A 57,671-nucleotide genomic window follows, 5' to 3' on the forward strand; every position below is an offset into this window, starting at 1 on the left:
GCCCGAGCCGCTGCCGCCGTGACCGCCGTTGCCAGCACCACCGTTGCCCGAACCACCACCGCCATTGCCGCCGCCTCCGGGACCGCCGTTGCCCGAGCCGCTGCCGCCGTGACCGCCGTTGCCAGCACCACCGTTGCCCGAACCACCACCGCCATTGCCGCCGCCTCCGGGACCGCCGTTGCCCGAGCCGCTGCCGCCGTGGCCGCCATTGCCGGAGCCACCGTTGCCCGAACCACCACCGCCGTTGCCGCCGCCTCCGGGACCGCCGTTGCCCGAGCCGCTACCACCGTGGCCGCCGTTGCCGGAGCCACCGTTGCCCGAACCACCACCGCCGTTGCCACCGCTTCCGGGACCACCGTTGCCCGGGCCGCCGCCGCCGTGGCTGCCTTCGCCATGACCGCTTTGACCGTGGCCACCAGCACCCTGGCCGCCATCGCCATGGCTGCCGCCACTCTGGCCACCATCTCCGTGACCGCCGTCGCCTTGGCCACCGTTTCCATGACCGCCGTCGCCGTGGCCGCTTTGACCGTGGCCGCCTTCGCCGTGCCCGCCATCACCTTGGCCGCCGTCTCCATGACCACCGTCGCCGTGGCCGCTTTGACCATGACCACCGTCACCATGACCACCATCGCCGTGGCCGCCATCTCCATGACCACCATCACCTTGGCCACCGTCCCCATGGCCGCCATCGCCATGACCACCATCACCGTGGCCACCATCTCCATGACCGCCATCGCCGTGGCCGCTTTGACCGTGACTGCCATCGCCGTGACCGCCATCACCTTGGCCACCGTCTCCATGCCCGCCGTCCCCATGGCCGTGGCCGCCATCGCCATGATGACCACCATCTCCATGGCCGCCGTCACCATCACCACCGTCCCCATGGCCGTGGCCGCCGTCGCCATGATGACCGCCATCTCCATGGCCGCCGTCACCATCACCACCGTCCCCGTGACCGTGGCCGCCGTCGCCATGATGACCACCATCTCCATGGCCGCCGTCGCCATCACCACCGTCCCCATGACCGTGGCCGCCGTCGCCATGATGACCACCATCTCCATGGCCACCGTCACCATCACCACCGTCCCCATGACCATGGCCGCCATCGCCGTGATGACCACCATCTCCATGGCCGCCGTCACCATCACCGTCCCCATGGCCGTGGCCACCATCGCCATGATGACCACCATCACCATCCCCACCCTCGCCATGACCATGACCATGACCATGGCCGTGCCCATGGCCATGGCCACCACCATCACCGCCATCACCGCCATCACCGCCATCACCACCGCTACCGCCGTCGCCTCCCGTCCCCGACCCGCCATCGCCCGACCCACCGCCCTTCCCGCCTCCATCGCTGCCCGTGCTACCCGTGCTACCTGTGCTACCCGATCCAGGCCCACCACCGCCGCCGGAGTTGGTCACACCGCCACTGATCCCCGACCCCGCCGACGAGGTGCCATTGCCGCCTTGCGACCCCGCACTCGACGTCGTTCCCACACTTGCCGCGGCGAGTCCACCGCGGCCAATAAACACGCCATCGTTTTGCGGCCGGCAACCAGGAGCGCCGGACTCCGCGCAGCCACCCGACGATGCCTGTGCAAGCACGAGCGTGGAACTCGCCAACGGCGCGTCGGCCGGCGCCGGATTCGTTTGAGCGCCCGCCATCGCCGCATACAGACTCACCGCAACGGCCAATACCGCCTTGCGCGTCCCCAGTACCCGCGCATCCCCGCCTTGCTTTTTCATTTCATTCTCCTAACTATTCATCTAGAGTGACCGGCCCGAATAACGAGCGAATCTCTGCTCACCGTTAAAAAGCGAAAATTCAAAGCCCAGTCGGCGCTCCCTCACACGATGCAAAAACGTATCGCATATGGCTTCTCTCTCGCGCGGAAAATCCCGGTCCGATTTGGCGTGATCCGAGAGAAACAACTGGCTGCGCGCGAACCTCATCGTTAGAACGGCACAGCAAGGCCTGATGGACGTTGAAGTTATGCGCAGCGCCATGCGGCGACCGTGCGTTAGCCAACGCAATGCGATATCGCGAATCATTCCCCCCGCACACATCGCCGAATTGAAAAGGATCGACGAGCGCATCAAACACCGTAAACTCCTGCATTTATCTACGCAGTCCGAACTATTATTTATTCCGATTTGCCGGCCACTTCATCGGATAAATCAAATAACCGTCAATACATCCCAACGCGGTTTTTTTCAAACACCCAAGGTAATGACGTACCCGGCAGCGCTTTTTAAGTGCTACGCCGCACACAAACGCGCAACTGCCGAAGCCGAGTGAGCGCAATCAAACAGACAGGTTCAGCAGGACACGCTTTTCCACACCACCCGGCATCGATTCGACGACACGTTAACCAGTCGCCGCTCGACACCCACAAGAGCCTCACTCGAAGTCATCATCACTCCGACACGCGATCACCCAGGTGCAATTTCAAACTTCGTGCGTTGTCCCACACAGCACGCAAAACGCGAATCAGCGAACTTCATCGACAACAGAAACACAGATGCTTCTTTCCGAACAATGGGTGCTGGTGACCGGCGGCGCCCGCGGACTCGGCGCGGCGATCACGCGCGCATTGGTGCGCGAAGGCGCGAGCGTGGTCGTGAACTACCACAAGAGCGAATCCCTGGCGCTCGCGCTGAAAGAAGAACTCGGCGAGCGTGTACTGCCGCTCCAGGCAGACGTTACCAACCGCGTTGCCGTCGCGCGTCTGTTCGAAGCAGCGCGGGCGCAAACTGGCCAGCCCATCGCATCGGTCGTGAACAACGCGCTGGCCGACTTCCAGTTCGACGGCGACACGCGCCCGCCGATCGACTCAATCGACTGGGCGCGTTTCCAGCAGCAGCTCGACGGCTCGCTCAAGGGCGCACTCGATACGCTGCAAGCAGCCGCGCCCGGCATGCGCGCGCGAGGGTCAGCCGCATCGTCGACGTGAGCACCAATCTGTTTCAGAATCCCGTGGTCCCCTATCACGACTACACGGCGGCCAAGGCGGCGCTGTTGTCACTGACAGGTACCGCCGCGCACGATCTCGGCCCTGACGGCATCACGGTCAACATGGTGTCGGCCGGACTGCTGCGCACCACCGACGCGAGCGCGGCGACGCCGGAATTCGTGTTCGACCTGATCGCCAGTTCCACGCCAGTGCGCCGCGTCACAACACCCGAGGAATTCGCCGACGCCGTGTTGTTCTTTCTGTCGCCATGGGGGCGCGCGGTCACGGGCCAGAACCTGATCGTCGACGGTGGTCTCGTGAAGGGCTGAACACCTGTGCATTGGCTTGCACATTGATCTGTACATTGTCCCGTGCAGGGTCCCGCGTTGGGCGGCACCAACACACGGGCGCCGCGCAAAGTGTCGCCGCGCAACCATCAGCGCGGCGCAACCCAACACTTCGCCGCGCGAATTTTTCCCGAAGTATTCCCACCATCCGCGGCCCTCGCACGCGTCATAGCAGCCGCGGCTGCCCGCTGACGCTTGTCGCGCGAGCGCTTGCGCGAAAGCAGCGGCGAGCGCGGGTAAACCTTTGTTTGACATGACGGGGCAGGCCCGTTTACTGGACGCACATCAACCTCTCAATACGCTTTCATGCGCTTTTGCCTAGGTGAATAGTGTTCTGAGAACGCCCTCCACTCTCCGACGAGGTAAGCCATGGTCAATGTTTCCAGCAGCGCAATCGACGACTTGAAATCCACGATCCGGGGCCAGCTGCTGCACCCCGGCGACGCGAGCTTCGATCAGGCGCGCAGCATCTGGAACGCGATGATCGATCGGCACCCGGCGATGATCCTGCGTTGCGCGGGCGCCGCCGACGTGCGCCGCGGCGTTGCGTTCGCGCGCGACAACGGCCTGCCTCTGGCGATTCGCGGCGGCGGTCACAACATCGGCGGCAGCGCGCTGTGCGATGACGGTCTCGTACTCGATCTGTCGTCGATGAGATCCGTGCGTATCGACCCGGCGGCGAAGCGCGCATACGTCGAGCCGGGCGCGACGCTCCACGATTTCGATCACGAAGCGCAGGCCTTCGGGCTCGCCACGCCGCTCGGCATCAACTCGACCACTGGGGTCGCGGGCCTGACGCTCGGCGGCGGCTTCGGCTGGCTCAGCCGCAAGTACGGCATGACGATCGACAATCTGCTCTCAGCGGACATCGTCACCGCCGACGGCGAGTTGCTGCACGTCAGCGCCGATGCCCACGAAGATCTGTTCTGGGCGATTCGCGGCGGCGGCGGTAATTTCGGCGTCGTCACGCAATTCGAGTTCCAGTTGCATCCGGTCGGTCCGCTCGTCTACGGCGGCCTCGTCGTGCTGCCGATCGAACAGGCGAAGGACGCGCTGATCAAATACCGCGCCGACGAACGCCCTGACGAACTCGCCGTCTGGGCGGTTGCGCGGCTCGCGCCGCCGCTGCCGTTCCTGCCGCCCGAAGTGCACGGCAAGCCGGTGATCGTCTTCGCGATGTGCTATTGCGGCCCGCTTGAAAACGGGCCATCCGTGGTGGAACCGGTGCGCGGCTATGGGACGCCGCTCGGCGAACATCTCGGCCCGATGCCTTACGTGGCATGGCAACAGGCGTTCGATCCGCTGCTCACGCCAGGCGCGCGCAATTACTGGAAGTCGCACAATCTCGCCGGCATCGACGACGGCATGATCGACGCGCTGCTCCAGGCGATCGCCAATCTGCCGTCGCCTCAATGCGAGATTTTCTTCGGACAGATCGGCGCGCAAACGCAACGCGTGCCGGTCGCGGCCACCGCTTATTCGAGCCGCGATACGCAGTACGCGATGAACGTGCATGGCCGCTGGGACGATGCCGGCGACGACGAGCGCTGCATCGCGTGGTCGCGCGCGTTCTTCGATGCGGCCGCGCCGTTCGCGCTCGGCAGTGTGTACGTGAACTTCATGACGCAGGAAGAAGGCGGCCGCGTCGCCGATGCATACGGGCCGAACTACGAACGGCTCGTCGCGGTAAAAGGCCGCTACGATCCGCACAATCTTTTCCGTTGCAACCAGAACATTCGTCCAGCTGCTTAATCTGACTGAGGTCAGTTCAACGGGGAATCACACAGCCTTGCCGCGCGATTCCCCGCTAATATCGCGCAAAGCCCGCCGCCGCTGCGCAGGCCGCGGGCTCGGGCACGCTATCTGCTAACTTGTCATTGCCGTACGGGCCTGCCGACATCCCGGCATGACGACCCGCGTGTGAACGGGAGCGGATAGAAGGACTCGAACTCATGCACATCCCGCCCACTTCTATAACTTAAAAGGAAAAGCCATCATGCGCAGACGACAGTTCATCCTCACCGGCAGCGCTGCTTTGGCCGCTGCAGGCCTCGGCCTCGCCGGTTGCACGACGACTTCACCGTCTTCCAGCGCGTCGCCCGCGGCAAACGCCGGCAAGCGCGACACGATCAACGCAGGCGTCGATTCGACGCTCGCGCGTCTCTACGAAAACGTCAACGGCTCGCGCGAACTGGTCGGGAAAGCGCGCGGCGTCCTCGTGTTCCCGTCGGTGATCTCGGCGGGCTTCTGGATCGGCGCCCAGTATGGCGAAGGGGCGCTACGCGTGAACGGCCAGACGACCGGTTACTACAGCACCGTCGCCGGCTCGTTCGGTTTGCAGATCGGCGCGCAGTCCAAGGCTCTCGTGTTCCTGTTCATGACGCAGGAAGCATTGGACACATTCCTCCACAGCCAGGGATGGGCGGCCGGCGCGGATGCCACCGTCGCCGTGCTGAAGGTCGGCGCGAACGGCGCGGTCGACACGTCCACCGCGACGAGCCCCGTCGAAGCATTCGTGCTGACGAACGGCGGCTTGATGGCTGGCGTGTCGCTCGAAGGCACCAAGATTTCGCGTCTGATCATCTGACCGTCATTTGAAGCCGTCTGAAGAACCCGCACTTGCCGTGACGCCGCCGCCCCAGCGGCGTGCGTGACGGCGCCGCGGCGACCTTGAGCGCCGCGCCGGCGGCATCGACCGCACTGCTGTAAAATCCCCCCCTTTTTGCGATTCTCACCGGCCACCGTTTCTGCCAGGGCCGGCGGAAGCATCTCTGCGCAGGGCGACATGCGCCGCTTGCCCCCACGCGCTCCCCACTCCCCATTTCGTCGAAGATGACCACCGCTAGTTCCACTCACGGCCGGTTCGCCGGGCTGGCCGGCATCAAGAGCAACGTGCTCGCAGGCCTGACCTCGTCGTTCGCATTGGTGCCCGAATGCATCGCCTTCGCGCTGGTCGCCCACCTCAATCCGTTGATGGGTCTGTACGGCGCGTTCGTCATCTGCACCGGCACGGCCCTGTTCGGCGGACGCCCCGGCATGATTTCCGGAGCCGCCGGATCGATGGCGGTGGTCATCGTGGCGCTGGTCGTGCAGCACGGCGCGCAATATCTGCTCGCCACGGTGATCCTCAGCGGCATCCTGATGGTGCTGTTCGGCGCGTTGCGGCTGGGCAAGCTGATCCGCATGGTCCCGCATCCGGTGATGCTCGGCTTCGTCAACGGCCTCGCGATCGTCATCGCCACCGCGCAGCTCGCGCACTTCAGGCAGAGCACACCGCAAGGCGAACAATGGCTGCACGGCGGCGCACTGGCGTGGATGTGCGGCCTCGTCGCGCTGACCATGGCGATCGTCTACGCGCTGCCGCGGCTCACGCGCGCCGCGCCGCCCGCGCTGGTGGCGATCGTCGGCGTGGGCCTCTTCACGCAGCTGCTGCATCTGCCCACGCGCACGCTCGGCGACATGGCGCACATCGCGGGCGGCTTGCCCGCGCTGCACCTGCCGGCCGTGCCGTTGAACCTGGACACGCTGCGCGTGGTGCTGCCCTACGCGGTGCTGATGGCGATCGTCGGTCTGCTCGAAACGCTGCTCACCTTCAATCTGACCGACGAGATCACGGAAACGCGCGGTCAGCCGAATCGCGAATGCCTCGCGCTGGGCGCGGCGAATCTCGCCTCGGGACTGTTCGGTGGAATGGGCGGCTGCGCGATGATCGGCCAGACCATGATCAATCTGAATTCGGGCGGCCGGTCGCGGTTGTCGGGCATCGTCAGCGGCGTGATGATCCTGATGTACATCCTGTTCCTGTCGCCGCTGACCGAGCGGATTCCGCTCGCGGCACTGGTCGGCGTGATGTTCGTCGTGGGGCAGCAGACCTTCGCATGGGGTTCGCTGCGCGTGCTCGGCAAGGTGCCGCGCAACGACGCGCTGGTGATCGTCGCGGTCACCATCATCACCGTGTTCTCCGATCTGGCGATCGCCGTGATGTGCGGCATCGTGATCGCCGCGCTCAATTTCGCGTGGCAGCATGCGCGCGAAATTTACGCGCATGTCGAGGACCGCGCCGGCGACAAAACCTACGTGCCGCGCGGCACGCTTTTCTTCGCATCGACCACCCGCTTTCACGAGCTGTTCGATCCGCTCGACGATCCGGAGCGCGTCACGATCGATTGCAGCCACCTGCTGCTCGCGGACCATTCAGCGCTGGCGGCGTTGCAGGGACTGGTCGAGCGCTATCGCAAAGCCGGCAAGCAACTGCGCGTGAAGAATCTGTCGGAGCGCAATCGGCGCCTGAGCCGCGCGGGAATGGGCTTCGCGTGATGGACGCGGCATACGCCGGCGCCATTGCGCCCGCCCAGATGCGCGATGTCTACGTGATGCAAACGCGGAGTAAAGAACGCTCCAACGCCGACATCCTGTTGCTGGCGATGCGCAATATCTGGCCGCACGATCCGGTCGGTCGGCTCAAGGAAGCCGGTTTTGACTGCCACCGCCGGCGATCAATATGGCGCGTGATGGGACGTCCTCGAGGGCTGCTTCGCCGTCGCGTGACCGGCCCGTGATTCAGCGTTGCTGCGGCAACGTGAACACGGCAATCGCTGCGGAGAGCTGACCGGTCTGCGCCTTGAGCACGTCGGCGGAAGCGCTCGCTTCTTCCACCAGCGCCGCGTTCTGCTGGGTCGTCTGATCCATGCTCGCCACCGCGATGTTGACCTGCTCGATACCCGAGCTTTGCTCCACCGACGCCGCGCTGATTTCGCCCATGATGTCGGTCACGCGGCGCACCGCCAGCACGACTTCCTGCATGGTTTCGCCGGCGCGGCCCACGTATTGCGAACCGTCCGCGATCTGTGCCGCCGACTCTTCGATCAGCGCCTTGATCTCCTTCGCGGCCGCCGCGCTGCGTTGCGCGAGCGTGCGCACCTCGCCCGCCACCACCGCGAAGCCGCGGCCTTCCTCGCCGGCACGCGCCGCCTCGACCGCGGCGTTCAAAGCCAGGATGTTGGTCTGAAACGCAATCCCTTCGATCACGCCAATGATGTCGCCGATCCGATGCGAGGACTGCGAGATGCCGCGCATCGTCTCGACCACCTGGCCGACCACTTCGCCGCCGCGCGCCGCCGTCTCCGAGGCGTTGTGCGCAAGCTGGCTGGCCTGCTTCGCGTTGTCTGCGTTCTGCTTCACGGTCGCGGTGATCTGCTCCATGCTCGACGCCGTTTCACCGAGCGCGCTCGCCTGCTGTTCGGTGCGGCGCGACAGGTCCGCGTTGCCGGCGGCGATCTCGTTGGACACCGTCGCGATCAGCGTCGCACCGCCGCGAATCTGCGTGATCGCTTGCGCAAGGCGCTGCTGCATGCGCTGCATCGCGGCGAGCAGACTGGTTTCGTCGCCGGACCTGGTGGTGACGGCCACGTCGAGGTCGCCGTCGGCGATGCGCGACGCGATCTGCGCCGCGTAGGCCGGTTCGCCGCCGAGTTGCCGCAGGATGCTGCGCAGGATCACGCCGATCACGAGCGACACCAGCAAGCTCAGAATCAGCGACGCGCCGGCGTATTGCGCGAGCGCCGTGTAAAACGCGTTGTCGATGTCGTCGGTGTAGACGCCGGTGACGATGGTCCAGTCCCACGGCTTGTAGAGCCGCATGTAGTTGATCTTCGGCGCGAGTTCGCTGGAACCCGGTTTCGGGAATTGCAGATGCACGAACGCTTCGCCTTCGCGCTGGGTTTGCTCCGAACCTTCCTTGAATACATGGCGGCCGTCCGGATCGGTGACGCCCGTCATGTCCTTGCCGACGAGGTCGGAGCGCGTGCCGTGCATCAGTACGCGGGCGTGGCTGTCCTCGAGCACGAGGTAGCCGCCGGCGCCGTCGTAGCGCATCGCGCGCAGGTCGTCCATCGCCGCGCGTTGCGCGTCGGCGAGCGGCATCGTGCCGGCCGCGGCGAGCGCGTTATATCGATCCAGCACGCTATACGCGACACCGACCACGCTTTTCAGTTCGGCTTGCCGGTCGGCGATCATCGTGTCGCGCGTTTTGAAGGCACCCCATATGCCGATCGCCAGAATGCCCATGCACATCACAGCCAGCGCGAGCCAAAGCCGCACTTTCAGGCGAAACCGTTCCATCTCCGTATCCCTGGTACTTGTCGTCGGCGCGCCGCTCGAACGGACCCCGGCGACGGTTATGTCGATCTTTGGATTAACGGCGGAACGGGGGAAAACTTCAGGTTTTGTTCTTCGATGCCTGGGGGGCGGCGGCCTGCGGCGACGGTATAACCCGTCGCCTTTGCGTGCACGGCGGCGCCCTGGATCAGTGCGGCCGTTCGCGCGGAACACGCGCCGAGCGCGCGCCGCGCGTTACTCCAGCGGCAGCGTCAGCGACGCGATTTCGCAGCGCGGCCATTGCCGCAGCACGCCTGGCGCGAGCAGCAGCTTGGCCGCGCGCACGCCCGCGCCCATCACGATCTGCGCGCGCTCCATCACCGCGGCGTCGACCAGAACCCGCCAGTCGGGCGGCAAGCCGAACGCGGTGATCCCGCCGAACTCCATGCCGCTGTGCTCCACCGCCTGTTCCCGCTTGGCGAACGAGAGCCGTTGCGCGCCCAGCGCGGCCTTCACCGCGCCGTTGATGTCCAGCCGCCGCGAACCCAGCGAGACCAGCGCCGCGTAATGCTCGGCGCCCTCTTTCTTATAGCGGACCACGATGGTGTTCGCGCAGTCTTCCAGACCGAAGCCATAGCGCGCGCTGAATGCGGCGGTGTCCGACGCGTCGTCGGTGACGGCAAAAACCGTCACGCCGTGAGCCGGCAACTCTTCGACGACATGCGCAGGCAAGTGCGCGCCCAATTGTTCCGCGGCAATGACATCCAGCGGCTGTACGAGTTCGTGCGAGTGCATAGTGAGCAAGGTGTGTGAGGATCCCCTGGCATTCTAACGGCACACTGCGCGGACGGTGGCGCGGCGCGCGGCATCGGTCGGGTCGAGCTGGCGCTTGCCTGCGCGGTTCGTTTGGGCGCTTATTTGCGCAGTTAACTTGTATAGTCACAGGCACAAGGTTTGCGAAAGGCTTGATGCGAACACTGCGTCGGGGCCACCTCGAGGGCTCGTCCAGGGCATATCCCACGCCGGCACTCCATTGAGAAACACGACCATGGACATCGACAGCCTTTCCGCGGATAACCTCCAGCATGCGGCCCGCAAGCAGGCCAACTGGGCGATCGGCGCGTTCAAGCAGTTCTCCGACGACCGCTGCGCTGCCATGGCCGCCAGCATCGCCTTCTATGCGGCGTTCTCGCTCGCCCCGACGCTTGTCATGGTGATCGCGGTGGCCGGCTGGTTCTTCGGCGCCGCCGCCGCGCGCGGCGAGCTGTACCACCACATCAACGGACTGCTCGGCAACCAGGCCGCGGCGGGCGTGCAGACCATCGTCGAGAACGCGCATCACAACGGCAGCGCCGGCGGCATCGCGGCGATCATTTCGTTCTCGGCGCTGGCGATCGGCGCGTCGGCCACTTTTTCGTCGCTCAATACCGCGCTCAATCAGGTATGGCCTTACACCGGGCCGCGCACCTCGAGCGTGATCGCGCTGGTGCGGGTGCGCCTGATCTCGTTCGGACTGGTGCTGGGCGTCGCCTTTCTGCTGATCGTCTCGCTGGTGCTCGATACGGTCATCACCTTTGTCGGCAACTGGTTGTGGGGCGATTCGCCCTACGTGGTGATCGGCAACCTGCTGCAACTCGGGGTTGGGCTGCTGGTGCTGGCGTTCGCCTTTGCCGGGCTGCTCAAATTCCTGCCGGACGCCAAGGTGCGCTGGCGCGATGCGCTGGTTGGCGGGATCGTCGCGGCCGTGCTGTTTTCGGCGGGCAAGAAACTGTTCGCTTTATATCTGGCGCACGCGGGCATGGCGACTTCGTTCGGCGCGGCCGGCTCGCTCGCGGTGCTGCTGATGTGGCTGTACTTCTCGGCCGCCGTGCTGCTGCTCGGCGCGGAATTTTCGGCGGCTCGCGGACGTCAGCACGATCCGCGCGGCGGCTGGGGCATGCAGGACGGCGGGCCGCCGGGCAGCCGCGCGAAGCTCGCGTCGGTGCTGGCGGCGTCGACGGTCGCGGGGTATGTGCAAGCGCGGGCCGACCGTCACGTTGCGGACACGCCCGACGCGTCGTCCACCCCGACGCGCGCGCCAGGGACTCTCGGGGTGCAGGCGCGCAACCCGGCTTCCGCACGCTCGACCGCCGTCAAGGTTGCGCGCGGCGTCGTGGAAGCCGAAGCACAGGCCACCCGTCTCGCGGCGCTCGCGCTGGTCGAAACCCGCCGCCAAGCCAAGGCGGCCGACCGCTATGTCAGGCGGAACCCGTGGACCTCGGTGGTGCTTGCCGCGGTGGCGGGCCTCGCCGCTGCCACGGCGGCGCGCCGCAATAGCGACGAACGCGCCGAGGACGAGTTCCGCAGCGAAGACCGCGCCGAGCGCCGCTAAACGCGGTCGACCGCTCTGCGCTGTCCGCCGGAGCAACCCGAAGCTTCGAACCGCGGGCCGATGGTTGCACCCATCCGTCCGTCCGGTTGCTCCCCGCTCTGCTCACAACGCATCGCTTCTGTCTAGCCGGTCACTAGAAGACCTTCATTACCGCGTTGGTGGATTCTTCGCGGAATGGTCCAGACCATTAGACGACTTGATTACAAACCACCTTCAAATTAGTGCCGAAACTGCGATCAACCCCACTGTCGCTGTCGACAAAACAACAATAATGCGTAGTCCACCGATAACTATTGCGCAAACCGAAATAATCCATAACGGGCTTTAAATACAAGGCTTTGCATAGTTTGTCAGTTTTTGGCGACACTCTTTTTTTTCCGGTTCTTACCGATACGCGCAGTGAGCTATTCTTCTTTTCGCAACAACGACTAATCATCTGCGTGGAGAAATGGATGAAACGAATCGCGCTGTCTACCCTCTCGCTGGCGCTTCTGGGCGTCACCGGCGTGGCACATGCTCAAAGCAGCGTCACCCTGTATGGCTTGATCGATGAATCGATCCAATACGTGAATAATTCCACGCCCACTGGCGGGGCCGTCTTTCGAACTTTCAGCGGCAACCTGCAAGGCAGCCGCTTCGGCCTGAAGGGCACGGAAGATCTGGGCGGTGGTCTGAAGGCCATTTTCCAGTTGGAAAACGGCTTCAACGTGAACAACGGCAAGATGGGCACCTACGGCTATAACGGCACCAGCCTGCTGTTCGGTCGCCAGGCCTACGTTGGCTTGAGCCACGATGCCTACGGTACGTTCACCGCTGGTCGTCAGTATGACCCGCTCGTCGACATGGTTCAGCCGCTGACCGGCGACAACTACTTCGGTAGCACGTTCGCAACGCCGGGCGACGTGGACAACAACGACAACAGTTCCCGCACGAGCAACGCTCTCAAGTACGTTTCGCCGGTGTTCGGAGGCTTCCAGGTCGAAGGCCTGTACGCACTGGGCGGCGTTGCGGGTCAAACGGGTTCGGGCCAAACGTGGGGTGCTGCGGGAACGTACGCAACGGGTCCGTTCAGCGTCGCTGCTGGCTACGTCTCGATGAGCAACAACCACACGACTGCACTCGTCCGTACGACCGGATGGACCAGCACGTCGGATGGCATGTTTGACTCCGCCTTCCCCACCTCAGCAGGCATCAACGCCGCGTACGCCACTGCGTCGAGGATCGGCATCGCTTCGGTGGCTGTTCAGTACGTTACTGGTCCGTGGACGGGCAACCTGAGCTACAGCAACGCTCAGTACTACCATGACGGCAGCTCGACGTTCGGTCAGACCCAGAAGTACAACGTCGGCCGCGCCTACCTGGGCTATCAGATCACGCCGGCAGCGTTGCTGGGTATTGGCTACGCGTACACGAAGGGTCACGGCGACTCATCCGCGACGTATAACCAGGTGTCGCTGGGCGGCGATTACTCGATCTCCAAGCGCACGGACTTCTACCTGGTTGGCGCATGGCAGCATGCAAGCGGCGAACAGCGTGTACCGGGAGTGGGCGGCGGTCTCGAGTCGGCCACGGCTTCGATCGGTTCGTATGGCGACCAGTCGAGCACCAGCAACCAGGTCATGGTCAGCCTTGGTATCCGTCACAAGTTCTGATCGGGACTTGCTACGTAGCTGAAAGCCACGTAGTAAAAAGCCAGCCAGAGGCAATGCCGATGGCTGGCTTTTTTTCGTCTTGAGATTTTGTCGCGCGGCGGGTGTGGCAGCCGGCTGCGGCAACAAAAAAAAAGCCGCCGCCAAATCCGTGATCGGATTCGGCGGCGGCCCTCGCATTGGACAACAGCCGCCCTAACGCCGCTGCACCTTCCCCTTGTCCGCCTGCGCGAGCGTCTGCGCGGGCTTCGCGTCGAGTTCATGCTCGATGCCATCGGCGCCCACCGGCGCGCGATGCAGCACCAGCCCCCGTTCACTTTGCATCGACGGCACGTTGGACGCGTCCTGCCAGTCCGGATCGGGAATCGCGCCGAACACCTGGCGCAACTGCTCACCCCACGTGCTGTGGATCATCTCGAAGTACGCGTTGTCGCGGTCGATCGACACGAAACGCGTGACGCGCAGCGCGTCCTTCTCGTAGACCAGCAGATCGAGCGGCAAGCCCACCGACAGGTTCGAGCGCAACGTCGAATCCATCGAGATCAGCGCGCACTTGGCGGCTTCGTCGAGCGGCGTGGACGGCGTCAGCACGCGATCGATGATCGGCTTGCCGTACTTCGCCTCGCCGATCTGGAAATACGGGTTCACCGCCGAGGCTTCGATGAAGTTGCCCGCCGAGTAGATCATGAACAGGCGCGGCCGGTTGCCCGCGATCTGCCCGCCGAGAATGAAGCTGCAATTGAAGTCGACGCCGAATTCCTGCAGCGCCTGCGCCTCGCGCTGATGCACGCTGCGCACCGCGCGGCCGACCACGCGTGCCGCGTCGGCCATCGTGGGGGCGCTCCAGAGCGTGGGCAACGTGACGTCGATCGGCTCGGACAACTCGTGCAGCACCGCTTGCGTGAGCGACAGATTGCCGGCGCCCAGCAGTACGAGCATGCGTTCGCCCGGCTGCTCGAACACTGACATCTTGCGCGCGGTGCTGATGTGATCGACGCCCGCATTGGTGCGCGTGTCCGACAGGAACACGAGCCCTTCATCGACGGCCATCGCTACGCAGTAGGTCATAAGGTACCCGCGAAAAGCAACTGAACAGCGCTATTGTAATGCCGCGCGCATGCGCTTCTGTCCCGCGCCTTTCTGTATTACGGCTTTTGCGGGCCCCATCTGAAGGAATGCGCGGGCCAGCGCCCGCCGCTTGCGCGATGGAGCAAGCCGCCCCGCACGCGGTCCGCGAAACGCTCTACCGGCTCGCTACTGAGGCAATTGCGCGCTGACCGTCACGGACACCTTCAGTTGCTCTTCGAGCCCGCCGATACGCCGTCCACGCACCGGCGCGGCGGCTTCGTAGTCGCGCGCGACGGCGAGCCGGCAGTAGATCTCGCTGGCGAACGCGGCGTGCGTGACGTCGATCGAAATCCAGCCCTTGCCGTCGAGCCATACATCGACCCACGCATGGCTTGCGCCTTGCGGGACGTCGCCGGGTTCGATATAGCCGCTCACGTAGCGCGCCGGAATGCCGCGTAAGCGGCAGCACGCCAGCATCAGATGCGCATGGTCCTGGCACACGCCGTTGCCGAGCGCGAGCGCCTGCGCGGCCGTGCTGGTGACTTCGGTGACGCCCGGGTTGTACTGCACGCGCTGCACGATCTGCTCGGACAGCGTGATCAGATTGGCCGAACTCGCGAGACTCGGCACCGATTCGGCCAGCTCGCGGATCGCCGCGTCGGCCTCGGTCAACCGCGTCGAGCAGGTGAAATGTTCGAGCGGAATCGGGCCGACCGCGTCGCGCAGCAAACCGTCGACGAGCGGGATCGTGTCCACCTCGCCGGCCACATGCAGACGGATCTCGTCATGCGGCTTGTTGATGACCAGCGTGTGCAGGATGTTGCCGTACGCATCGAAGGTCGCGTCGAGCTTGCCCGGCGCGTCGATGCTCCAGCGCCGCACCACCTGCGACGCACCGCTCGCAGGCGTCAGACGCAATTGCTGGATCGAATAATGGACCGTCGCTTCGTAGCGATAGGACGTGTCGTGGCGGATCGTCAGGTACATAAAAAAACTCCGTCAGGCGACTGGCAGCATCAGATAGGTCCGCGCGACCAGATTGCCCAGCTCGAACACACGAGCCAGGAACTGTGTCAGATAGGCGTGCAACCCGGCTTCGAAAATCTGCCGGATGTCGGAATAGACGAGCTCCGCGCGCAACTTGCCGGCAAAGCGTTCGCACTGGTTCGAGCCCGAGGTGCGCAGCATCGCCAGATTCGCGCACACGCCTTCGAGCGATGCCAGCAGCGAGCGCGGCATCTGCTGGTTCAAGATCATCAGTTCGACCACGCGCGCCGGCGTGACGACGTCGCGATACACCTTACGGTAGATTTCGAGCGCCGACACCGAACTCAGAATCGAAGTCCAGTAATAGAAGTCTTCGAGCTGGCGCGCGGCATCCCGTGAATTCGGTTCGACATCCGCGAAGCGCACGTCGAGAATCCGCGCGGTGTTGTCGGCGCGTTCGAGGTAGGTGCCGAGCTGCGTGAAGAAGAACGCGTCGTCCTGCAGCGCGGTGCCGATCGTCACGCCGCGCGACAGATGCGAGCGGAACTTCACCCACTCGAACAGCGAACCCGGATTGTTCGCGGCCTGGCCTGACGAAACGCGCTCGTTGAATTCGAGCCACGTGTCGTTGATGGTCTCCCACCATTCGGTGGTCAGCGTGCCGCGCACGGCGCGGGCGTTTTCGCGCGCCGCCTGCAAACACGAATGGATACTCGACGGATTGTTCGCGTCCGCCACCATGAAATCGAGCACGTGTTCGCGAGACGGCTCGTCGTAGCGCTGTGCGAACGCGGATTCGAGTTCGGAGATGCGCAGCACCGAACGTTGCGCGCGCGCCTCCTGTTCCGGCGTCTGCGGCAGCAGCAGCGCCTTCAGGTTGATGTCGAGCATGCGGGCGGTGTTCTCCGCGCGCTCCATGTAGCGGGCCATCCAGAAAAGGTGATCGGCGGTGCGGCTTAGCATGACGGCGTTCCGTATCTGATGACGCGGGCCTGCGTCGAAGAGAAAGGCCCGCGCCGGTTATCCGTGTGCGCCGGCGGCGGATTGCGTGCCGCCGTGGCGCGCTGGGTTGCGAACGCGCCGGCCTGAGCGCTCGATGAGCGGCCCGGCGAGCGCACCGGCAACTGCGTCAGTCGACCATCCAGGTATCTTTGGTCCCGCCTCCCTGCGACGAGTTGACGACCAGCGAACCCTCCTGCAGCGCGACGCGCGTGAGACCGCCGGCCACCATCGTGACGGTCTTGCCCGACAGCACGAACGGACGCAGATCGATATGGCGCGGCGCGATGCCCGCTTCGACGAACGTCGGACACGCGGACAGCGCGAGCGTGGGCTGCGCGATGTAGCCGGCCGGCCGCGCGATCAGACGTTCGCGGAACGCTTCGATTTCGGCTTGCGTCGACGCCGGTCCCACCAGCATCCCGTAGCCGCCCGCGCCATGCACTTCCTTGACGACCAGCTCCGGCAGATGCGCGAGCGTATAAGCGAGGTCGTCGGGCTTGCGGCACTGGAACGTGGGCACGTTGTTGAGGATCGGCTTTTCGCCGAGGTAGAACTCGACCATGTCCGGCACGTACGGGTAGATCGATTTGTCGTCGGCGATGCCGGTGCCCATCGCGTTCGCGAGCGCCACGCGCCCGGCGCGATACGCGGTCAGCAGGCCCGGCACGCCGAGCGCCGAGTCGTTGCGGAAGGCGAGCGGATCGAGAAAGTCGTCGTCGACACGGCGGTAGATCACGTCGACCCGCTTCGGCCCCTGCGTGGTGCGCATGAACACATAGTTGTCGTCGACGAACAGGTCCTTGCCTTCCACCAGCTCCACGCCCATCTGCTGCGCGAGGAACGTGTGCTCGAAATACGCGGAGTTGTACATGCCAGGCGTGAGCACCACCACGACCGGATCGTCGACGCCTTCGGGCGCGACCGAACGCAGCGTATCGAGCAGCAGATCGGGATAGTGCGCGACCGGCGCGATGCGGTTCTGCACGAACAGCTCCGGGAAAAGCCGCATCATCATCTTGCGGTTTTCCAGCATATAGGAGACGCCCGACGGCACGCGCAGGTTGTCTTCGAGCACGTAGAACTCGCCTGCGTCGCCGGCGCGCACCACGTCGACACCGGCAATATGCGCGTAAACACCGAGCGGCACATTCACGCCCTGCATCTCCGGCCGGTACTGCGCATTGGTATAAACCTGCTCGGCCGGCACGATGCCCGCGCGTACGATGTTGCGATCGTGATAGACGTCGTGGATGAACAGATTGAGCGCCTGCACCCGCTGGCGCAAACCGGCTTCGAGGGTCTGCCATTCGCCGCGCGGAATGATACGCGGGATCAGGTCGAAAGGAATCAGCCGCTCAGTGCCGGACAGATCGCCGTTCACCGCGAAGGTGATGCCGACCCGTCGAAACAGCAGGTCGGCTTCCGCACGCTTGCGTGCGATCGCCTCGTTGCCCTGCTGGACCAACCATCGCTCGAAACGCGCATAGTGTGGCCGCACGGCATCGTCATGATGACGCATCTCGTCATAGCATCGCATGTCACGCCCCGCTCTTGTTGTCGGATAGAAGGCGAATGCGCTGCGCATTCGGTGTTCGACCTCAATCAAGCAAACGCTATGCCATTGAGCTTTTGGTGCCCGAGACACGTTGCATGCACGCTAACAGCGTATCCCGGACGGCATGGCTGCGCTGTCATCGTACTGCGCCGGCCCACGATGCGCTAGTACGGTGCATATGCGGCACCGCGATGAACGCACGCGGGCTTCGCAACCCGCGAGCGCGCAAAAAAATCCCCGTGGATTCACACCCACGGGGATTCGGACAACTTGCACTGCGGACCCGCTCAAACGTCAACCATGGTTAGAACGCTACGCTGAGCGCACCACGGCGACGCGTGATGCGCGATCAGCCTGCTGCAGCGTCTTTCAGCTTCTTCAGCGCACGTGCCTTGATGCGCACGCTAGCCGGCTTGGCCGGGAACCAACGCTCTTCGCCCGAGAACGGGTCTTTGCCGAAGCGCTTCTTCTTCGCCGGCACAGCTTGCACGACGATCTTCAGAAGACCCGACAGCGTGAATTCGCCAGCGCCCTTCTTGTGCACTGCGCCGAGGATCGTGTCTTCGAGCGCGGCCAGCACGGCCTTGGCGGTCTTCGGTTCAACAGCGGCGCGTTCAGCGACGTGAGCAGCCAACGAGGCCTTCGTGAAGGTGTCCTTGATCGGCGACGGTGCGCTGGACGCCTTCACGGCGACCTTCTTAGCTGCGACGGCTTTCTTCGCAGGAACTTTCTTTGCAGCAACCTTCTTGGTCGGTACCGGGGCAGCAGCCTTCTTGGCCACCTTTTTTGCGGAAGTCGGCATGTTTCTCCTACCTGTTGTGGTCAGTGAATAGCTCGAAGCGCACACGGCATGTGCACGCTTCAACGCCGGATTCTACAAGCGCCAATGCGATTTGCGCGACTCTTTTATGTACCAGGGCGAAGGTTTGTTGCGCGGCGCAGACTCCGCAACACATTTTGATGCTTGTTTTAGCGGGTAAACCTGTGTGGACGAGGTCGGCAACACCAACACGTAACGCACGTTACAGTTCGTTTCGATGCATGAATACAGGCACTTTTCGTTGATGGACGCGTTCTGGATGAGTCGAGTGAGAGTAGCGGCGACGGCTGCGGCGAGTGCCTCGCGCTCATCATGAGCGCGTTGGTCAACCCAGCGCCGCTCATGCTCACGCAGCGGAAAGACACGGCCGCCGTGCCCGATTCCGGCGAGTCGACGCCAGCCGTTATCGCGCCACACGCGGCAGAATGCCCGCCAGCTTCGTGAGCGCCGCGTCGATGTGTTCGACCGCGATGCTGCCATAGCCGAACATCAGCCCGGGCTGCGGCTGCACACGCCGATGAAACGGCGCGAGTCCATACAGCCCGATCGACGCTTCGCGCGCCGCGCTCACCACCGCCTGCTCGGTCAACGGCGCGCGCAAGCGCGCGGCCATATGGATGCCCGCGGTCGGCACGATCGGCTCGAACCAGCGCCCGAGGTCGCCGCGCAGATGGTCGAGCAGCATCGCGCGACGCGCCGCGTAGATCTTATGCATGCGCCGCAGATGCTTGGCGAAATCGCCGTTTAGCATGAAGGACGCTAGCGCGGTTTGCGTGAGCGTGCAGCCATGCCAGTCGGCGATCTGGCGCGCCTTGAACAGCGGCCCGTAGAGCGACGCCGGCGGCACCACGTAGCCGACCCGCAACTCCGGGAAGATCGTCTTCGAAAAGGTGCCCACGTAGGCGACGAGTCCCGCGCGATCGAGGCTCTTCAGCGGTTCCATCGGCCTGCCTTCGAAGCGGTACTCGCAGTCGTAGTCGTCCTCGATGATCACCGCGCCGCGCTTTTGCGCCCATTCCAGCAGTTCGACGCGGCGTTCGAGACTCATCGGCATGCCGAGCGGAAACTGATGCGACGGCGTCACGTACACGAGCCGCGCCTTATCCGGCAGTTTGCCGACAATCAGCCCCTCGCGATCCACCGGCACCGGCACGACGCGCGCGCCGGTGGCCGTGAAGCATGCATGCGCGGGCGGATAGCCGGGGTCTTCGAGCGCGGCGATTTCGCCTGGCCGCAATGTGATGCGCGCCATCAGATCGAGCGCGTGCTGCGCGCCTTGCGTCACGATCACGTCTTCCCAATTGCTCGATACCGCCCGGTTGAACGCGAGGTAGCGCGAGATCGCGAGGCGCAGCTCCTGCTCGCCGGCCGCGTCGCGATACGTGCCCGGTCCGCGCGCCTGCGCGCGCAGCGCTTGATTCACGCAACGGCGCCAGACGTCGAACGGGAACAGCGCCTTGTCGGTCGCGCCGCCGACGAAATCGTGCGGCGACGGCACCGAAGGGCGCGGCAGCGGCAAGCTCTCGGGCATCTGCTCCCACAGCGGCTGGGCGCGCGCGGCGGACGCTTTGGCCTTGGTCCGCTCGCGCGCCGACCCGGCGGCCCGGGCATGCGCGGAGCGTTCCACCGGCAGGCGTTCCAGACCATCGGCGACGAAGGTCCCCGAACCGGCGCGCGCGCTCAGATAGCCCTCGGAGAGCAGGCGCTCGAAGACATCGAGTGTGGTCTTGCGCGACACACCCAGTTGCGTCGCGAGATCGCGCGTGGACGGCAAGCGCGTGCCGCCCGCGAGACGCCCTTCGAGAATGCCCGCGCGCAGTTGCCGATATATCTGCCCGGACAGATCGTGATGCCCTTCGACCGCGATATGAATGTCCATTCGGGTGGCTACTTCGGATATCCGGGAAAATGGTTTTCGGAAACACCAGTGTGTGGACGTAAGCTTACCGTTGTCCGCCGCGCGCGGAGCGGATATCGAAGATAAGGAGCGTCTCGTGACAGACGCGCGCAAGGATGGCGAAAGCGAGCGGCGTCTGGATTGCGCTACGTCAGGAATCCTGCACGTCGGCTCGCGAGCCGCGGGGGTCGCGGCAAGCGCAAACATCAGCCTAGAAAATTACTGAAGTCGCCACCGCGAACCAGATCGCGATCACGCCTGTGAGAAACAGATGCCGCGCGATACGAATCCGGGCATCGCTGTTTTCCGGCTCGACGGGGCTCGTCGCCATCCACGGCACGAGCCCGAGGCAGGCAAAGCCGGTCAGCGCGGCCACGAATACGACGATGTCGGCGACGCGCCACTTTGTCGGCTCATACAGGCCCCAGTAGCCGAGAAAGACGATGCCGATCGAGAAGATCGTCGCCGAAGCGGCGCTGAGCGCGGGTACCGAGCCGGTTGGAGCGGGCATGCTTAACCTCCGATCGTTAGACTGCGATGGCGGCCCTTCTCCATCCCCTCCGTTCCCGCGCCGGCTCAGGCAATCGCTCACTCAGGACGTGCGGGTCTGCCGTGCTTCATAAGTCTTCAGATGACTATGGGCGATGCGCAGCAGCGACAGACCGTGCTCGCCCTTTTGCGCGTCGCCGCCGCGCGAGATCAGATCGCCAAGAATGTGATCCGCCTCGGTATGCGCGTGGTTTTCCACGTCGCGCAGCATCGACGCGGTGAGCGGCGTAGGCGTAAACAGCGTCTGGGTAGCACGCGCGTCGAAGTCCGAGCCCATCGTGAAGCCGTTGTGCTCGGCCACCGCGCGGCACTCGCCCAGCAGATTCTCGATCACGCGTTTGCCGTCGGGCGCAGCCAGAATATCGCCGACCGAACCGCGCATCAAGCACGTGCTCGCTGCCAGCGTGGCCAGGAAGACCCATTTTTCCCACATGCGCAGCAGAATGTTGTCGCTGACCGACACGTCGAAACTCGCGCCGGCCATCGCGTCCGCAATGGCCTGGACACGCTCCGACGTGCCGCCCGCCAGTTCGCCGAAGGTGATCGCATGCATATCGTTCAGATGCACGACGTGCTGTTGGGCGTTGAGCGTCGCGGCGATCACGCATTGGCCGCCCAGCACGCGCGACGCCCCGAACTTCGCGGTGAGCACGTCGATGTGGCGCATGCCGTTGAGCATCGGCAGGATCAGCGTCGATTCGCCGACCAGCGGTGCAAAGGAGTCGATTGCGTCGTCGAGACTGTAGGCTTTGCAGCTGAGCAGCACCAGATCGAACGGTTCGGCGTTCACGCCCGCGAGAATCGTCTTGACCTCGTGCAGCGTGAGGTCGCCGCGCGGGCTGCTGATGACGAGCCCCTCGCGCTCGAGCTTTTCGGCCCGGCCCGCGCGCACGAGGAAGGTCACGTCCTGACCCGCCGCCGCAAGACGCCCGCCGAAGTAACCACCGACCGCACCCGCCCCTACTACCAGAATTCGCATCTTTGGCCTCTTGAGGAATTTCAGTCACGCGCGCCGCGCAGCAGCGAAGAGTTGCGGGGCCGCGTACGCAGTGCGTGTGCAGAAATGTAGCAAAGAATCACGATCGGCATGAGACGCGTGCGCCGGGACGGGGTGTGCTGCGATGCAGCGTCGCGGCTTGGGGCGCGGCTTGAACGCCGCTTGAGTTGGAGCGAGCGAGGCGGCCGGTGCAAGCGTGTCAGGCTGCAATACTTCGCACCCTCTGTGCGCCTCTCATGTCCGCGCCCCGGCTCCAGCCTTTCAAAACCCGCTCGTCAACTAGAGCCGAGCGTGCCGCAGAGGGTGCGTTCATAGAGCGCCAGCATGCCTGCCACATCCACGCCGACACACACCTTGCAGTCGGGGCGATGATCCCAATCCGGCGCGGGCACGGGCAGCGTCGAAGGCTTCTGGATGGTCTGGCCCACCGCGATGCCTTCCGTCAACACACGCACGGGACCGCTGCGCGTCGTATAAAGATGCGGCGCCAGCAGGTACGCGACCGCCGACGAATCGTGCGTATAGATGCCCTGCAATTGCGCGCTTTCCTGATGAAAAGCCTCGTAATGCCGCGACACGTCCCACACGAACCGGCCCGCCGCGCCGCCGCGATCGCGCAGCGACGCGAGGTAGTCGCGGCTCATGATGGTGGGCTCCGTGACGTCGAGACCGACGATCGCCACCGGCCACGCCGCGCCGAGCACGCGGTCAGCCGCGTCGGGGTCGCCCAGCATGTTGGCTTCCGCCGCGGGCGTCACGTTGCCGAGCACGCCGCCCGTGCCGAACGCGCCACCCATGAGCACCACCTGTTTGACGAGCGACGCGATCTGAGGATCGTCGGCGAGCGCCAACGCGAGGTTGGTGAGCGGACCGACGGCCAGCAGCGTGACTTCGCCGGGGTGCGCGCGCACCGTGTCGACGATGAACCGGTGGGCGGGGCGCGCGTCGAGCGGCGCTTCGTCGACCGCTTCTTCCATGTCAGCGAGCGCCATGTTGCCGAGGCCATCGTCGCCATGAATCTGCGCGAGCGGTTCGGGCGCGGCGCGTTTGAGCGGCGCCGCCGCGCCCCGCGCGACCGGCACGCCAGGCGCGAAACGCCCGGCCAGATAGCGCGCGTTGCGGGTCGTGGTTTCGATCGTCGCGTTGCCGAACACGCTCGTCAGACCGAGCAGCTCGATGTCCGGATGCAGCGCCTGAAAGACCAGCGCCATCGCGTCGTCGACGCCGGGGTCGGTATCGTAGATGACCTTGTGCTTGCTCGTAGTCATAGGTAGAACGCGTCCGGCAGTTGTTCACGCGCGGTGGTGTCGCGCGTCGCGCCGCGCAGATTGCCGAGGCGGATCGGCAAGCCGGGGCCGCCGAGTTCGAGGATCACCTGGCGGCACGCGCCGCACGGTGCTATCGGGCCGTCCGTATCGCCGATCACGGCGAGCGCCGCGAACTGGTCGCGCCGGTACCCCGCCGCAATCGCGCTGAAAAATGCGGTGCGTTCCGCGCAATTGCACAGGCCATACGCCGCATTTTCTACGTTGCAGCCGTCGAATACGTGGCCGTCGCGCGTCAGCAGCGCGGCGCCGACCTTGAAGTTCGAATACGGCGCATAGGCCCTTTCTCGCGCGACGCCCGCGCGCTCCAGCAGTTGTTCCATGTTCATGCGGCGATCCTCGATTCGATCCGGCTTGATGAGCGGGTCTTCAGCAGCATGCCGCTTCGGCGAAAAGCCGCATAGTGCGAACGACAGCATAGCAAGCCCGCATGGATCGAGCACCGGCAATTGCGACGACTCGCCGGTGCGCCGGATGCTTACCGCACGAGGACAACCCAGGCATTCGCATCGACCTCGACCTTCATCGCATCCAGATTCGCGCCCGCGCACGGGCCCTCGATGCAATGTCCGTCCTCGAAGCGAAACAGCGCGCTGTGATGCGCGCACATCAGCACCTGCGCCCGGTAGCAGGAGACCTCGCCGGGCTCGAAGTCGAGCGGCACCGAAAAATGCGGACAGCGGTTCGCGTAAGCCCACACCCGTGCGCCCCGCCGCACGACGATCACCGGCGCGTCAGCGTGCGCTACGTCGACGACCCGCGCGCCGCCGTCCGGAACATCGGCAAGACGACACAGCTGCATCCCGCTCATCGCTCAGACTCTCCGCTCGGGATTACCCAGGCTCCAGTCCCACGGGCGAATCTCGACCCGGTCGAACAAACCCGCCTGCATGTACGGATCGCGACTCACGAAGTCCATGACGTCGTCGATCCCCTCCGCCTCGACGACCAGCAAGGTCCCGTTCATCGCATCGCATTGCGGCGCGAGCGTCGGACCGCCGAGCCGCACGAGCACGCCGCGATGCGCGGCGCTGCGCAGCCAGCTCCGATGAACCGGGCGGACCCGTTCGCGCACGTCGCGCATACCGGGTTTGTCGGTGGCGAAAACCGCGAAGTAACGTCCCATCGTCTTCAGCTCCGGTCGAGGTCGAGTACGAAGTCATAGCGCGCCTCGCGAAACGGCCCGTCAAAGCCGAATCTGCGCGCCAGCTCATGGTCCGCCGCGCGTTCGCGATAGGCGACCATCAGCGAGGGTTTGACGCCGAACACCGCGTCCGACTTCAGATACGGATCGGCCTCGTCGAACAGATGCGTGACGAGCTTGCGGTGCTGCGGCGCGTCGATCATGAAGTGCAGATGCGCGGGCCGCCACGGATGCCGCCCCGTCGCGTCGAGCATCCGGCCGACCGGGCCGTCGGTCGGAATCGGATAGCTCACCGGGACGATCGTGGAGATCGCGTAGCGGCCTTCGGCGTCGCTACGGAAACGCCCGCGCAGGTTGCCGTGCGGCTGCGCGGTGTCCTGTCCGGAATACATGCCGTTTTCGGCGGTCTGCCATACGTCGAGCACCGCGCCTTCGATCGGCGTGCCGTCCGTCGACAGCACGCGGCCATGCACGAGCGCCGGCGTGCCGGGGCTGAACGCCATGTTTTCGCCATACGCCCGCTCGGGCATCCCGCGAATGTAGAACGGCCCGAACACGGTGGTGTCAGTCGCGCCCGTCGCGTAACGGTGATTGATCGCGTCGACGAGCATCGAGACGCCGAGCGTGTCCGACAGCAGGATGAACTCCTGGCGCACGAGGTCGTCGCACATCTTGCCGGTGTCGGTCAGGAAGCGGATCGCCGCCATCCATTCCGCCTCGGTCGGCTCGACTTCGCTTACGAACGCGTGCAGGTGCCGCACGAGGCTTTGCATCAGCGTGCGCAGCCGTGCGTCGGGCGTGGCGGCGAAGCTCGCCACCACCTGCTCCGTCAGCCCCTGCCCGGCGTCTTTGTCGTTGGTCGACATGTCTTCCTCCAGTCTTATTCGCGACGGCGCTCAGGCCGGCGCCGCCCCTTGCCACGCGCGCTGCAGCAACGCGCGGATCGCGTCGCGCTCGACGGCACGCGGATTCGCATACGGATTCTGGCACGCGAGGTCCGCCGCTTCGTCGAGTCCTTGTTCCGGCATGCCGAGCTGCGAGAGCGCCGCCGGAATGCCGAGAGCGCGGTTCAATTCGAACAGCAGCGACCCGGCGTCGGCCGCGTCCTTGCCGCCGAGCGCACGCGCCACGCGCGCGAGCGCGTCGGGCGCGGCGGCATGGTTGTAGTGCGCGGTATGCGGCAGCATCGCGGCGTGTGTTTGTGCATGCGGCAGATTGAACGTGCCGCCCAGCGTATGACAAAGCTTATGGTGCAGCGCCATGCCCACCGCACCAAGACAGGTGCCGGCGAGCCACGCGCCGTACAGCGCGCGGCTGCGCATCGCCGCGTCGTCGGGTGTGCGCACGATGACCGGCAGCGCTTCGCCCAACGCGCGGATCGATTCCTCGGCCATCAGACTGATGACGGGGTTGGCGTCCTCGGCATACAGCGCTTCCACCGCATGCGCCATCGCGTTCACGCCCGACGCCGCCGAAACGGCCGCCGGCAGCGAAAGCGTCAGCGACGGATCGTAGATCACCGTGCGCGGCAAGACGCGCGAATCGCGGCCGGTGCGCTTCAGACGGCCTTCGGTCAAGCCGTAGATCGGCGTCATCTCGGAGCCCGCGTAGGTCGTGGGCACGGCGATGATCGGCAGCGACGATTCGAGCGCGATCGCCTTGCCGAGACCCACGGTCGAGCCGCCGCCCACGGCCACGCAGCAGTCGGCGTCGAGCGCCAACGCCGCGTCGCGCGCAGCGCGCGCCACTTCCACGGGCACGTGCATCACGGCCTGCGCATGCACGCCCGCCGCGCGCGCGCCGAGCACGCGCATCACCTCGTCGGCCAATGGTCGCTGCTCGGGCGTCGTGAGAATCAGCGCGCGCCGGGCTCCGAGGCGCTCGACTTCCGCCGGCAGCGTCGCCAGCGCGCCCCACGCGAACACCACCCGCGACGGCGTCCCCTGAAAAACGAAGCGCTCCATGTGGACCTCAACGCTTGAAATGCGGCGGCACCTGGCCGTCGACGTTGACCCACACCGAACGGGCTTCCGTATAGTCGTGCATCGCCTCGAAGCCCATCTCCCGCCCATAGCCGGACTGCCCCACGCCGCCGAACGGGCTGCCCGGATTGACGCGCTTGTAGCAGTTGATCCAGCACATGCCCGCATGGATCTGCCCGGCGATGCGATGCGCGCGCGACAGATCGCGCGTCCACAGTCCGCTGCCGAGGCCGTAGTCGGTGCCGTTGGCGATCGCCAGCGCTTCGTCGTCGGTGCGAAAACGCAGCACCGTCACGAACGGGCCGAACACTTCCTCCTGCGCGACGCGGTCGTTCGGGCCCGCGGCTTCGACCACCGTGGGGCGCACGTAGTAGCCCTTCGCGAGCGACGCGTCTTGCGGCGCGGTCCCACCGGTCAGCACACGGCCGCCCTGCCCGCGCGCCACGTCGACGAAAGCCAGCACGCGCTCCTGATGCTGCTGCGACGTGAGCGGCCCCATCTCGGTGTCGGGATCGAGCGGATTGCCGACGCGGATCGATGCGGCCAGCGCAACGAAACGCTCGAGGAACGCATCGGCGATGCGCTCGTGCAGGATCAGACGCGAGCCGGCAATGCACGCCTGGCCCTGGTTGTGGAAGATCGCCCACGCGGCGCCGTTGATGGCGGCGTCGAGATTCGCGTCGTCGAACACGATGTTGGCGCCCTTGCCGCCCAGTTCCAGTTGCACACGCTTGAGGTTGCCCTGCGACGCCTCGACGATGCGCCGCCCCGTCGCCGTCGAACCGGTGAACGCGATCTTGCCGACGCCCTCGTGCTCCGCGAGCCGCTGCCCGGCCGTGTGACCGTAGCCCGGGACGATGTTGACGACGCCTGCCGGAAAGCCAACCTCGGCCATCAGCTCGACGATGCGCAGTGTCGACAGCGGCGTGATCTCCGAAGGCTTGAGCACGACCGTGTTGCCGGCCGCCAGCGCCGGGCCCATCTTCCAGCTCGTGAACATCAGCGGGAAATTCCACGGCACGATCTGCCCGACCACGCCGATCGGCGCGCGCTGCACGTAGTTGAGAAAACCGGCTTCGACGGGAATCACCGAGCCTTGCAGCTTGTCGGCCATGCCGCCGAAATAGCGGAAGCAGGCGGCCGTGCGCGGCACGTCGAGCGCGCGCGAGTCGCGGATCGGGTGGCCGGTGTCGAGCGATTCGAGCTGCGCGAGTTCCTCGGCGTTCGCCTCGATCGCGTCCGCGAGGCGCAGCAGCAGCAGGCCGCGTTCGGCGGCGGGCAGCGCGGCCCACTTCGGGAACGCGCGGGTGGCGGCGGCGACGGCAAGGTCGACATCGGCGGCCGTGGCGGCGGCGATCTTCGTGATCAGCGAGCCGTCGTGCGGATTGAGCACGTCGATCGTGCCGCCTTCGACGGCGTCGGTGAAGCGGCCGTCGATGAACAGTTGGGTTTGCATGAATGGTCCTCGGTAAATGCGGGCGCTGCGCTTCGGAAGTCGATCGCTCAGAAGTCGACCGGATACGGCTTCAGTTCGCCGCTTTCATAGCGCTTGGGCAGGTTGGGCGTGGCGTTTTCCCACACCAGCAGCATCGACCGCTTGGTCGAATAGCCCTGATGGCGGATGTCGGCCGGCATCGCGCAGATGTCGCCCGCCCGCATCGTGATGCGTGCGCGCGGCGCGCCGGTGTTCTTGTCGCCGATGTCCCAGACGATTTCGTCGGACAGTTGCAGGAACCACTCGACGCGGTCGTTGCCATGAAACACCGGCAGGATGTATTCCTCGGTGGTCGGACAGAACAGGCTCTGACCGCATACGGACGTGACCGAGGGATTCCACGTCACGTCGGAGCGCGACAGATACTTGAACAAATTGAACGCGTGCAGTTGGCCTTCGAAGCCGGGCTCGACATGCACTTGCGGCTCGTCCTGCGCGACATCGGCAAACGCGCGGTTCACCGGCAGGTCATCGCGCAGCGGCGAGTCGCCTGCGAGGCCCGGCATGCGGCGCGTTGCGATGCGCGTGCGTTCGATGGCCGCATCGTTGTCGCCATGCTTGCGGCCGAACGCGGTGCCCGTTTCTTCCGGCGCCGCGAACGGGTCGAAGCCCTCGTTGGTCCAGTCGTGCAGGATCGCCTTGAAGGTCGCCATGATCGTCGGCGTTTCGAACGACTCCATATAGTCGACGCCCGCTTCCTTCATGATGCCGTTGAACGAGCCCGCATACACGTCGACCTTGCCGTAGTGATTGCGCGTGCCGAACACGTGATCGAAGTTGACCCAGCCGTAGAAAAAGCCCCATGCGACGTCGCGCATCATCGCGCGCAGGAACGCGTCGGCGGGGACCGCGTGGGTGCGGGTCTGCCCTTTCGCCGGCCAGTTGATCTTGACGAAGTACTCGTCGCGCAGGAATTCGAACGCGCCGAGCGTGAAGCGGCGATAGCCGGTCACGGGATCGGGCTCGCTTGCGCGCACGGTGTCGGCGGCAAAGCCGGCCGGGTGGTTGATGTTTTCGAGAGTCGCCATGTCTTGTCTCCTATGTCGGTGGGAGTTGGCGCTTTAGCGTGTCGATCCGGAGTTGGCGCTTTAGCGCCTACTCCGGTCCCATGCTCTAGCACTTACTCTCACCCCATGCACGTTGTATGTCGGTGGGAGTTAGCGCTTCAGCACTTACTCCTGTCCCATGAAAGATGGTTGCTGCAGTTAAGCGGATGATCAGGTCGCGTGCGGGTCAGTGCACGCAGATGTCGGCCCACTTCTGCACCGAGAGTTCGCCGAACATGGTCTGCACGAGCGCCACGCCGGTTGTCTGCGCACTGAAGCGGTAAGCGCAGCCGGCTGGCAGCAGCGCCTGATGGCCGCGGCGCAACACGACATGGCCCATCGCGCGGCCAGCCGGGTGTGAGCCCGCGTCGACGCTGCCAACACCGCTTTTCGGCGGCGTGTCGAGCTTGATGAAGTCGATGCGGACCTCGCCGTCCATCAGGATCACGAACTCATCGTGCGCGCAGGCGAACCACGTCGATTGCCCTTCGGTGTGCAGCGCCTCGATCACGTATTCGAGGTTCTTGCCGACCACGACCTTTTCATAGGGCGCCGATCTCGAAGCGACTTCGAATACGTTGGAGAACACATAGTGGCGGGCATCGCCGCTGGTGATTTCGATCTCGCCCTTGCGGTAGCCGTCGAGCGAGCCAAAGACGGTATGAAATGACGACTCAGTCATTGCTGTCTCCTGTTGTTGGAAGCTGTCGTTGGATTGAACTTTAGGTCCGCTACAGGAGGACAACAACCGGCGATCGGCCGATTACAGCATTCGTGCTTTGCAAATAATCGCCGCGCTAGCTGACCCAGCCGCGCTCGATCAGCGGCCGGTCCCACGCGGGCTCGGGGCCCAGGTAATCGGCGAGAAACTCGACCAGCGCTTTCACTTTCAACGCCTGCCGCTGGGTGGCCGGATAAACGGCGGCGAAGCTCAGCGGCGAAAGCGTGTAGTCGGTGAGGATCGGCACGAGCGAGCCGTCCAGCAGCGCCGCACTCGCCACCAGCGTGGGCAGGCACACTACGCCGCCGCCCGTCAGCGCGTAATCGCGCAGCAGATGCACCGAGTTCGAACGGATCATGCCGGGCAGCTCCATCTCGACGACTTCGTCGCCACGCGTCATCACCCAGCGATTGCGCGACGGATAGCCTGAATAGAGCGCCGTGGTGTGCTGCAGCAAATCGCGCGGATGTTGCGGCGCGCCATGTTCGTCGACATACGCCGGTGTCGCGCAGAAAAGCCGCCGCACCGCGAAAAGCCGCCGCTCGATCAGTGACTCCGCGATTGGCGGAAAGATCTGGAACGCGACATCGAAGCCCTCTTCGATCGGATCGACCACGCGGTCGTTGACGATCACGTCGAGCTGGATGCCCGGATAGCGCCGGTTGAATTCCGCAAGCGGCGCGCCGAAGTGGCCGAGCGCGAAGCCCGGCAGCATCTGGATGCGTAGGCGGCCAGTGGGCGTGGCGCGCAACTCGCGCATCTGGTCGGTCAGTTCGTTGACGCGCCCCACGACCTCGGAGCATTCGCGATAGAACGCCTCGCCCACTTCAGATAGACGCACGTGCCGTGTGCTGCGATGAAAGAGCGGCGCATTGACGAACTTCTCCAACTGCTGGATGCGGGTCGTGATGACCGAACTCGTCACGCCCAACTGCCTCGCGGCCTCGGCGAAGCTGCTCGTCTCTGCCACTCGCACGAAGGCTTCGATACTCAGAAAACGGTCCATGCTGCTCCCTGCTCCGCCAGTTCGGGATGCCAGTTTATACGGGCTGGTGCGGGGCGTGCCGATGGATTATGGCGATGGATTGCGCCGATGATTGCGGTGATGATCGGCAAGCGGGAGCGCTTGTGTTGCCGGATGGTCGGGTGGCCGCAGCCGATGCTCGCCGGCGCGGTCATCATCTCCATGCGCAAAGCCGGCGAGCATGGCCGCCGGCTGCGCTTCCTTGCTGCTTCCGACCAGGCGCACGCTTGAGCGCGCCTGGGTCGGCTTTTTCATTCGGGCTGCTCGCTCGCCGGCAGTTCGATCGCCGGTTGGATTCGCCGGCGCAGTCTGGCCGGCGCGGTTTCTTCGAGAAACAGGCACACGCCGATGCCGAGCACGACCGCGCAGATCGGCAGCCAGAGAATGTTCTGAATCCCGAAGTGCGTCGCGACGAAACCGGCCAGCGCCGGCGCCACGCCGCCGCCGAAGATCTCGCCCGCTCCCACGACGACGCCGATCGAAGTCGAGATCATGCCGGCCGGCGCGGCTTCCGTCGCAACGGGCCCCGACAGCAGCGACACGAGCCCGAGCGTGAAGAACGAAGCGACGAACAGCACCGCGAACAGTTCGACCGGCTGCGCCCCGATGCCGCGAAACAGGTACAGCATGACCGCGGTGCCCGCGAAGCCGACAATGCCCGCCACGCGCCGGCCGACCAGATCGGACAGACCCGGCAAGCCGAACTGGCCGATGAAACCGCCAAAACCGATCGCCGACACCACGACGCCCATGCGCTGCGTGTCGAGCGCCAGATATTCGGTCAGATATAACGGCAGCATGGCGCCCAGCACGAACACGCCAGTCATTGCGCAGAACAGCGCCACCATCGCGACGGGGATGTTGCGGCTCTTCAGCACGTCACGCCAGTTGCCGCGTTCGGAGCGCGACTCGACGCGCTTGGGCGCGGCTTGCGGCTCGCGAATCACGCGGAACATCAGCAGTCCCAGGATCAGCCCGGGAATCGACACCAGCGCGAACACCCAGCGCCACGTCATCACGTTGAGCAGTTGCGTCGCGATGATCGGCGAGAGCGCGAGGCCGAATAGCGCGAAGCCGCTTTGCTGGAGTCCGAGATTGAAGCCGCGACGCTTGGGATGCGACGCGTCCGCGGTGGCCGCGAAGCTGGTCGGGCAGAAAGAGCCTTCGGCCACGCCCATCAGCGCGCGCACGGCGAGCAGGCTCGCGAGGCCGCCGGCCAGCCCGGAAAAACCGGACAGCAGAGAAAAAACGAGGATCGCCGGGATCAGTACTTTGCGGCGGCCGATCTTGTCGGAGATGCCGCCCATCAGCGCCGCGAAAATACCCCACGAAAGCCCGAGGATGCCGATGCAGTTGCCGACGTCCTGCGCGGTCAGATGCAGGTCTTTCATGATGGACGGAAAGAGCGGCGCAATCAGCCACCGGTCGAGCCCCACCAGCCCGAAGCCGAGGGCCAGCAGTACCACGGCCTTCCATTCGTAGGCCACATCCCAGTCTTTCGTTTTCATCTGTGTCTCCATAGGCCGCCCGGCGCACGCGGAGGACTTCGTCGATCGGGCCTCTGGTGCAGATGGACGACATGTGTTGGCGCTGGCTGCGCCGTTGGTTGTTGAGTCAAAAACTTGCGGTGATCCGCGGCTTTGGATGCGCGGTCTTGTCGATGTCCGTGGTGAGGCCCTGCGCGCGATCGTGGTTGGATTACAAACGTGTTGTGATGCGTCGGGGCGGCATTGCGATATCGGGTGTCGACGGGGCAAAGATATTCGCAAGTGCGGGCGGGCGGTACGGGGCAAGTGGCGAATGGGGTATTCGTGAATCGCAAATAATCGCCCTATTCCGCTCGACGCGAGCACGACCGTCACGACCGTGTTGCCCTCGCCGAATAGGGTGAAAAAATGCGCCGAACATCGACTTCATCAAAATGCCCGGCCTTCGCTGATGGGAGATCAACACCCTCGCCGACGCCAATAACATGCCCAATCGCAGCACTGTTTTATTTCTCAATGACCTGAAACGGACCGGTTGTTTATTTCAACAGTCTGTATGTAATAACCCGCCAAGTTGATACGTAAGTTTCGAATTACGGAAAAATTCCATAACAACTATGGTGCAGCGCGCCATCGTCTCTCGTGGTTCTCTATATTGGCAGTCGGGATTTATCGCTAAAAAGCCAGTCAATACGCCCCTCTGATTAACTCAACAGCGCCGATGCAATACGCCAACTCCAGCAATCTTGCAATGGTCACGAGACTCATTTTGCAGTCCTTCGAGTGCGCGTCACTTTTTCAACACAGGCATTGCTTTTTTATTTCGCCATTTCGTGACAGTGAACTAATCTCCTTTTCGCAACAACGAGAAACCAGTCTCTGCGTGGAGGCCAAATGAAACGACTCGCGCTTTCTACCTTCTCCCTGACATTGCTTTGCGCCACCGGCCTGGCCCATGCCCAAATAGCGTGACGCTATATGGCCTGCTCGATCAATCGATTCAGTTTGTGCACACTGCCAGCCCGCAGGGCGGCAATCTATGGCGTATGACGGAGGGTGCGTAGCGCGTTGTCCAGGACGATGGGACTCGCCGCGTCACACGTCATCGTCCGCTCGGAAAATGGCGCAGTCACGCTGCAAGGAGCGGTGCCGAAACAGGCCGACGGCGAGAAGGCGGCAGAAATCGCCAGGGGCGTCCCGGGGGTTGTGTCGGTCACGAACGCGCTATCGATCCACCCCGAAGGAACGTAAGGAGGATCGACCTGCGTGGTGTCCCACCTTGTCCGTGGCGCGACGTCATGATTCTGTTGCGCCCGCCATCGGCGTCCGGGATGCAGCGTGCAAGCCTGGCGGCCGATGGTGGCGGCCCTGGGTTCAACACGCAGTCAGCTCGAAGACGTGATAGCCCCAAGGCGAGAGATCCAGATAAAGACCGCGCGAGACGAGGTCATCGCCGTCGCGATCAAAAGCCGCCGGCCCCATCATGTCCCTGAGCCGCACCGTGCTGCCGGTCACATCGGCAAATGGGATTCGGACATAACACTGGCTCTGGTTGCCCGCGTAGTTGACCACCACGAGCCACCGTTCGCAGTCGCCGCGTTGCCAGGTCCACGCGATGAAACAATCCGAGGTCCAGTTGCCCTCCCATGCCGGCACGATTTCGACCTGGCTCCACGTGCCTTCCCGAAAGACCGGTTGCCGCAGCACCGTCATCAGGTTCTCGTAGAACCCTTGCAAGCATGCGTCGACAGGCTCCACAGGCGCCCGCACCAGATGCGGCGAAATCCGTTTCCTGCAGCCGTCGAACTGGCCTTGGTGAAAGAAGCGCAAGCCCGGCGTCAGAAACGTGATGACTGCGCCTGCTTCGTGTTTGCCGGGTTCGAAGCTCGCCGCGGCCCGCGGCTCGTCGTGGTTCTCCAGGAAGCGGGCCAGCTTCTGCTGGTAGTCGAGCCCGGCGTGCAAGTGCTCGCGCACCGTCCGCGCGTTCGCATCGCGCAAGCGGTCGTACATCTGCTTGTCGTAGGCGTAATCGAAGCCCTGCTGCTGCATCGTCCATTCGAGATCCCAATACACCTCCGCCATGAACAGGAAGTGCGGATGCTCGCGTCGCACGGCCTCGGTCGCCTTCGGCCAGAAGGGCTCGGCGCGGATGCCCCAAGTTCGTTCGAACACGTCGGGCAAGACCAGCATGGCCATGTCGCAGCGCAGGCCGTCGCATTGCCCGGCGATTCTCTTCAGTTCGCCGATCATTGCCTGCTGCAATTCCGGATTGCCGTAGTCGAGCTGCAGCGTGTCGGGCCAGCCGTCGAAGTACGGGTCCCGGCCGTGCGCGAGTATCAGCGGCCCGTTACTCGTCTGCACCCGGCAATAGTTGCTCGGCGAGCGAACCAGGTCCGCCTCGCTGCCATGCACGAAGTAGTCCGGATGCGTGTCGATCCAGTCGTGATCCGGCGCCATGTGATTCGGCACGAAGTCGAGCATCAGCTTCAGTCCGCGTTGCTGCAGGCGCTGCCGCAAGCGGGCGAGCGCCTCGGCGCCGCCCAGATCGCGATGAACCGTGTAGCTGCGGATTGCGAATCCGGAGCCGGCGATGTCGTCGTCAGTGAGGTCCGGCAGCGTCTCGGCGAATTCGCGGCGCCATCCGGCATGCGCGCGCGAGATGAGCTGGGCCGCCGGACCGGTCTGCCAGACGCTCAGCAACCAGACCCAATCAAAGCCCAGCGCGGCGAGGCGATCCAGTTCGGCATCCGGAATATCGTCGAGTGTCGCGCACCTGCCGAGCGCGCGCGACAAGCCGGTCAGCCAGACGCGGGTGTTGATCTGGTACAGCACGGGGTAGCGTACGCTGGACATTTCGCTTTCCTCATTGCTCGCCGGTGCCTTCTCCACCCACCTGTTCCCTGACGAGCCGCGCCATCACGCGCCCGCGATCGGTTTCCAGCACGGCCTTGGCGTCGACGCGCCCGAACAGGTCGAGCAGCGGAGCGACCAGACCCGTCCAGCCGGTCTGGTGACTGGCTCCAAGGCCCGCGCCGTTGTCACCGTGGAAGTACTCGTAAAACAGGATCAGGTCGCGCCAGTGCGGATCGTTCTGGAATTTTTCCGTTCCTCCATAGACCGGTCGTTTGCCGTCCGCATTGCGCAGGAACGTGCTTGTCAGGCGGCGGACGATCTCCTGCGCCACTTCGAAGAGCGTCATGTGCTGCCCGGAGCCGGTCGGGCATTCGACCTTGAAATCATCGCCGAAAAAAGTGTACAGGTTCACCAGCGCGCGCACGATCAGCAAATTGACCGGCATCCACACCGGTCCGCGCCAGTTGGAGTTGCCGCCGAACATACCCGTATTCGATTCGGCCGGCAGGTACTGCACCTTGTACTCCTGTGCGCCGACGTGAATCACATACGGATGCTCCAGGTGATACAAGGAGAGCGAACGGATGCCGTGCGGGCCCAGGAACTCGTTCTCGTCGAGCATGTAGCCGAGCACCCGTTCGAGTTTGCGTTTGTTCAGAATCGACAGAAGCCTGCGTCCGTTGTAGCCGATAAAGCCGGCGTCGGTCGGGGCAACCTGCGCGATCAATTCGGGGTAGCGCTTGCGAAACTGCGCGATCAGCTCCACCAGCTTCGGAAAGCGCGTGACGGAGTGCGCTTCGAACACCGTCGACGCGCACAGCGGCAGCAGTCCCACCAGCGACCTTATCTTCAGGCGCGTCGTCTTGCCGTCGGGGAGCCGCAGCAGATCATAGAAAAAGCCGTCATGCTCGTCCCACATCTCGTCATCGTGTTCGCCGCGCCGGTCCATCGCATAGGCGATCCACATGAAATGCTGAACGAACTTGAAGGCGACCTCCTCGTAGATCGGGTCGTAGTCAGTCAGGTTGATCGCCATCTCCAGCATGGCCTGGCAGTAGAACGCCATCCAGGCCGTGCCGTCCGCCTGCTCGAGCGATCCGCCGGTCGGGAGTTCCGCGCTGCGGTCGAACACGCCGATGTTGTCGAGACCGAGAAAGCCGCCGGCGAACACGTTGCGCCCCGACGGGTCCTTGCGATTCACCCACCAGTTGAAATTGAGCATCAGCCCCTGAAACGAGCGCTCCAGGAAACGCGGGTCGGCTCGCCCCAATTCTTTCTCATACTTATACAGCCAGAGCGTGGCGGCGGCATGCACCGGCGGATTCACGTCGCTGAAGTTCCATTCGTAGGCCGGAATCTGGCCGCTCGGGTGCACGTACAAGCTGCGCAGCATCAGCAGCAATTGCTCCTTCGCAAAATCGAAATCGACCTGCGCCAGCGCGATCGTGTGGAAGGCCAGGTCCCAGGCCGCGTACCACGGATACTCCCACTTGTCCGGCATGGATATCACGTCGGCATTCAGCATGTGGAACCACTCCATGTTGCGCACATCGCGCCGCTCGAAGTCGAGCAATGGATGACTGCGATGCTCGCGCAGCCAGAGTTCGAGATCGAAGTAGTAGTACTGCTTGCCCCACAACATGCCCGCCAACGCCTGACGATGCACCCGGTGCTGGTCTTCGGTCAGCGACCTGGGCGTAATGCGCTCGTAGAACTCGTTCGCATCGGCGATGCGGCTATCGAAGATCTGCTCGAAGCCGCCGAAGGCGTCATCGAGTCTGGATGGCGCGAGGCGCAAGCGGACGGTCGCGCTGCCGCCGCCGGGTACCTCGCACGTGTAATGGGCCGCGGCCTTGGTCCCGGTTCTGGCGGGATTCACGGCGTCGCGCTGTCCCGAGATCACGTAGGCATGGAACGCATCCTTGACGTAGGGCGACGCGTTGGGCTGATCCCACAGGCGCTGCGCATTGCTTTCGTTTTCGGTGAAGAGCGTCTCCGGCGCGCCGTCGCAGTGGAGCCAGTATTCGCCCAGATCATGATGTACGGTCCGAATGACGCCGGCGCCCGCGTCGTGCAGGGACGGCTTGCGATCGTCCTCGCCCCACGACCACGTGTTGCGGAACCAGAGTGTCGGCAGCACCCGCAGCCGTGCCGCCTCCGGTCCGCGATTGTGCACGGTAATCCGCACGAGAATGTCTTCCGGAGCCGCCTTCGCGTATTCCACGAACACGTCGAAATAGCGGTCATCGTCGAAGATGCCGGTGTCGAGCAGTTCGTATTCCATCTCCTCCCGCGATCTATTGCGGTTGATCTCGACCAGATCCCGGTACGGATATTCCCGCTGCGGATATTTATAGAGGTACTTCATGTACGAGTGCGTGGGCGTGCTGTCGATATAGAAGTAATACTCCTTCACGTCCTCGCCATGATTGCCCTCGCTGTTGGTGAGGCCGAAGAGGCGCTCCTTCAATATCGCGTCGTGCTCGTTCCAAAGTGCGAGCGCAAAGCACAGTCGCTGCTGGTCGTCACACAGACCGCCGAGCCCGTCTTCGCCCCACTTGTAGGCGCGTGAACGCGAGTGGTCATGGGTGAAGTAATTCCACGCATCGCCGTTGTCACTGTAGTCTTCACGCACCGTGCCCCACTGCCGCTCGCTGAGGTAAGGCCCCCACTTCTTCCACGGTACGTGCGCCTCGCGCGAGTCGTTCAAGCGTGTTTGTTCCGCTACATCGACGAATACCGGGCACATGCTATTCCTCCGTGACGGCTGAATAAACCCGACTCGACGCAACGCGCGGGAAGCCGCGCGTGTCGCGTCGGAGATCAGCACGGCCGATCCATCTCCCAGTGTAGGTTGTGCTGGTAGGGATGTGAGTGCGGTAACGATTTCATCATGCGCCGTCACGCTCACCCGTTGCCTGAACGACGGGATTGGCGCCGAACGAATGGCAGTTGTCCGAAAGCGACTCGCACAGCAAGCAACCCGCGGCGACAGAGGGCGGCGAGTAAGGTGCCGCGGATTCCTTTACTTCTCAGGTAATCGACGTGCGTCGCGCCCGCGATGACCATAGGCAGCATTCAGGCTGTTAAGCCCTATATCTATGTCACGGAGCGCGACCATGACTGCATACGCGATGGCCCATTTGCATAACGTCGAGCTGTGCGCTGACGTCGTCGAATACCTGGAGTGCATCGACGAAACACTCGAGCCGTTTGGCGGCCGTTTCGTCGTGCACGGCGGGCGGCCCGAGGTGCGCGAAGGCGAGTGGCACGGCGATTTGATCATGATTGCGTTTCCCGACCTCGCCGCCGCGCGCGCCTGGTATGGTTCGCGCGCGTACCAACGAATCTTGCCGTTACGCCTGCGGCATGCGAGCGGATCGGTGATTCTGATCGACGGCGTGGACGAGCGCCACAAAGCGACTGACATTCTCGGCTGAGCGCGGTGTGCTGGCAGCCGCGTTCGGCCAGCGGCGCCGGGTCAATGCAAAAGCAGACGCACGTTGCGGGCGGCAATGGGCCCGCCAGTGCCTTGCGCGACCGCTCACCTGCAATCACTCGGCCACACACTGCCCCGCCTCAACTCTCGCCAACATCGCCTCAAAATCCTCAACCGGCACCGGTCGGCAGAAATAGTAGCCCTGATACGCATGACATCCCGCCGCAGCGAGAAAGTCCCGCTGCTCGCCAGTCTCGACGCCTTCGGCAATCACCCCCAAACCAAGGCTCCGCGCAAGCGCCACAATGGCTTTCGCGATCACCGCGTCATTGGGATCCACGAGCACATCCCGCACGAATGACCGGTCGATCTTCAACTGATCCAAAGGCAAAAGCTTCAAATAGGACAGCGACGAATAACCAATTCCAAAGTCATCGAGCGAAAAGACAACGCCCTTCGCTTTGAGCGCGCCCATTTTCTGGATGATGTCCTGCACATTGTCCACCAGTACGCTTTCCGTCAACTCCAGCTTCAACCTGTCCGGTCTCGCGCCGGTTCGACGAATGATCGTGAGTACCTTGCCCACGAAATCAGGTTCGCGAAACTGCTGAACACTGACATTAACCGCAATCGCGAGATTCGCCATATCCGGCTGCGTCGCCCAGCGCGCCAATTGCGCACAGGCGGCCTCCAGAACCCAGCTTCCCAACGCAAGGATGAGTCCTGTCTCTTCAGCCAGCGGAATAAAATCGGCGGGAGGCACGATACCGCGCGTGGGATGGCGCCAGCGCACCAGTGCCTCGGCGCCCGTTATGCGGCTGCCGTCAATCTGCGCCTGGTAGTGAAGCAGGAATTGATCATCCTCGATGGCGTTGCGCAATCCCGCTTCCAGCGCAGCGCGCTCCACCACCACGGTCTGCATGTCGGGATCGAAGAAACGCACGGCATTGCGTCCTCTTTCCTTGGACTTGTACATCGCAAGGTCGGCCTGCTTCAGCAACTCGTCCATCGACGCCTGATGCCCCATGAACACGGTCGCGCCGATACTCGCCGTACTGCGGTATTCGATCTCGCCAAGCTGATAAGGATTGCCCAGAACGGTGATGATTTTTTCGGCCATCGCTTCGGTCTGGCTGGCCGCTTCCTGGCGGTTTTTATGCAGATTGCCCAGCACCACCACGAATTCATCACCGCCTACCCTCGCCACCGTGTCGTTTTCGAGCACGCTTGCCGCCAGACGCTGCGCCACTTGCTGCAGCAGCAGATCGCCTTTGTCGTGACCCAGCGTATCGTTCAACGTCTTGAAGTGGTCCAGGTCGATGAACAGCAAAGCGCCGCAGGCTTCATTCCGGGCGCTGGCCGTGATCGCCTGCTTCAGCCGGTCCAGCAGCAGGGTGCGGTTCGGCAATCGGGTCAGCGCATCGAAGAAGGCCAATTCCTTGATTCGTTCTTCGGCGATCTTGCGTTCGGTAATGTCGTGATGCGTGATCACATAGTGGCTGACGACTTTATCCTCGCCCATTACCGCGGAGATCGTCAGCCATTTCGGGTACACCTCGCCGCTCTTGCGACGATCCCATACCTCCCCCTGCCATCCGCCGGCACGATGAATCGCTTTCCACATCGCCTTGAAGAACGCTGCGTCGTGGCGATCCGAGCGAAGCACTCGCGGTGTCCGGCCGACGATCTCGTCGGCCGTATAGCCCGTGCATTCGGTGAACGCCGAGTTCACGCGCAGGATTGTGCCGCTGGCGTCGGTGATCATCATCGGCTCCATCGAGTCGAATGCGACGGCGGCAATTCGAAGCTCAGCCTCGATCTGCTTGCGCTCGGTAATGTCGCGGCCGCTCGTGCGAAAGCCGATGAAAATGCCCCTGGCATCGGTGATCGGAACCCAGGACGCCGAAAGCCACATCAGCGAACCGTCTTTGCGACGGCAGCGAAATTCGAGGTCGTCGCCGCGAAAGCCCTGGAGCGCCCTCTCGAACTCGGGTGCAACGCGCGGAATATCCTCCGGATAGATCACCGTGCCGGCAAAATCCGCCAGCGCCATGCACTCGTCGACCGTATAGCCGACGTACTTCTCCACCGCTGAGTTGATCCAGCGCGGCTTGCCGTCGGGTCCCCACCAGATTTCCCAGTTGACGGTACAGTCGGCAATCGCGCGGAATTTCTCCTCGTTCTCGCGCAACTCTTTGGTCATCGCCGAAGCAAGCCGCATTGCGCGCCCGCGGCCGGTCATCATCAGCCAGGTGAGCAGCGCCAGCAGCAGGCTGAGACCCGTGCCGATACTAGCGATCAGGAACGCCGCGTTACGGCCGAAACGCGCGTTGAAGTCGTCCTGGGCACTCATCGTTAGCGTCCAGTCATGTCCGCCGACGACCAGATATTCATTGCCCGACATGTCCGCAGCCAGATGATGGCCGGGCACCTCGGGTGTCTTGTGCAACAGCGCGGCGGACGATGGCTCGACGCCATCGTAGATGGCGATCGTCAGACCGGGCGGCTGCTCGCCGTACAGACTGGCGATCACGTCGTGCATCCGGAAAGACGCGAAGACCCAGCCCACCAGATGCGCGCGACGCTGGGCGACGCTATCTTGCGACTGCCCTCGCGCATAGATCGGCAGGTACATGACGAAACCGGGCCGCGCGTTGGTTTCGGCATCCACTGCCAGGCGGACCTTGCCGGATAGGGTCGCCATGCCGGAGTCGCGCGCCTGCTCCATCGCGCGCCGCCGCACCGGATCGGCCCACGCATCGAATCCCGGCGGCGCGCGATTGATGCCGATATACGGCTCGCGTTGGATGATAGGCGCGTAGCTTTCGCGCGAGCCTTCGGGCTTGATCGTATAGTCGGGCGCACCTTGCCGGCGCATCGCGGCGATATGCTCGACCTTTTGCGCGCCCGGCACCCACGCGATGATGCCGATGGCCTGGATGCCGGAGAAGTTGGAATCGAGATTGAGCGTCTCGACATAGTCGCGAAACTGCTCTCGGTCGAATTCTCCGCGTGCCGCGAACAGGCTTTGCACGCCGCGCAGCATCAGTTCATACGTGCCCATACGCTGCTCGATCCGGCTGACGGCATCGCCCAGCGAGAAGTCGAACTGGCTCAGGAGTTCATGACGGGCAGCTTGCCGCTCATGGTCCCAAAGCGTCCACGTCACACTGAGTGACGCGAACAGGACCAGTAGCGGCAGCAGAACGAGGCGCGTCCAGTTCACGGCGGCGACTGGAAATTGACCATCGATTGGGCAAGGTCGGGTTTGAAATACTTCTCGAAGATTCGCAGAACCGTGCCGTCCGCGCGCATTTCATTCACGAGAGCGCGCCACTTTTCCCGTTCGGCGGGCGGCAGCGCCTTCTTCGACATGATCAGGCCGTGCGGTATGGCGGGGTCGTCGAATTCCACGATGCTGGTCACGTCGCGGATTCTCTTTTCGTCGATTGCAGGGTAGTCGAAAGGCTCGATGATCATGCCCTGCACGCGCCGCAGAATCAGCGCCTGATACAGCGGCTCCAGACCGCCGGCCTGGCTCACACGATTTTCAGCCGACAGCGTATCGACCAGCCGGTTGGCCGCCGCGCTGTAGCGGAAGCTGCGGATCACGCCGAGCTGAAACTGATCGTTGTGCTCGAAATCGGCCAGATGACGGATTCCGGCGTCCTTGCGCACCAGCAGATAGTATTTGTTGCTGAAGTACCAGGCGAAATCCGCGTACTGATTCCGCTCGTCGTTGGCGATGCCCGACAGGCTGAAATCAAGTGCGCCGGACTCGATCAGCTTCCAGATCCGGGCCCGTGACATCAGGCTGACTCTGATCTGGCAACCGCTGCGGCGAGTCAGTTCGTCGGCAAAGTCCTTGTCGATTCCGCTGTCCGTGTCGACGGAATAGAGCAGACCGTGATCGTGTAAAGCTAGCGTAAAGGAACGCGAACAGTCGGGGCCAGCCGCCATCGCATTGCCGATGCAGCTTAGCGCCAGCAGCAACCCGCCAAGACCATGTCGAATCATGGTGTCTCCGTGGTACGAAGATGACTTGAATACCCCATTCAATTTTCCAGCCAGGACGCTGACGACACGCCCTGCTATCTGGTCACCTTGAATGCGGCTGAAGATGCCTTTTCGCGGACCGGCTAGCATACACCGGTCCGGCTGAACCTTCGGAACATTCAAACCGAAGGCAGTCTTCACGCAATAACGGCACTGGGCAGCAGTTCTTGAGGGGGCCTTGGGGTTTATCTGTAGATCGTCTGGCGGCAGCACCCGCGATTTGAGTTAGCACGGCTCAGCAGGTTGGTTTCGGGTGCAACCACCCCCCCGTCATGACCCGACAGACGAAAGCATGTAAGGCGTACACTCGAATTCGCCCACGAACCACGGCGCCCTTTTGAACAGGCTCGTGGAAATCCGCCGCCGGCCGCCATTCCCCGTAGCTATTGAGTGCCCCATGCCCAAACGAATTTTGCTGGTTGACGACAATCGCGACAGCGTGGAAGCGCTTGCGGCACTTCTCGAGTTCGAAGGTCACGAAGTCCGATGTGTCTTCGATGCACGCGAAGCATTGCTCACGGTTCAGTCGTTCGAGCCCGACGTGGCATTCGTGGACTGGAAACTTCCCGATATGAGCGGCGGACAGCTTCTCACGCAGTTCAAGCGTGACCCCCGAATGGCGAATACGCGTTTCATTCTATTGTCCGGATTCGTCGACCCCGACATGGCGAGCGATGCCAATGGAGCGCGCTTCGATCAAAGTCTCACGAAGCCTGTGCAGTTGGCCGATCTCTTGTCCTGCATCCGGTAAAGCGTTTTAGCGGGCCGCTGGCACCCGGGAACAATATTTGCTACTTAGCTAAGATGTCGAAAGACGCCGGAGCGGCGGTCGTTCGTCCTGCTCGGGTGCAATGCACGAAACTTCAAGTCGCGGCGCCCCTTCGACACTTGTTGCCCGGAATCCGCAGCCGGTACGCAAACCATGCTATGCCTCGTTTGGAGCTGACTTCGCCATGCACTCAGCGGTCTCATTACGGTTCGACGGTCCATGCCCCGGATGGCAGGGCGAGATGGCCCAGAAAATTGCGGCCTTCGATTGGGGCAGCACTCCGCTCGGCCCACGAGAGGGCTGGTCTGCGAGTCTGGTTGCCGCGGTCAAGTTGCTTCTTGCGTCTCCCTCGCCCCTCGTGATGCTGTGGGGACAGGAAGGCACCATGCTTTACAACGATGCCTATGCCGTCTTTGCCGGCGGGCGTCACCCGTTTCTGCTGGGCAAGCCGGTCGAAGTGGGCTGGCCCGAGGTTGCATCCTTCAACCGCCACGTCGTCGATACCTGTCTTGCCGGCGGCACGCTGACGTACAAAGACAAGATACTGGTTCTCTACCGCGAAGGAAGTCCGGAAGACGTATGGCTGGACCTGAGCTACAGTCCGGTCGTCGACGACCACGGGCAACCGGCGGGCGTCATCGCCATCGTGTTCGAAACGACGGCGAGGAAACGGGCGGAAATGCAGCGCCAGAAGGCGGAAGAAGCGTTGCTGCAGCTTACGCAAACCCTCGAACATCGGGTTGCCGCCGAAGTCGCCGCGCGGGTGGCGATGGAAGAGCGTCTACGGCAGGCACAAAAGCTCGAGGCAATCGGAAGCCTTACGGGCGGTGTGGCTCACGACTTCAATAACGTCCTTCAGGTTATCTCGGCCAATCTTCAGCTCATCGAGCTTGCGACAAGCGGCAACGATGTGCTCCGGCGGCGCGTCACTGCGGTCAGCAATGCGGTGGCTCGTGGCGCAAAGCTGGCCGCACAGCTACTGGCCTTCGCACGCAGACAACCGCTCGCGCCGGCGGTTCTCAATCCCAGCCGTCTGGTCGAAGGCATGAACGAGATGTTGCGCCGCACGTTGCCGGAGAACATCGAGCTCAGCATATCGGGCGCCCGGAACGGTTGGAACGTCTGCGCCGATCGCAATCAGCTGGAAAGCGCTCTGCTGAACCTGGTGATCAATTCACGCGACGCGATAGACGGGCCGGGCCGCATCGGCATCAGCATCGATAATGTCGACGCAACAGCGGACGAGCGCGCCCACAGCACCGGGGTGCCCGCTGGTGATTTCGTCCGGTTGTCCGTAACCGATAGCGGCAGCGGTATGTCGGAGCATGTGAAGGCCCGCGTATTCGAGCCGTTCTTTACGACCAAAGCCGAGGGAAAGGGAACCGGCCTGGGATTGAGCATGGTGTTCGGTTTCGTGTCACAGAGTTCGGGTCACGTCGGCGTCAAGAGCGCGGAAGGTCAAGGCACCACCGTGGATCTGTACTTTCCGCGCAGCCTCGAATCGGAACATACGTCGCCGAAGTCGTCTCTGAGCCGACAGGAGCGTGGCGGGGAAACCATTCTGATCGTCGAAGACGACCCTGATGTCCGGATAGCGGCAATCGAAATGCTTGCCCAGTTGGGATACAAAGTGCTTTCCGCGCAAGACGGCGATTCGGCGCTTTCACTCATCCAGAGTGGTCAACACATCGACCTGCTTTTCACCGACGTCGTGATGCCGGGTACGGTGAGGAGCAGCGAACTCGCGCGAATCGCCGGCGCTCCGCCGTACAATGCGCGGGTTCTGTTCGCGTCGGGTTATACCCGCGACATCGTTTTCCACGACGGCAAACTGGACGAGGGTGTCGCGCTGATCAGCAAGCCCTATCGACTCGATGAACTCGCGCGAGCTGTCCGGAGTGCACTCGACAGCGCGCCTGACATGGAAGCCGATTCGAACCGACAAGCCGGACAGTGCTAACCCTTGGAAGCATTCACCCCCGCCACCTCCTCGCGCGCATCCCAGCCCCCACCGAGCGACCGGTACAACGCAACCGCTGCGAGCGCATGCTCGCGCTTGGCCTGATTCAGCGATTCCGAGTCGCGTAGAAACGCTTCCTGCGCGGTAAGCACATCAAGGAAATCCGTCGCGCCGCCCTTATAGAGTTCAGTCGACAGACGCAGCGCATGGTTCGATGCATCGAGCGCGCCGCCGAGCCGTTGCACCTGCACCGCGCCACTCACCAGATCGCTGCGGTTATCCTCGATTTCCTTGAGCGCCTGCAGGATAGTCTGTTGCAAGCCGAGCTGCGATTCGCGCATGCGGCTCTCGCTCGCGTCGATATTCGCGGTGATGCGGCCCGCGTTGAAGATCGGGCTCGTCGCATTCAACGCGGCGCTAAAGAGGTTGTCGGTCAGCGTCGGCAGTCCGAGGTATGACGAAGCAAGCAGACCATCGGCGAGATTGATTCTGAACTGCGGATAGCGCTGTGCCTTCGATACCCCCACCTCGGCCGCGCGCTGTTCGACCGTCGCATAGGCGGTGCGCACGTCGGGCCGTTGCAGCAGCGCGTCGGACGGCAGCACCTGGGGCGCGCTTTGCGCGGGCACCGGAATCTCACGGGCATCGGCGAGCAGCAAATTGTCGACGCTCTCCGGCGTGCGCCCCGAATACACCGCGATCAGACTCAATTGATGCTGCACGGTGGATTGCATGCGTGGAATCTGCGCCTGCAAATCTTCCAGCTGATTGCGCGCACGCGCGACGTCGAGCTGCGTCGACAGTCCGTAATGCAGACGCTCCTGCGTGAGCTTCAGCGCACGCGCCCGAATCTGTTCGTTGTCGCTGAGTATCTGCAATTGCGCTTGCGCCCAACGCAAATCGATATATGCCGCAGCCGTGTTCGCGGCGAGCGCGAGCCGCAACTGATTCAATGCCGCCGCGCGTCCCGACACCTGCGCCTGCGCAGCCAGCACCGCGAGACGTTCGCCGCCGAATACATCGGGCGTCCAGCTCGCCGCCAACCCGAAACCGGCCTGACGCACATAGCCGAGCGGCGGCGGGGTATTCTGCCGCTCCGTCGAAGCCGTCGCAGTCGCATTCAGCTCGGGCAGCAGCGCCGCGCGATTTTGCGTCACCACATCCTGCGCCTGCTTCACGCGTTCCACCGCGGCCTGCACGTCGAGATTGCCGGTCAGCACCGACTCGACCAGTTGATGCATCACAGGGTCGCCGAATTGCGCCCACCACGCGTCGGCGCTGACGCTGTCTTGCGGCGCGTCGACACTCCACGCAACCGGCGCGACAGTCTTGACGGTTTGCGGCAAATCCGCGTGGGTCGCGGGTTGCACCGCGCACGCCGCGAGCGTCAGCAATGCCGCGCTCGCGAGTACCTTGATAACGATCGGCTTCATGTTGGATCCTCAATGGGCGTCGGGCGGCGGTGCGGAGTTGCCGAATGGGCGCGAGAACAGCACGCTCAGCAAACCGACCACAAAACAGAGCGACAATGCGAAAAACGCGTCGGAGAAAGTGAGCACGAGCGCTTCGCGCATCAGCAACGCGTGCAACTGGTTGAGTCCCGCGTTGGCCGCATTCAGCACGTCTCCGCCAATCGCCGCGAAATAGTCGGCCTGCTTCTGCAACAGCGACTCGACCACCGGGCGACCTGTGTTCAGGTGCTCGTCGAGCCGCTCGTAGTGAAAGTTCAAACGATCGTTGAGCATCGTGCTGCTCACGGCGATGCCGATCGCGCCGCCGAGGTTGCGCATCAAATTGAACAGCCCGCTCGCGGAGCGAAGCCGCGACGGCGGCAACGCCCCCAACGCCATCGTGACAATCGGCGGAATACAGAACTGCTGGCCGATGCCGCGCAACGCCTGCGGAATCAGCAACTGTTGCCAGCCCCATTGACTCGTCATCGGCACGTAGAGATAGCAGCCGATACCGAACAGCGCGAGCCCGAATACCATCAGCAAACGCATATCGACAATGCGCGCCAGCGTCGAATACGCGGCCAACGCAAGCAACTGAAAACAGCCGACCGACAGCAACGCCAGACCGATCTGCAACGAATCGAAGCCACGAACCCGCGCCAGAAATACCGGCGTCAGAAACACCGTGCAGAAGATCCCGATCCCAGTGATGAACGACAGCAAGCTGCCGATACCGAAGTTGCGCACCGCCAGCGCGCGCAAATCGACAATCGGTTCTTTCGCCGTGAACGCGTGCACGATGAAAAGAAACCCGCAGATCGCCGCGACCCACGCACACAGAACGATCACGTCGTCACCGAACCAGTTCTTGCGCGGGCCTTCTTCGAGCACGTATTCGAGGCAGCCGAGAAAGCCGGACATCAGCAGAATGCCGAGGTAGTCGCCCTTTTTAAGGAGCGAGAGATCGACTTTGTCGATGTGAACATACTTCGGCACCATCAGCGTGACGGCAACGCCAGGCACGAGATTCAGATAGAACAGCCAGTGCCACGACCATTGCGACGTGATCCAGCCGCCGATCACCGGACCGATGGTCGGCGCGAGCGACGCCAGCGCGCCGATCGTAGTGGACGCGATCAGCCGCTGTTTGCCGGGAAACAGCACGAACGCGGTGGTGAAGACCGTCGGAATCATCGCGGCGCCGAGCGCGCCTTGCAAGCCGCGAAACAGGATCATCGAGTTGATGTCCCACGCGAGACCGCACAGCATGCTGGTGACCGTGAAGCCGAACGCGGAGAACGTGAATAGCCAGCGCGTCGAGAAGACCCGCGTGAGCCAGCCGGACATCGGGATCACGATGATTTCAGCAATCAGATACGAAGTCTGCACCCACGAGAGTTCGTCCTGGCTCGCCGACAAGCCGCCGCCAATGTCCCGGAGGGAAGACGCCACGATCTGGATATCGAGCGTCGCCATGAAGAAGCCGACGCACATCAGCACGAACGCAAAGACCTTGGTGCGGGTCGGCTGGTCGGCGGGATTGTCGAGAACCTGTGTCATGATCGGCTCATCCGCGCTGCGGCGCGTCGTTGGCGTCGACATGCACCTTCACCGTCGCGGAGAGGCCCGGCCGCAGCACGCCTTGCAGGTCCTTCGGTACGTTAAGACGCACGCGCACCGGCACGCGCTGCACGATCTTCGTGAAGTTGCCGGTGGCGTTTTCCGCGGGCAACACGCTGAAGGTTGCACCCGTGGCGGGCGCGAGGCTCTCCACCACGCCGCGAAGCTGCCTGCTCGATGCGTCGAGATCGATGTCGACTTCATCGCCGACGCGCATCTTCTTCAACTGGTCTTCCTTGAAGTTCGCGTCGATCCATAGTCCGCTGGAAGGGACCACCGTCAGCAGCGACACGCCGGTGTTCGCCAGCAGCCCGACGCGCGCGGTGCGATTGCCGACATAGCCGTCGATCGGCGAACGAATCGTCGTGTACTCCACGTTCAATGCGGCGACGCGCTGCGCCGCCTGCGCGGTGGCGATGCGCGCCTGGGCGTCGCCGATCTGCGCGTCGAGCACGGCGATCTGGCGTTGCGCCGCGATCAGCGCCGCGCTGCTGCGATCGACTGCGGCGTGCGCCTTGGTCAGATCGGCATCGGCCCGCTCGACCACCTGATTCGATACGGCATCGTCCTTGACGAGTTCGCGGTAACGCGTCTGGTCCGCGGCGCTGCGCGTCAACTCGGCGCCGGAAGCCCGCACCTCGGCGGCCTGTTCATTGATGGTCGCGAGTTGCAGCACCTTCTTCGCCTGCAACTCGGTGACCGCTGCTTGCGCGCTCTGCACTTCCGCGCTGGCTTGCGCGAGGCGCGCGTCGTAGTCGCGCGCGTCGAGGCGGATCAGCACTTGGTTCGCGTGGACAAACTGGTTGTCGTGCACGAGCACGTCGGTGACAAAGCCGTTCACCTTCGGCGCCATCACGGTCACGTCGCCACCCACGTACGCGTCGTCGGTCGTTTCGACGAAGCGGCCGACGAAGAACCAGTACGACGCGGCGAGCGCCAGCGCGACGAGCACCGTGAGGATCGCGAGCAGCATCCACGGAATGCGCCGCGCCGGTTTGGCGGTATGCACCGCGCTCGGCGGGACGACAGTCGAAGGTGTAGTGGACATGGTGTCGATATGTGCGTATGCACTCTTTACGTTGAAAAAAACGGCGCGTGGCGCCGGCCTTCGTTGCTGCTACAAGCGACTCTTCAGATCAAATCCCGCGTGATTGCAAACAGTTCGCCGCGCAACGCAGCCGCGCGCTGTTCGCCGAAGCGTTGCTCGAATTCGGCTTGCGCGGCATACCAATGCTCGCGCCCCGCCTTCAGCCGCGCTTCACCCGCGGCCGTCAACGCAATCGACAGCGTCCGGGGATCCGCGCTGAGCGCCTCGCTCGACACCAGCCCGTTGCGGCGCAGGGGCTGGATCATGCGGACCAGGGTGGTGCGCTGCATGCGCATCGCTCCGGCCATTTGCTTCATCGTCATCGGGCCAGTGCGTTTGAGCCGGCCCAACAGCGAGAACTGCGTAATCGTCAGGCCGACATTCGCCAGATGCCGGTCGTATAGCTGCGACAAGTAACGCGCGGCCTGGCGGATCGCAAAGCAGTCGTCGTCGAGTAGGCCTTCCATTCCTGCACTTCCCTCCGCTGCGTGTCGTCATTTACGAGTGCATACGCACACATAGGGACGCATTGACGCTCGTCAATACGAGCGCGTGCGTCAAAGCTAACCGGTGATGCCGAACAACTCGGCGCGCAGCGCCTTCGCGCGCGCAGCCCCGAACTTCTTCTCGAACTCGTCCTGCGCGGCGCGCCAAGCAATGGCGGCCTGATCGAAAGTGGCCTCGCCCTTCTCCGTCAAACTGAACAGAAAGGTGCGGCCGTCGTGCTCCGCCGATTCCGCAGCCACCAGACCGTCGCGCTGCAACGGCTTCAGTGCGCGGACCAGCGTGGTGCGCTCCATCACCATGGCGTCCGCGAGGTCCGCCATCGGCAAGTTCGGCTTGCGCGCGAGCTTGGCGAGAATCGTGAATTGCGCAGCCGTGAGTCCTACCGCCCCGAGATGGCGCTCATAGATTTGCGTGACGTGCCGCGCCGCCTGGCGCAGCGCGAAACAGTTGCATTCGTCGTAAGAGAGGGGACGGGTCATGCTGGGCAGTCTATAAGTGCATACGCACAGAGTCAAGTTTATTTCGATTCGACGTTAGGTCGACCCAATGAGCAAACGCGACCTGAGTAGCGGCGATCCATACATACGCCTCGCTGAAATTGCACCGCGGGCCTTGTAACACAGCGCGACCGTTTCCGTCTGAAGTTTGGATTCGGGCCACGCTAGACGAGCCCGCAGCAGGGGTTACGCCGTGGCCGCAAGCCTTAAAGCGCAATCACCGTCACTGCGACTTCCACACGATGTGCACCGCCACCGAGAATGGTCCCGCGCAGCAGGGACACATCGCTGTAATCGCGGCCGATCGCAAGCGTCACATGATCGTTATCGGCCAGCACGTCATTGGTCGGATCGAGATCGATCCAGCCGCCGCCGGGGCAATACACCGACACCCACGCATGCGATGCATCCGCGCCGATCAAACGTGGCTGCCCCGGCGGCGGATCGTTGCGCAGATAACCGCTGACATAGCGCGCCGGCAACCCGAGCGAACGCAAGCAGCCGATCATCACCTGCGCGAAGTCCTGACACACGCCGCTCTTCAATTCGAACGCGCGCTCGGCGGGCGTATCGAACATCGTCGCCGAAGGCTTGTACACGAAGTCGTCGTGGATCCGATGCATCAGATCGATCGCGCCCGCGACGACCGCGCGGCCCGGCGGAAAGCTCGGCAGCGCATAAGCGCGCAGCGACGGCCGCGGCATGGTATTCGGCGACGCGAAACAGAACTCCACCTCGGGCCGGAACTGCCCACCGACGCGAAACTGCAGCGCATCGGCCACCTCTTCCCATGGGGGCGTGGCGTCGGGATCGAGGTCGGTCCAGCGCGGCGTGAGCGACACGGTCGTTTCGCTGACGAGTTGCAGGCGCTCGTGCTGCACATCCAGCGCAAAGTACAGCACGTCATTGCCGAACGCATCGATGCGGCTGTTCAGATACGACGGCTGCGGTTCGATCCGCTCGCTGTGCGAGACCACGCGCTGCCACGCACACGCGATCGGCCGGATCGTCGCGAGATGCTGCGCGGTCTCCACATAGGTGGAGTAACGGTAGGTCGTGCGATGCGAAACGGACAGCACAGTCGGCTTCATGACCACACCTGTGAAGCCACCGTGCTTGCGTGACTGAAATAGCGCGCGCTGATCTCATGCGCGGCCGCCCCGACAAACCCGCCGATCTGATCGCAGACCGCGATCAACCTGTCGTATGCGCCGTTGTCGTCGACCTCGCATAGCGACGCCAGCGACGGCAGCGCGTTCGCGTGCGGCATCAGCTCCGCGAACGGACGATGCCGCACGCTGCCCGCCGCCACCGCGATTTCGTCGAGCTTGTTGCGCAGCCGCTCATACACGCCGTAGATGCCGCGCGGGTTGGTCGGCTCGATCACCAGCAGGTCTATCAACGCGGGCACTTCGAAGCGGCCCGGATACAGCGAGCGGTACGTCAGCGTGCTGTCGAACAGTTGCAGCAGCAGATCGAAACCGGCGGGCGTCGCGAGCTGGCCGTTGTCGGCGATGACGCGCAAGAACGAGGTCATCGCCGACACGCGTTCGATGTGACGCCCGACGAACAGCAGACGCCAGGCTTCGTCGCGCGTCATGCGGTCGCCTTGCGCGCCGCTGATCGCCGACAATTGCACCGACAGGCGTTCGAGCGCGTTGACCAGGGTTACGCGGTCGTAACGGTCGTAGCGTTCGCCACGGCCATTCGCGCCTGCGCTGCCGTTGCCATTGCCATCGCTATTCCCATTGCCATTGTCTTGCGACGCCACGCCGCCAAATCCGCCAAATCCGCCAACGGGCATCAGCGCATGCAGCGCATCGCGGAAGTCGTTGCGCGCCGCGAGAATCGTGCGCCAGTGATCGTTCGACAGCCGCCCGCGCACTTCGCCATTCGAGCGCGCCTGGTAATTCAGGTTCTGCCCGATGCCTGCGGGCCCGGTGCTCTCGCTCAGATTCGCGACCAGCGCACGTTCGAACGCTTGCGGCGAATGCGGCGAGTGCATGTCGCCGGATTGCACGAGGCCGCATTGCATGGCGAGTTCGACCAGGGTAGGAAACATCGCGTCGGCGTCGTTGCCTTCCAGCGAGCCGAGAATCAGCCGCAATAGCCGCACGTTGTTCTCCGCGCGTTCGCCGTAACGGCCCGCCCAGAAGAGATTTTCCGCCGCGCGGCTCGACACGGTGCGATGCTTGCGCGCGAGGTCGGCGGGTTGCATCGGCGAGGGCAGCAGCGTGAACGTCGACGTCGGCTGACTCGACAGCACCCAGGTATCCACGCTGCTGCCGCCGTATTGCATCGACACCGTCGCCTGGCGTTCGGCGGCCATCCGCGTGAAGCCGCCCGGCATCACATGCCAGCCGCCGTTGAAATCGGCAATCGCATAGACCCGCAGCACCGAAGGACGGCGGCCGACGGTGCCGTCTTCGTAACGCGGCGTGCAGGAAAAGTGCTGCACCTGCTGGATCGTGTACGTGTCGGGCATCGTTTCGATGCGCTCGCGCCATACCGCCAGCTTTTGCCGGCCCTGATCGACGCCGGGTGGCGCATCGCGGCCGGCCATCGGCCATGTCGGCACGATTAACGCTTCGTCGAGCCGCTCGAACGCATGCTCGCGCGCCGCCTTTTCGCCGCACCACCAGGTCGCGACGCTCGGCAGCACGAGGTCTTCGTCGAGCAGCACTTCGGCGATGCCCGGCAGAAAGCCGTGCAAGGCCGGCGACTCGACAAAGCCCGAGCCGGGCACGTTCGAAACGATCACATTGCCCGCGCGCATCACCTGCAACAGGCCGGGCACGCCGATGCTCGAATCGGCGCGCAGTTCGACGGGGTCGCAGAAGGCGTCGTCCAGGCGGCGCAGCACGACGTGCACGCGTTCGAGCCCGGCGAGCGTCTTCAGATAGAGCATGTCGTCGCGCACGGTCAGGTCCTTGCCTTCGACCAGCGTGACGCCGAGATAGCGCGCGAGAAACACGTGCTCGAAATAGGTTTCGCTGTACGGCCCCGGCGTGAGCAGCGCGATATGCGCCGACGACTCGGGGGCGCAGCCGTCGTCATCGGCGTGACGCATCGTGGACTGCGCCGATTGCGCCAGCGTCGCGATCAGTTGCGAATAGGTCGGCGCGAGACGGCTCACGCGCATCGAACGGAACGGATCGGCGAACAGCGTCGACACGATCAGGCGGTTTTCCAGCGCGTAACCGAGACCCGACGGCGCCTCCGTGCGATGCGCCATCACGGTCCACTCGCCGCCCGGCGTACGCGCGAGATCGACCGCGACCACTTGCAGGAACTGGCCGCCCGGCGGCATGAACCCCTTGACCGGGCGCAGATAGCCGGGATGCCCAAACACCAGCGCGGGCGGCAGTTGCCCGCGCGCGAGCAAGGTCTGCGACCCATAGATATCGGCGACGATCGCATTGAGCAGATGCGCGCGCTGCGTGACGCCGCGCTCGATATGCGCCCACTCGTCCTCGCTGATCAGGAACGGCAGCAGGTCGAGCGCCCATGGGCGCGGCTCGCCCTTATCCGCGTAGACGTTGTAGCTGATGTCGTTATCACGGATCTGCTGCGCGACCGACGCGCAGTGATCTTCCAGCCGCGCGATGCCGTCCGCGCCCAGGCGCTCGAAGAATTGCCGCCACGGTTCACGCAGCGCGCCCGACTCGTCGCGCAACTCGTCCCAATGTCCGTCGTAGCCCGGCAACAGCCGCAACAAGGACGAAGCATCCGCGTGCACCGCGGACGCTTCGAAGGGAAAAGTCGATTGAAAGGCCAAGGTCGTGTCGTTTTAGAAGTGTGCGGGTTTCACCAGTAGCGCAGATCGAGCGTGAACGGAAACTCCAGACTGCGCTGCGGCATGCCGACCGTGAGCGGCCCCGGCGTATGACCCGACGCGAAGAAGCGTGAGCGCCGCCGGCTTTCCGCCTCGTAGGCGTTGACCGGGAAGGTCTGATAGTTGCGCCCGCCCGGATGTGCGACATGATACTGGCATCCGCCCACCGAGCGGCCAGTCCAGGTGTCGACCAGATCGAAAGTGAGCGGCGCGTCCACGCCGATAGTCGGATGCAGCGCCGACGGTTGCGACCACGCGCGATAGCGAACCCCGGCCACGTATTCGCTGACGCGGCCGGTCGGCTGCAACGGCACCGGCACGCCGTTGACGCTCAGCACATGGCGGTTGCCGTTCAAACCCAGCGCGCACACTTCGAGCCGCTCCACCGACGAATCCACGTAACGCACCGTGCCGCCCGCCGAGCCTTCTTCGCCCATCACGTGCCAGGGTTCGAGCGCGTTGCGGATCGTCAGCGAGACGCCGTTCACGATGAGCTTGCCGACCAGCGGAAAGCGGAATTCGAAGTGCGGCGCGAACCAGCTGCTGTCGAATGCGAAGCCGGCGCGGTTCAGATCGTCGAGCACGTCGTCGAAATCCAGCTTCACGAAGGTGCCGAGCAGGAAGCGGTCATGCAGCTCGGTGCCCCAGCGCGTGAGTCGCTGCGTGTACGGCGTGCGCCAGAAGCGCGCCACCAGCGCGCGCAGCAGCAATTGCTGCACGAGACTCATGCGCGCGTGCGGCGGCATTTCGAAGCCGCGCAATTCGAGCAGGCCCAGGCGTCCGGTCGGACCGTCGGGTGAATAGAGCTTGTCGATGCAGAACTCGGCGCGGTGCGTGTTGCCGGTCACGTCGATCAGGATGTTGCGCAGCGAGCGGTCGATCATCCACGCGGGCAGGTTCGCGCTGTCACGGCCGCCGAGCAGATCGATCTGCCGCTGCAACTCGCGGAACGCGACTTCGAGTTCGTAGACCTGGTCGTTGCGCGCCTCATCGATACGGGGCGCCTGGCTGGTCGGTCCGATGAAGAGGCCGGAGAACAGATACGACAGCGAAGGATGGTTGTGCCAGTAGGCGATCAGACTCGCGAGCAGATCGGGCCGGCGCAGGAACGGACTGTCGGCGGGCGTCGCGCCGCCGAGCACGAAGTGATTACCGCCGCCGGTGCCGGTGTGCCGCCCGTCGGTCATGAACTTCTCGCTGCTCAGATAGCTGTGCGCCGCCGACTCATACAGGTACTCGGTGTGATCGACCAGTTGCTCCCAGTTCGCGGCCGGATGAATGTTCACTTCGATCACGCCCGGGTCCGGCGTCACCTGCAGCATTTTCAGGCGCGCGTCGCGCGGCGGCGGATAGCCTTCGAGCACGACCTGCATCTTCAACTCGGCCGCCGTCGCTTCGACGGCGGCTAGCAGGTCGAGATAATCGTCGAGTTCGGTGAGCGGCGGCATGAACACATGCAGTAGCGTGCGGCCGCTGCCGAACGCATCCGTTTCGGCTTTCGGACCGGCCGCGCGTTTGGGGTCGCGCGCCTCGACGCAGATCGCCGTGCGCAGCGTCTCCGGCGACGACTGCCCGTGCGCCGGAGCCCGTTCGTCGCCCGGCTGACCCGCATAGCCGAGCGCGCCGCTGCCCGGCATTCCGCTCAGCAGATCCCCCGCCGACAACGACAACGCCGCCGCCCGCCGCTTTTCGGCAGCGGTCGGGGCCTGGTTCGCGGCGCGTGCCTCGCTGTCGTATTGCATGCGCAAGTGCGCGGCCGAACGCAACGGCACCGGCGGCGCGAACGGATCGTGCGCGTGCTGATACGGATAGTCGGTCTTCGACACCCACGGCAGCGCATCGAGCGGCAGCCGGTAACCCATCGGCGAGTCGCCGGGAATCAGGTACATGCGTTCGTCGCGAAAGAACCAGCGGCCGCTGACCCACTTCGGCGCTTCGTTCGGCACGTCGCGCTCGCGCGCGAGCGGCAGCACGTAGCCGGTCGCCCCGCTCAAGCCCGCATCGAACACGCGACGCAAGCGCACGCGCTCCAGTTCGTCGTCGAGGCGCGCGTCGAACGGATCGACGTTGACCGGCAAGCGGCGCTCGCGCCACAGGTAGTACCAGACGTCTTCGAAACCGGGTTGAATACACGCCTTGTCGAGCGACAGCTTCCCCGCGAGATGCGCGAGGAAGCGTTGCGCGTCGCCGGCGGTGTAGCGGCCTGGCTCGCGTTCGTCGGCGAACAGCGCCGGGTTTTGCCAGCACGGTTCGCCGTCGGCGCGCCAGTAGAGCGACATCGCCCAGCGCGGCAACTGCTCACCCGGATACCACTTGCCCTGGCCGATATGCTGGAAGCCGTTCGCGCCGTAGCGCGCGCGCAGCTTCTCCATCAGCGCGACCGCATAACCGCGTTTGGTCGGGCCGAGCGCGTCGGTGTTCCACTCGGCGGCGTCGCGATCGCGCACCGCCACGAAGGTCGGCTCGCCGCCCATCGTCAGGCGCACGTCCATGTCGGCGAGTTGCCGGTCGACCTGTTCGCCCATCTTCAGCACGTCGCTCCACACCGCTTCGCTATACGGCTTCGTGACGCGCGGCGTCTCCAACACCCGCTCGATCGACATCGTGTGCTCGAACTCGACTTCGGATTCGTCGACCGCGCCGGAGATCGGCGCCGCGCTACCCGGCTCGGGGGTGCAGGCGACCGGGATGTGCCCTTCGCCCGCGAGCAGACCGGAGGTCGGATCGAAGCCGATCCAGCCAGCGCCCGGCAGGTACACCTCGCACCACGCGTGCAGGTCGGTGAAGTCGACTTCGGTGCCGCTCGGTCCGTCGATGGATTTGACGTCGGGCGCGAGTTGCAGCAGGTAGCCGGACACGAAGCGCGCGGCCAGCCCCAGCTGGCGCAAGGTCTCCACCAGCAGCCAGCCTGAATCGCGGCACGACCCCGCGGCGCTCACGAGCGTTTCCTCGGGCGTCTGCACGCCCGGCTCCATCCGGATCAGATAGCGGATCTCGCGTTGCAGCCGCTGGTTCAGCGCGACCAGAAAGTCGGCGGTGCCGCTCGGCGTGCGGTCGATGCTCGCGACGAAC

At 64.1% G+C, this 57,671-nt stretch carries 45 protein-coding genes and 1 pseudogene (1 of these 46 running past the window's edge); 12 read left to right on the plus strand and 34 right to left on the minus strand.

Going from position 1 to position 57,671, the window contains the following annotated elements; genetic code table 11:
• Nucleotides 1-1,292 (minus strand): hypothetical protein (locus FVF58_RS54195; protein ID WP_281291216.1); only part of this gene is annotated, 1,292 nt, incomplete at its 3' end.
• A 1,236-nt stretch (nucleotides 1,293-2,528) separates the two neighbouring features.
• Here FVF58_RS54195 and FVF58_RS16450 point away from each other — a divergent pair.
• The 5 genes and pseudogenes from FVF58_RS16450 to FVF58_RS16470 all read left to right on the plus strand — a co-directional run bounded on the left by FVF58_RS16450 (nucleotide 2,529) and on the right by FVF58_RS16470 (nucleotide 7,866).
• Nucleotides 2,529-3,289, plus strand: a pseudogene (locus FVF58_RS16450) (3-oxoacyl-ACP reductase).
• A gap of 387 nt (nucleotides 3,290-3,676) precedes the next feature.
• Entirely contained in the window at nucleotides 3,677-5,059 is a 1,383-nt protein-coding gene (locus tag FVF58_RS16455; RefSeq protein WP_149670941.1) for an FAD-binding oxidoreductase, read from the plus strand.
• A 244-nt stretch (nucleotides 5,060-5,303) separates the two neighbouring features.
• Nucleotides 5,304-5,894: a BPSL1445 family SYLF domain-containing lipoprotein gene (locus FVF58_RS16460; protein ID WP_149670942.1), complete on the plus strand. Its 591-nt coding sequence runs from the start codon at nucleotides 5,304-5,306 to the stop codon at nucleotides 5,892-5,894.
• Between the two features lie 245 nt (nucleotides 5,895-6,139).
• The gene (locus FVF58_RS16465; protein WP_149670943.1) at nucleotides 6,140-7,624 is read left to right on the plus strand and encodes a SulP family inorganic anion transporter; all 1,485 of its coding nucleotides are present in this window, start codon (nucleotides 6,140-6,142) and stop codon (nucleotides 7,622-7,624) included.
• Nucleotides 7,624-7,866 carry a hypothetical protein gene (locus tag FVF58_RS16470; RefSeq protein ID WP_149670944.1) on the plus strand — a complete coding sequence of 81 codons (243 nt, stop codon included), beginning with the start codon at nucleotides 7,624-7,626 and terminating at the stop codon, nucleotides 7,864-7,866. The genes FVF58_RS16465 and FVF58_RS16470 overlap by 1 nt, the downstream gene beginning before the upstream one ends.
• A gap of 1 nt (nucleotide 7,867) precedes the next feature.
• Here the strand turns inward: FVF58_RS16470 and FVF58_RS16475 are convergent, their stop codons facing one another.
• Complete coding sequence (locus tag FVF58_RS16475) at nucleotides 7,868-9,427, minus strand: methyl-accepting chemotaxis protein (RefSeq protein ID WP_149670945.1); 1,560 nt, start codon at nucleotides 9,425-9,427, stop codon at nucleotides 7,868-7,870.
• A gap of 231 nt (nucleotides 9,428-9,658) precedes the next feature.
• Nucleotides 9,659-10,198 carry a YbaK/EbsC family protein gene (locus tag FVF58_RS16480; protein ID WP_149671157.1) on the minus strand — a complete coding sequence of 180 codons (540 nt, stop codon included), beginning with the start codon at nucleotides 10,196-10,198 and terminating at the stop codon, nucleotides 9,659-9,661.
• Nucleotides 10,199-10,451: 253 nt separating this feature from the next.
• Here FVF58_RS16480 and FVF58_RS16485 point away from each other — a divergent pair, with 253 nt between their 5' ends.
• Nucleotides 10,452-11,774 (plus strand): YihY/virulence factor BrkB family protein, encoded by a 1,323-nt coding sequence (locus FVF58_RS16485; protein ID WP_149670946.1) that lies wholly within the window; start codon nucleotides 10,452-10,454, stop codon nucleotides 11,772-11,774.
• A gap of 452 nt (nucleotides 11,775-12,226) precedes the next feature.
• Entirely contained in the window at nucleotides 12,227-13,426 is a 1,200-nt protein-coding gene (locus tag FVF58_RS16490; RefSeq protein WP_149670947.1) for a porin, read from the plus strand.
• A gap of 192 nt (nucleotides 13,427-13,618) precedes the next feature.
• On the opposite strand, the gene FVF58_RS16495 is transcribed toward FVF58_RS16490, so the two are convergent.
• From FVF58_RS16495 to FVF58_RS16585, 18 genes are all read right to left on the minus strand, one after another.
• Nucleotides 13,619-14,491, minus strand: a complete 873-nt coding sequence (locus tag FVF58_RS16495; protein ID WP_149670948.1) for a proteasome-type protease — start codon at nucleotides 14,489-14,491, stop codon at nucleotides 13,619-13,621.
• Nucleotides 14,492-14,677: 186 nt separating this feature from the next.
• Entirely contained in the window at nucleotides 14,678-15,478 is an 801-nt protein-coding gene (locus FVF58_RS16500; RefSeq protein WP_149670949.1) for a transglutaminase family protein, read from the minus strand.
• Nucleotides 15,479-15,490: 12 nt separating this feature from the next.
• Nucleotides 15,491-16,441: an alpha-E domain-containing protein gene (locus tag FVF58_RS16505; protein WP_149670950.1), complete on the minus strand. Its 951-nt coding sequence runs from the start codon at nucleotides 16,439-16,441 to the stop codon at nucleotides 15,491-15,493.
• Nucleotides 16,442-16,607: 166 nt separating this feature from the next.
• Nucleotides 16,608-18,017 carry a circularly permuted type 2 ATP-grasp protein gene (locus tag FVF58_RS16510; protein WP_149670951.1) on the minus strand — a complete coding sequence of 470 codons (1,410 nt, stop codon included), beginning with the start codon at nucleotides 18,015-18,017 and terminating at the stop codon, nucleotides 16,608-16,610.
• Nucleotides 18,018-18,384: 367 nt separating this feature from the next.
• Nucleotides 18,385-18,837: an HU family DNA-binding protein gene (locus FVF58_RS16515; RefSeq protein ID WP_042326082.1), complete on the minus strand. Its 453-nt coding sequence runs from the start codon at nucleotides 18,835-18,837 to the stop codon at nucleotides 18,385-18,387.
• Between the two features lie 421 nt (nucleotides 18,838-19,258).
• A complete protein-coding gene (gene pdxR, locus FVF58_RS16525; RefSeq protein ID WP_149670952.1) occupies nucleotides 19,259-20,734 on the minus strand; it encodes a MocR-like pyridoxine biosynthesis transcription factor PdxR in 1,476 nt (491 codons plus the stop codon).
• 229 nt (nucleotides 20,735-20,963) lie between these two features.
• On the minus strand, nucleotides 20,964-21,263 hold the full coding sequence (locus FVF58_RS16530; protein WP_149670953.1) for a hypothetical protein: 300 nt from the start codon (nucleotides 21,261-21,263) through the stop codon (nucleotides 20,964-20,966).
• An 81-nt stretch (nucleotides 21,264-21,344) separates the two neighbouring features.
• Nucleotides 21,345-22,280: a 2-dehydropantoate 2-reductase gene (gene panE / locus FVF58_RS16535; RefSeq protein WP_149670954.1), complete on the minus strand. Its 936-nt coding sequence runs from the start codon at nucleotides 22,278-22,280 to the stop codon at nucleotides 21,345-21,347.
• 293 nt (nucleotides 22,281-22,573) lie between these two features.
• On the minus strand, nucleotides 22,574-23,566 hold the full coding sequence (locus tag FVF58_RS16540; RefSeq protein ID WP_149670955.1) for a nucleoside hydrolase: 993 nt from the start codon (nucleotides 23,564-23,566) through the stop codon (nucleotides 22,574-22,576).
• Nucleotides 23,563-23,952, minus strand: coding sequence for a cytidine deaminase (locus FVF58_RS16545; protein WP_149670956.1), 390 nt, complete (start codon nucleotides 23,950-23,952; stop codon nucleotides 23,563-23,565). Before FVF58_RS16545 ends, FVF58_RS16540 begins: the two co-directional genes overlap by 4 nt.
• 149 nt (nucleotides 23,953-24,101) lie before the next feature.
• Complete coding sequence (locus tag FVF58_RS16550; RefSeq protein WP_149670957.1) at nucleotides 24,102-24,434, minus strand: Rieske (2Fe-2S) protein; 333 nt, start codon at nucleotides 24,432-24,434, stop codon at nucleotides 24,102-24,104.
• A 3-nt stretch (nucleotides 24,435-24,437) separates the two neighbouring features.
• Entirely contained in the window at nucleotides 24,438-24,749 is a 312-nt protein-coding gene (locus tag FVF58_RS16555; protein ID WP_149670958.1) for a YciI family protein, read from the minus strand.
• Nucleotides 24,750-24,754: 5 nt separating this feature from the next.
• Nucleotides 24,755-25,633 carry an intradiol ring-cleavage dioxygenase gene (locus FVF58_RS16560; protein WP_149670959.1) on the minus strand — a complete coding sequence of 293 codons (879 nt, stop codon included), beginning with the start codon at nucleotides 25,631-25,633 and terminating at the stop codon, nucleotides 24,755-24,757.
• Between the two features lie 30 nt (nucleotides 25,634-25,663).
• Nucleotides 25,664-26,731: a maleylacetate reductase gene (locus tag FVF58_RS16565; protein ID WP_149670960.1), complete on the minus strand. Its 1,068-nt coding sequence runs from the start codon at nucleotides 26,729-26,731 to the stop codon at nucleotides 25,664-25,666.
• A gap of 7 nt (nucleotides 26,732-26,738) precedes the next feature.
• A complete protein-coding gene (locus tag FVF58_RS16570; protein ID WP_149670961.1) occupies nucleotides 26,739-28,205 on the minus strand; it encodes an aldehyde dehydrogenase family protein in 1,467 nt (488 codons plus the stop codon).
• Between the two features lie 47 nt (nucleotides 28,206-28,252).
• Nucleotides 28,253-29,272, minus strand: coding sequence for a hydroxyquinol 1,2-dioxygenase (locus FVF58_RS16575; protein ID WP_149670962.1), 1,020 nt, complete (start codon nucleotides 29,270-29,272; stop codon nucleotides 28,253-28,255).
• A gap of 205 nt (nucleotides 29,273-29,477) precedes the next feature.
• Entirely contained in the window at nucleotides 29,478-29,972 is a 495-nt protein-coding gene (locus tag FVF58_RS16580; protein ID WP_149670963.1) for a cupin domain-containing protein, read from the minus strand.
• Nucleotides 29,973-30,087: 115 nt separating this feature from the next.
• Nucleotides 30,088-31,017, minus strand: coding sequence for a LysR family transcriptional regulator (locus tag FVF58_RS16585; protein WP_149670964.1), 930 nt, complete (start codon nucleotides 31,015-31,017; stop codon nucleotides 30,088-30,090).
• Between the two features lie 87 nt (nucleotides 31,018-31,104).
• Between FVF58_RS16585 and FVF58_RS51470 the strand changes: the two genes are divergently transcribed.
• Nucleotides 31,105-31,266: a hypothetical protein gene (locus tag FVF58_RS51470; RefSeq protein WP_188130844.1), complete on the plus strand. Its 162-nt coding sequence runs from the start codon at nucleotides 31,105-31,107 to the stop codon at nucleotides 31,264-31,266.
• 20 nt (nucleotides 31,267-31,286) lie between these two features.
• Here the strand turns inward: FVF58_RS51470 and FVF58_RS16590 are convergent, their stop codons facing one another.
• On the minus strand, nucleotides 31,287-32,543 hold the full coding sequence (locus tag FVF58_RS16590) for an MFS transporter (RefSeq protein ID WP_149670965.1): 1,257 nt from the start codon (nucleotides 32,541-32,543) through the stop codon (nucleotides 31,287-31,289).
• 1,059 nt (nucleotides 32,544-33,602) lie between these two features.
• Here FVF58_RS16590 and FVF58_RS54740 point away from each other — a divergent pair.
• A complete protein-coding gene (locus tag FVF58_RS54740; protein WP_188130845.1) occupies nucleotides 33,603-33,773 on the plus strand; it encodes a BON domain-containing protein in 171 nt (56 codons plus the stop codon).
• 123 nt (nucleotides 33,774-33,896) lie between these two features.
• Here the strand turns inward: FVF58_RS54740 and FVF58_RS16605 are convergent, their stop codons facing one another.
• Entirely contained in the window at nucleotides 33,897-35,375 is a 1,479-nt protein-coding gene (locus FVF58_RS16605) for an alpha-amylase family glycosyl hydrolase (protein ID WP_149670967.1), read from the minus strand.
• Between the two features lie 10 nt (nucleotides 35,376-35,385).
• Nucleotides 35,386-38,124 carry an MGH1-like glycoside hydrolase domain-containing protein gene (locus FVF58_RS16610; protein ID WP_149670968.1) on the minus strand — a complete coding sequence of 913 codons (2,739 nt, stop codon included), beginning with the start codon at nucleotides 38,122-38,124 and terminating at the stop codon, nucleotides 35,386-35,388.
• A 370-nt stretch (nucleotides 38,125-38,494) separates the two neighbouring features.
• Between FVF58_RS16610 and FVF58_RS16615 the strand changes: the two genes are divergently transcribed.
• Complete coding sequence (locus FVF58_RS16615; RefSeq protein ID WP_149670969.1) at nucleotides 38,495-38,815, plus strand: DUF1330 domain-containing protein; 321 nt, start codon at nucleotides 38,495-38,497, stop codon at nucleotides 38,813-38,815.
• 114 nt (nucleotides 38,816-38,929) lie between these two features.
• Here the strand turns inward: FVF58_RS16615 and FVF58_RS16620 are convergent, their stop codons facing one another.
• Nucleotides 38,930-42,040: a bifunctional diguanylate cyclase/phosphodiesterase gene (locus FVF58_RS16620; RefSeq protein ID WP_149670970.1), complete on the minus strand. Its 3,111-nt coding sequence runs from the start codon at nucleotides 42,038-42,040 to the stop codon at nucleotides 38,930-38,932.
• A complete protein-coding gene (locus FVF58_RS16625; protein ID WP_149671158.1) occupies nucleotides 42,037-42,831 on the minus strand; it encodes a substrate-binding periplasmic protein in 795 nt (264 codons plus the stop codon). Before FVF58_RS16625 ends, FVF58_RS16620 begins: the two co-directional genes overlap by 4 nt.
• Nucleotides 42,832-43,219: 388 nt before the next feature.
• Between FVF58_RS16625 and FVF58_RS16630 the strand changes: the two genes are divergently transcribed.
• The gene (locus FVF58_RS16630) at nucleotides 43,220-43,621 is read left to right on the plus strand and encodes a response regulator (protein WP_149670971.1); all 402 of its coding nucleotides are present in this window, start codon (nucleotides 43,220-43,222) and stop codon (nucleotides 43,619-43,621) included.
• A 202-nt stretch (nucleotides 43,622-43,823) separates the two neighbouring features.
• Complete coding sequence (locus tag FVF58_RS16635) at nucleotides 43,824-45,599, plus strand: ATP-binding protein (protein ID WP_246217095.1); 1,776 nt, start codon at nucleotides 43,824-43,826, stop codon at nucleotides 45,597-45,599.
• On the opposite strand, the gene FVF58_RS16640 is transcribed toward FVF58_RS16635, so the two are convergent.
• From FVF58_RS16640 to FVF58_RS16675, 8 genes are all read right to left on the minus strand, one after another.
• Complete coding sequence (locus FVF58_RS16640; RefSeq protein WP_149670972.1) at nucleotides 45,596-47,032, minus strand: efflux transporter outer membrane subunit; 1,437 nt, start codon at nucleotides 47,030-47,032, stop codon at nucleotides 45,596-45,598. The genes FVF58_RS16635 and FVF58_RS16640 overlap by 4 nt on opposite strands.
• 9 nt (nucleotides 47,033-47,041) lie before the next feature.
• A complete protein-coding gene (locus tag FVF58_RS16645) occupies nucleotides 47,042-48,613 on the minus strand; it encodes a DHA2 family efflux MFS transporter permease subunit (protein WP_149670973.1) in 1,572 nt (523 codons plus the stop codon).
• 7 nt (nucleotides 48,614-48,620) lie between these two features.
• Nucleotides 48,621-49,721, minus strand: a complete 1,101-nt coding sequence (locus tag FVF58_RS16650; protein WP_188130846.1) for an HlyD family secretion protein — start codon at nucleotides 49,719-49,721, stop codon at nucleotides 48,621-48,623.
• 83 nt (nucleotides 49,722-49,804) lie between these two features.
• On the minus strand, nucleotides 49,805-50,227 hold the full coding sequence (locus FVF58_RS16655) for a MarR family winged helix-turn-helix transcriptional regulator (RefSeq protein WP_149670974.1): 423 nt from the start codon (nucleotides 50,225-50,227) through the stop codon (nucleotides 49,805-49,807).
• 96 nt (nucleotides 50,228-50,323) lie between these two features.
• Nucleotides 50,324-50,746: a MarR family winged helix-turn-helix transcriptional regulator gene (locus tag FVF58_RS16660; RefSeq protein WP_149670975.1), complete on the minus strand. Its 423-nt coding sequence runs from the start codon at nucleotides 50,744-50,746 to the stop codon at nucleotides 50,324-50,326.
• Nucleotides 50,747-50,970: 224 nt separating this feature from the next.
• Nucleotides 50,971-51,855: a transglutaminase family protein gene (locus tag FVF58_RS16665; RefSeq protein WP_149670976.1), complete on the minus strand. Its 885-nt coding sequence runs from the start codon at nucleotides 51,853-51,855 to the stop codon at nucleotides 50,971-50,973.
• Nucleotides 51,852-54,542, minus strand: a complete 2,691-nt coding sequence (locus FVF58_RS16670) for a circularly permuted type 2 ATP-grasp protein (RefSeq protein WP_149670977.1) — start codon at nucleotides 54,540-54,542, stop codon at nucleotides 51,852-51,854. Before FVF58_RS16670 ends, FVF58_RS16665 begins: the two co-directional genes overlap by 4 nt.
• Nucleotides 54,543-54,571: 29 nt before the next feature.
• Nucleotides 54,572-57,671: the 3' portion of a transglutaminase family protein gene (locus FVF58_RS16675; RefSeq protein WP_149670978.1), read on the minus strand. It continues 386 nt past the right edge of the window; only the last 3,100 of its 3,486 coding nucleotides appear in the window; its start codon lies off the right edge, out of view — the gene reads right to left on this strand; its stop codon occupies nucleotides 54,572-54,574.

Source organism: Paraburkholderia panacisoli (assembly GCF_008369935.1).
Taxonomy (GTDB): Bacteria; Pseudomonadota; Gammaproteobacteria; order Burkholderiales; family Burkholderiaceae; genus Paraburkholderia; species Paraburkholderia panacisoli.

Excerpts from the sequence above, each read along its gene's own strand:
- FVF58_RS16550 (WP_149670957.1), bottom strand. The coding sequence starts at position 24,434 with ATGAGCGGGATGCAGCTGTGTCGTCTTGCCGATGTTCCGGACGGCGGC.
- FVF58_RS16485 (WP_149670946.1), top strand. The coding sequence starts at position 10,452 with ATGGACATCGACAGCCTTTCCGCGGATAACCTCCAGCATGCGGCCCGC.
- FVF58_RS16460 (WP_149670942.1), top strand. The coding sequence starts at position 5,304 with ATGCGCAGACGACAGTTCATCCTCACCGGCAGCGCTGCTTTGGCCGCT.
- FVF58_RS16495 (WP_149670948.1), bottom strand. The coding sequence starts at position 14,491 with ATGACCTACTGCGTAGCGATGGCCGTCGATGAAGGGCTCGTGTTCCTG.
- FVF58_RS16650 (WP_188130846.1), bottom strand. The coding sequence starts at position 49,721 with ATGTCCACTACACCTTCGACTGTCGTCCCGCCGAGCGCGGTGCATACC.
- FVF58_RS16530 (WP_149670953.1), bottom strand. The coding sequence starts at position 21,263 with ATGCCCGCTCCAACCGGCTCGGTACCCGCGCTCAGCGCCGCTTCGGCG.
- pdxR (WP_149670952.1), bottom strand. The coding sequence starts at position 20,734 with ATGGACATTCATATCGCGGTCGAAGGGCATCACGATCTGTCCGGGCAG.
- FVF58_RS16490 (WP_149670947.1), top strand. The coding sequence starts at position 12,227 with ATGAAACGAATCGCGCTGTCTACCCTCTCGCTGGCGCTTCTGGGCGTC.
- FVF58_RS16505 (WP_149670950.1), bottom strand. The coding sequence starts at position 16,441 with ATGCTAAGCCGCACCGCCGATCACCTTTTCTGGATGGCCCGCTACATG.
- FVF58_RS54740 (WP_188130845.1), top strand. The coding sequence starts at position 33,603 with ATGGGACTCGCCGCGTCACACGTCATCGTCCGCTCGGAAAATGGCGCA.
- FVF58_RS16580 (WP_149670963.1), bottom strand. The coding sequence starts at position 29,972 with ATGACTGAGTCGTCATTTCATACCGTCTTTGGCTCGCTCGACGGCTAC.
- FVF58_RS16470 (WP_149670944.1), top strand. The coding sequence starts at position 7,624 with ATGGACGCGGCATACGCCGGCGCCATTGCGCCCGCCCAGATGCGCGAT.
- FVF58_RS16555 (WP_149670958.1), bottom strand. The coding sequence starts at position 24,749 with ATGGGACGTTACTTCGCGGTTTTCGCCACCGACAAACCCGGTATGCGC.
- FVF58_RS51470 (WP_188130844.1), top strand. The coding sequence starts at position 31,105 with ATGATTGCGGTGATGATCGGCAAGCGGGAGCGCTTGTGTTGCCGGATG.
- FVF58_RS16560 (WP_149670959.1), bottom strand. The coding sequence starts at position 25,633 with ATGTCGACCAACGACAAAGACGCCGGGCAGGGGCTGACGGAGCAGGTG.
- FVF58_RS16610 (WP_149670968.1), bottom strand. The coding sequence starts at position 38,124 with ATGTGCCCGGTATTCGTCGATGTAGCGGAACAAACACGCTTGAACGAC.
- FVF58_RS16475 (WP_149670945.1), bottom strand. The coding sequence starts at position 9,427 with ATGGAACGGTTTCGCCTGAAAGTGCGGCTTTGGCTCGCGCTGGCTGTG.
- FVF58_RS16625 (WP_149671158.1), bottom strand. The coding sequence starts at position 42,831 with ATGATTCGACATGGTCTTGGCGGGTTGCTGCTGGCGCTAAGCTGCATC.
- FVF58_RS16660 (WP_149670975.1), bottom strand. The coding sequence starts at position 50,746 with ATGACCCGTCCCCTCTCTTACGACGAATGCAACTGTTTCGCGCTGCGC.
- FVF58_RS16605 (WP_149670967.1), bottom strand. The coding sequence starts at position 35,375 with ATGTCCAGCGTACGCTACCCCGTGCTGTACCAGATCAACACCCGCGTC.
- FVF58_RS16665 (WP_149670976.1), bottom strand. The coding sequence starts at position 51,855 with ATGAAGCCGACTGTGCTGTCCGTTTCGCATCGCACGACCTACCGTTAC.
- FVF58_RS16545 (WP_149670956.1), bottom strand. The coding sequence starts at position 23,952 with ATGAACATGGAACAACTGCTGGAGCGCGCGGGCGTCGCGCGAGAAAGG.
- FVF58_RS16515 (WP_042326082.1), bottom strand. The coding sequence starts at position 18,837 with ATGCCGACTTCCGCAAAAAAGGTGGCCAAGAAGGCTGCTGCCCCGGTA.
- FVF58_RS16570 (WP_149670961.1), bottom strand. The coding sequence starts at position 28,205 with ATGCAAACCCAACTGTTCATCGACGGCCGCTTCACCGACGCCGTCGAA.
- FVF58_RS16500 (WP_149670949.1), bottom strand. The coding sequence starts at position 15,478 with ATGTACCTGACGATCCGCCACGACACGTCCTATCGCTACGAAGCGACG.
- FVF58_RS16655 (WP_149670974.1), bottom strand. The coding sequence starts at position 50,227 with ATGGAAGGCCTACTCGACGACGACTGCTTTGCGATCCGCCAGGCCGCG.
- FVF58_RS16645 (WP_149670973.1), bottom strand. The coding sequence starts at position 48,613 with ATGACACAGGTTCTCGACAATCCCGCCGACCAGCCGACCCGCACCAAG.
- FVF58_RS16635 (WP_246217095.1), top strand. The coding sequence starts at position 43,824 with ATGCACTCAGCGGTCTCATTACGGTTCGACGGTCCATGCCCCGGATGG.
- FVF58_RS16640 (WP_149670972.1), bottom strand. The coding sequence starts at position 47,032 with ATGAAGCCGATCGTTATCAAGGTACTCGCGAGCGCGGCATTGCTGACG.
- FVF58_RS16540 (WP_149670955.1), bottom strand. The coding sequence starts at position 23,566 with ATGACTACGAGCAAGCACAAGGTCATCTACGATACCGACCCCGGCGTC.
- FVF58_RS16455 (WP_149670941.1), top strand. The coding sequence starts at position 3,677 with ATGGTCAATGTTTCCAGCAGCGCAATCGACGACTTGAAATCCACGATC.
- FVF58_RS16585 (WP_149670964.1), bottom strand. The coding sequence starts at position 31,017 with ATGGACCGTTTTCTGAGTATCGAAGCCTTCGTGCGAGTGGCAGAGACG.
- FVF58_RS16480 (WP_149671157.1), bottom strand. The coding sequence starts at position 10,198 with ATGCACTCGCACGAACTCGTACAGCCGCTGGATGTCATTGCCGCGGAA.
- FVF58_RS16590 (WP_149670965.1), bottom strand. The coding sequence starts at position 32,543 with ATGAAAACGAAAGACTGGGATGTGGCCTACGAATGGAAGGCCGTGGTA.
- FVF58_RS16465 (WP_149670943.1), top strand. The coding sequence starts at position 6,140 with ATGACCACCGCTAGTTCCACTCACGGCCGGTTCGCCGGGCTGGCCGGC.
- panE (WP_149670954.1), bottom strand. The coding sequence starts at position 22,280 with ATGCGAATTCTGGTAGTAGGGGCGGGTGCGGTCGGTGGTTACTTCGGC.
- FVF58_RS16615 (WP_149670969.1), top strand. The coding sequence starts at position 38,495 with ATGACTGCATACGCGATGGCCCATTTGCATAACGTCGAGCTGTGCGCT.
- FVF58_RS16575 (WP_149670962.1), bottom strand. The coding sequence starts at position 29,272 with ATGGCGACTCTCGAAAACATCAACCACCCGGCCGGCTTTGCCGCCGAC.
- FVF58_RS16565 (WP_149670960.1), bottom strand. The coding sequence starts at position 26,731 with ATGGAGCGCTTCGTTTTTCAGGGGACGCCGTCGCGGGTGGTGTTCGCG.
- FVF58_RS16510 (WP_149670951.1), bottom strand. The coding sequence starts at position 18,017 with ATGCGATGCTATGACGAGATGCGTCATCATGACGATGCCGTGCGGCCA.